Raw genomic sequence first — 57,671 nt, 5'->3', positions numbered from 1 at the left:
CCGAGATTTCCGACCTTGCGAGCGAGCAGTCGAACGCGATGAACGAGATCGCAAGCGAAGTCTCGGGCCTCTCGGCGACGGTCGAAGAGATCGCCTCGAACGCCGAGGAGGTCAGTGCGACGAGCGAACGCGCCGAGGAAATCGCGAACGACACCACGGACACGGCCGAGGAGGCCATCGACCAGATGGAAGGTGTCGAGGAAGCCACGGACGAGGTGACGGCGGATGTCGAAGACCTGCGCGAGAGCGTCCAGAAGATCGACGAGATCGTCGACGTTATCAACGACATCGCCGACCAGACGAACCTCCTCGCGCTGAACGCCTCGATCGAGGCGGCGACGGCTGGCGAGGCCGGTGACGGCTTCGCCGTCGTCGCAAACGAGGTCAAGTCCCTCGCCGAAGAGTCCCAGGAGGAGGCAAAGAACATCGAGCGGATGATCGACCAGATCCAGGACGATACCGAGGAAACAGTCGAAAGCCTCGGTACGGCGAACGAGCGCGTCTCGACCGGCGTCGATCTGGTCGAAGAGACGGTCGACAATCTCGAACGGATCGAAGACTCGGTCCAGGAGGCGAGTACCGGCATCCAGGAGGTCGCGACGGCAACCGACGACCAGGCCGCGAGCACCGAGGAGGTCGCGAGCATGACCGACACCGCGATGGAACAGTCCCAGCAGGTCGTCGACAGCCTTGGAACGATCGACGAGCACGCGACGACGGTCGAGGACCTGCTCGAGGAGATCGAAACCGACGTCCGTCGACTCTCGATGGACGCGAACTGATCACTACCGCCATGAGCACGACGAACACGGACGACGGCACGCAACAACCCGACGAGAGCCAGACGGACGCAACTGCGAGTGCGAGCGCACACGTCCTCGAGTTCGATCTCGGCGAGAATAGGTACTGCGTCGATATCGGGTACGTCGCGGAGATCGTCAACACCGACGAGTTGACGCCGATCCCGAACACGCCGGCCCACGTCGAGGGCGTGATGGATCTGCGCGGCGAGACCACGAAAATCGTGAATTTGCGGACGATTTTCGGCGAGGACGCCGGCGATGAACTCGGGAGTCGGATCATCGTCTTCAAGCGAAAGCGCGGGTCGACGGATCGGATCGGGTGGCTCGCGGACGAGGTCCACCAGGTTCGACAGCTGGAGACGGACGCCGTGGATACGTCGGTCGAGGGGGACGGGATCGCGGGGATCGTTCGCCAGGACGACGAGTTCGTCCTGTGGATCGATCCGACGGCGGTTCGGGTGTGAGTCCCTGACGCGTGGACCGGCCGCCCGAGAGCGGTACTCGGTTCGGGGGTGCCGACTCCGACCGGGCGTCCCCACTCGGCTGCCTGCCACCAAGTATATGATCGGACCGGCGAAAGTGGGGACTAATGCGTACGCAACGCGACGAGCAGCGGGATCGGAACCGGGAGTCGGGTCCGAATGCGGATTCGGATTCGGATTCGGATTTGGATTTGGATTCGAACGGCGGAGCCGAGTTCAAGATCGACGCGACGAATCGGGGGCAGGTCGCCGGGGAAGCACTCGCCGACGAAATCGGTCTCGATCGTCGCGAGATTGAGTGGCGAAAAGAGTTCACCGGCTTCGGCCCCGAAGACGCCGACCGGCTCGAATCGATGGAATCGCTCTTCGACGACATCGCCGACGAACTCGTCGCGGAGTTTTACGATCACCTGCAGTCGGACGCGGCGGCGACGGCGATCATCGATAGTTCCTCGAAGTCAGTCGAGGCGCTCAAACGAACTCAGGCCGAGTATCTCAGGGATCTCGGCCGCGGCGAGTACGGCAAACAGTACGTCGAGCGCCGGGCCAGGATCGGCAAGATTCACGACATGCTCGATCTGGGACCGAAGTTCTATCTCGGCGGCTATACCATCTACTACGAGGGCATTCTCGATGCACTTGCCGACGAGGCGAAAGCCGATATGGAAGCGGCGGCTGTCTCCGCCGGTGCGGCTGAAACCGACGTTGAAAGCGGCGTTGAAAACGGACGGAAAAGTGGGAGCGAGACTGGGGCCGAGATCGCAGGGACAATCGACGCAAGCGACAGCGACGACCCGCTCGTTCCGCTCTCGCAAGCCCGTGCGATGGTCGACGAGATGGTCGAGCACTCCCTGTCCGCGCTCAAACTACTGAACGTCGACCAGCAGATCGCGATGGACACCTACATCACCGCCTACGCGGACGTCGAGGCTGAACTCGAGCACCGAACGCACGTCTCGCAGAACGTCCAGCAGTCCGTCACTGAACTCCGGGAGCGGTCGGCGGAGGTTTCGGACCGCTCCGGTGAGATCAGCGAGTTGGCGGCCAGCCAATCGGACGCGATGGGTGAGATTTCGAGCGAGGTCGCGGGACTCTCGGCGACGGTCGAGGAGATCGCCTCGAACGCCGAGGAGGTCAGTGCGACGAGCGAACGCGCCGAAGAAATCGCGAACGATACCATGGACACGGCCGAGGAGGCCATCAACAAGATGGGCGTTGTCGACGAGGCGGCGGATGAGGTGACGGCGGACGTCGAGAACCTGCGCGAGAATGTCAAGAAGATCGACGATATCGTCGACGTGATCAACGATATCGCCGATCAGACGAACCTGTTAGCGCTGAATGCCTCGATCGAAGCGGCAACGGCAGGCGAGGCCGGTGACGGCTTCGCCGTCGTCGCCAACGAGGTCAAGTCCCTCGCCGAGGAGTCCCAGGAGGAGGCGAAGAACATCGAGCGGATGATCGACCAGATCCAGGACAATACCGAGGAAACCGTCGGGAGTCTCGAAACCGCAAACGACGAAATCGAGAGCGGTGTCGAACTGGTCGAAGAAACCGTCGACAATCTCGAACGGATCGAAGAATCGGTTCAGGAGGCAAGTACCGGCATCCAAGAGGTTGCGACGGCGACCGACGACCAGGCCGCAAGCACCGAGGAGGTCGCGAGCATGACCGATACTGCGATGGATCAATCACACGAAGTCGCCGACGAGATCGAGGCGATCGTCGAGCAAAACGATCGGGTCGACGAGCTGGTCGACGAAATCGACTCGGAAGTCGATCGACTCGCACAGGACGAACTGTCGAGCGATCGTCGCCACTGAAAGCCACTGACAGTCAGTACACCGAATCGCACGACCGCTGTGTAGTAGTGTGTAAACAGTTTCAGCTGGTACTCCAGGCGGGCTCTCGAGTTCAGTTGCAGTTGGTGGCGGGGATCACGAGTATCGAACGGAGCGGTACGAATTGAACGGGCGGAAAGCGTCGAGCGAAGACGGGGAGGACGGGAGGTCGGTGGAGAAACGAGCGGCCGAGCCGCGCGGCTCACTCTGCGGGGTGAATTGTCTCGGGAACGTCGCCGGCACTGTCGCTATTGCTGGTGGTATCGCCCGCAGTCGGCGGTGGCGAGTTCATCGAAGCGGCCGGTGCGGTATCGCCGAGTGTAGTCGCGCTCTCGAGAACCAGGCTGCCGAAGCCGGCGAGCCAGACGATATCGAGGTACGTCGCGAGCGTCTGGCCGACGAACGCGTCGGTAAACGCGAGGTTTTGCTCGGACAGCATCCCCGTCACGAGGAGGCCGACGAACACGAGGACGGTCAGTTTTTTGAGGCGGGTGTACAGCAGCGTTCGTTCACTGCCAGTTCGTTTCTCACCGGGTGCGAGCGGCCCGTACAGCACGCTGGCCAGTGCGATCACCCCGGCCACGATGACGAGCGAGACGAGCGTTCCGGCACGCCCGCCGAGAATCCAACTCGCCACCGTCGCCCAGAGACTGGTCAGAATCGCGCCGAACGCCGCCAGCGTATACCGGCGGTCTGCACCCGAAACGGCACCAAGGACGTAACAAACCGTACCCCAGGCGATCGAGTACCCCAGAAACCGTGCGATGGACTCCTCGCGACCGGTCGTCGTCACGGTCAGCAGCTCCGCAGCCATGAGCAGATACGCCACGCACATCGCAGCGCACGCACCGACGACCGCGTAGCCGTACCGTCGCGAGTTCACCGCGAGTCGGCGCGTCCGGACGAGGAAGCCGACGGTCATCGCCGCGAGGATCGCACTCGTGAGCGTGAAGGTGGTGGTGTGTTCGATCATCGGCACTCGTCAGTCGTCACCCGCGCCGGGGACGCCAGCCGCGGCCGGCGTCACACCAGTCTGTCTCTCGATCGTGAACGTCGCAAGCAGTTCGTTCAGCCGCTGTGCCTGCTCGTCGAGGTCGCCTGCCATCGACGAGACGTTCTCGGTCGTCGCCGTCGTCTCCTCGGCTGCAGCCGCGACCTGTTCGGATTGGCTACTCGTCTCCGCCGAGACGCTGGTCACGTCGTCGACGATCGTCGCGAGTTCCTGGGCTGAACTCGCCTGGTCGTCTGCAGTCTGGGCGATTTCCTGAATGCTCGCGTCCATCTGATCCGCTTCCGTGGTGATCGTTTCGAGCTGGGATTGGAGTTCCTCGACGCGCGTTGCGGTCATCTTGATGTTCGAGTCGACCGTCGTAATCTCGTCTGCAGTCGTCTCGGTTCGGTCGCGGATCGATTCGAGCGTGCCCTCGATTTCGTCGACGGCGTCCATCGTCTCCTCGGCGAGGGCCTTGATCTCGTTGGCGACGACGGCGAAGCCGTTCCCGCTCTCGTTCGCGCGGGCCGCTTCGACGTTCGCGTTCAGCGCGAGGAGGTTCGTCTGATCGGCGATGTCGTCGATGAGCGAGATGACTTCGCCGATCTGATCCGCCTCGCGGTTGAGTTCGTCGACAGTGCCGACGACGCGTTCGGTCGTCGCAACCAGTTCGTCGATGTTGTCCGCCGCGTCGGCGGCAGCGTTTTGGCCGTCATCCGCCAGCGTCGACATCTCCTCGGACTGGGTCGCGATTTCGGAGGTCGTCGCGGCGACCTCTTCGGTGGCCGCGGAGAGGTCGCTGACCTCGCTTGCCGCAACTTCGAGGTCGTCGGTTTGTCCCGCCGCCCCGTCCGCGATTTCCTGGACCGACTCGGCGACTTCCTGGCTGGCTGCGCGGATCTGCTGGCTCGAGCCCTGGAGATCCGCGGACATCTCATCGACCGTCTCGCTCGTCTCCTGAACCTCGATGACGACATCGCCGATCTGGTCGAGCATCCGATTGAACGAGTCGGCGATCGCTTGCATAGCCTCGTCGTCGACCTGCGGATCGAGGCGCTGGCTGAGATCGCCGTCGGCACACTCGTCCATCACGGCCGAAAAGCGCTGTGCCTCCTCGACGAGGAGGTGGTTCTGGCGCTCGGCCTGGTGCTGGAGGTCTTGAATCCGCTCTCGCTCGGCTTCCAACTGTTCGGCCTGCTGCTCGGCCTCTTGCTGGGCCGTTTGCGCCCGCTCTCGTTCGCTTTCCATGTCCTTGATCGTCGTCTCGAGGGAGTCACGCATCGTCCCTACCGACCCGTACAGGCGGCCGATCTCGTCGATGCGATCGGTTTCTACGTCCACGTCGAACTCGCCATCACCGATCCGCTCGGCGCTGTCACCGAGTTGGCGAAGCGCGAGCGCGACGTTGCCGCCGAGGACGATCCCGACGAGCCCGAGGTTGACCGAGAAAACGACCAGTAATCCGGTCAGCGCGGCGATGGCTCGATCCTGGACTCCGTCCGCCGGCCCGTTGACGATGTGGAGGCCGAACAGCCCTCCGAATCCGATCGTCACGGCGGCGACACAGCCCAGCGCGACGGCTATTTTAACACTATACTGGCGTCGAATCGTCGTTGGTATCAGTGAATCGAGTTGCATCCCGTAGTCTCCTCGCAGCGGTGGTATAGGGCCCGTTCAACCGGCTGGCTGAACTGACTCTCGATAGTACCGTATCCCTCACACTCGGCGTACATAACCGTTGTTGCCAGCGACTCGGACGACGAGACACGACACCACAGGCCAGTCACTTCCCACTCGAACTACGGCAGCCTCCACGTTAGTGTCACCATCAGGTCCTCGGTATCTCGGGGCTTGCCGGCGATTTCCGCGTTGAAACTCCACCACATATATTCGAATACACATATACGAAGCAACGATTTAAGACACGTAAGACGGCTACACAGTGCCGGAAGATTATTATTGCACAAAATCTGAGAATTACGTAGAACCGTGACTGTCGACGACTCGTTCACTGCGCTTCTCGATTATATGGAAACCGAACTGGGATTTTCGACTAGCCACTACAACGATAGCTACCTCGACCGACGAGTCACGGCTCGACTCCGGCGAACGGAGTGTGACGACTACGACGAGTACTTCGAGTATCTCCGGGCGAACGCCGACGAACAGGCAGCACTGCTCGATTCGATGAGTATCAACGTCACGGGCTTCTTTCGCAACCCAGAGGTCTGGGACGGCCTCCGAGATGTGCTCCGAACGCTTTCGGCGAGCGAACGGCGACTCACCGTCTGGAGTGCCGCCTGTGCGGACGGGCGCGAACCCTACTCCCTCTCGATGCTCGTCCACGACGACCCTCAGATCGACGAGACCGCCGTCGAAATCCTGGCGACCGACATCAGCGAGGACGCACTCGATGTCGCCCGCGAAGGCGTTTACGAGGACTCCCGAACGACCGACCTCGGCGGTGAACTCGGGTTCCTGTCGAACTACGAGCAGTACGTCGACCACGATCCCGACGCCGACACGTATCGCGTCCGCGAGTCGGTCAAACGATCCGTCACCTTCGAACGCCACGACCTCATCAGCGGTGCGTCGAAATCCGGGTTCAACCTCGTGACCTGCCGGAACCTGTTTATCTACATCGACACCGAGTACAAGCGCTCGATGCTCGAGACGATCGCCCGGTCGCTTCGCCGGGATGGCTATCTCGTCATCGGCAAAAGCGAGACGATTCCACCGGCCCTCAAGTCCACGTTCGAGGCCACTGACAACCGCCATCGAATCTACCGCCGAACGTAGACCGAGTAACGCGTTTGTTTTCCCCGCCGCCCGGATGTACTAACCCGTATTCTCGCTTCTATTATCAGATAGAGAACCGGTTTATGCCCATACGGTTGTAAAGCTTATGGCCGTTCGGCAGTGCAGTCGACCGGGACCGTCCCCAGTCGGGCGGCATACGGGCAGTGTCAAAGCCGCTATCCCCGATTATCTCGAACACCGATCTTTCGGCCCTCCTGATTTCCGTCACACGCTCGATTTACACGCCTCACCAGCCATCAGTTACACGCACCGCCATCCACAGCACTAACGACGACTCACCGGTGCTCTCACAGCCGTGTTTATCACAGCATCCAGTGTCATTATCTTGGTCAATATCATTAAGTAATCTGAGTGTATTGACTCGTCCATGGATGTGCTGATCACGGACGATTCCGGCTTCATGCGGGATCTCCTCCGTGAAATCTTGGAGGAGGACCACACCATCGTCGGCGAGGCCGAAAACGGGGTCGAAGCCGTCGAGCTCTATCAGGAAGAACAGCCGGACATCGTCTTTATGGACATCGTGATGCCGATCAAAGACGGGATCGAGGCGACCGACGAGATCACCGATATGGACTCCACCGCAAAGGTCGTCATGTGCACCAGCGTCGAGCAGGCCGAGCAGATGAAAGACTCGATCAAAGCCGGTGCCGAAGGGTACATCACGAAACCGTTCCAGAAGGAAAGCGTCCTGGAAGAACTCAACAGCATCGCCGCCGAGTAATTCTCCATGCAAATCGACATCCGCGAGCTCGAGACCTACCAGGAACTCGCTCACGACGGTGCCCGATCGGCCGCCGAGTCGCTCTCCCAGCTCACCGGCATCAGTACGACCGTTCAGGTGACGAACGTCTCCCTGATGGCCTCATCGGATCTCCAGTACGAGTTCATCGGCAACGAGTACGCCGGCGTCAACATCGACCTCTCTGGGGAAATCGCGGGCGAGGTCGTCCTGGCGTTCGACGAGCAGGGGCGCAAGGCCATCACGGACGAACTCGTGCCGGCCGACGATCCGGCGAAGAAAAAGAGCAGCATCAAGGAAGTGGGCAATATCATGTCCAGTGGCTTCGTCGACGGCTGGGCGAACTACCTGAACGCGAAGATCAAGAGTTCGCCGCCGGCGTACATCGAGGGGACGGGTACCGACGTGCTCCCGAAGTCTGCGACGAACGAGGAGAATTACCTGTTCGTCTTCCGGAGTCGCGTCGAGGCGTCCCACGACGGGGTCAACGAGCCAATCGACTTTCGAATCCTCCTCGTTCCCGACTCGAGTTCGCTCGAGCGGGCGTTCGAGCCGAAGACCGACGACATCGTCTCGGTGGAGAAGCTCAAGGTTTTCAACGACATGACCAAGGAGGGGGCGGAGAAAGCCGCGACGAACATCACGTCGATGACCGGCATCGATACGACCGTCGAGATCAGCCGGCTGACGCTGGTGCCGATCGAGGACATTCCGATGGAGGTCGGCAACAAGCGCTACGTCGGCACGGTTATGCCGTTCGACGGGAAATTCAGCGGGAATCTCGTGATTCTCTTCGACCAGCCCTCCGGCCGGGCCGTCGTCGATTCGCTCGTGCCGATGGAGACCGACGAGCAGTGGGGGTCCGTCGAACAGGGAGCGTTGAAAGAACTCGGCAACATCATGACCAGCGGGTTCGTCGACGGCTGGGCGAACGTGTTGAACGCCGAGATCAAGCACGAACCGCCCCAGTTCGTCGCCGACACCGGCTCCTCGATCATGACGCCGATCACGGCCCAGATGGCCGAAACCGACGACCACGCGTTCATGCTCGATTCGAACATCCAGACCAACAGCGACCAGGTGTTTACCTGTCAGATGCTCGCGCTTCCGCGCCGCGCCGAACTCAAGCAGGCGCTCGACGATCTGCTGATCGAGAACTCGGAGAATACGCGCGTGGATCCGGACGAACTCTTCGACCGCCAACGATAGCGCGTCGTTCGTCGTTTCTTTCTCTTTCTCTATCTTTCTCCCCGTTCGACCCGAACCTCAGGCGTTGACGTCTTCGATCCGTTCGCTCACGATAATCCGTCCCTTCGCCGTCAGCGACAGCCCGTTGCCGTTCTCGAGCACGAGGTCTTTGTTCTGGACCGAGTTCAACACGTTCGTCACGTAGGCCGGGTCGCCGTCGAGCATGTTCGTAAAGTCGATGTCGCCGCCCGTCGCGTGAATGCCGACCAGCACGCGCTTTTCGGGGTTCGTCAGATCGATATCCGCCACCTCCTCGCGCAGGTCGTCGAACTCGAGGCGGAGGAATCGGCCGAGCAGGTTGACATACTGGCTCTTGGTTGGCGAAATCAGCGAGGTTTTGGTCAGTCCGGCGTCGGTGTCGGTGTCGATGTACTTGACGACCAGCGTGACGCGGTCGTCGCGGTCGCCGAGTTTGTTCGAGCGCTCGATTCGCATGACTGTTTCGACGTCGAAGCTGAACGTGTCGCGTTTGGTCGTGACCTCGATTTGCCGGTTCTTGATGCGGATCTTTCCCGGGACGACGGGAGTGTCTTTCACGCGACCGCCGACGCGTGACGGATGTTTGACCGCCGCCTTTCGGCCGTTGAGCAGACAGCGAAAGAGAATCGCGACGAAGGTGTCGACGGTTTCGCCCGTGCTCTCGATGACCGCGCTTCGCGTCCGGCCGTCCACGTCGTACCCGATCGTGACCGTGTCGTCGAAGAACTGCTTGACGTGGCTCGGAACGTTGCCGACGTTAATATCGATCACCGTCGAGAGCGGAATCGTCGTCTTGTCGTCGTTCGTCGCGAGAACGAGCCGCCGTCTGGTCATGATGATCCGCCCCGACGTTGGCGTGGCCGGCGACTCACCGTGGTTGCGGAAAAACCGGCCAGTAAAGTCGGCGACGACGTCTTCAGTCATACACCGTTCTTCTAGGCGAAATCTCTTAGCTCTTTACACGACGGCCGCTGACGAACTCGTCGCCACCGTCACGACCGACGATCGGCGACTCGTCAGTCCGGCCGCGTCACGTGGAACGGCAGGCCTTCGACACCGTCGCGCTGGAAGGAGTCGATCGCCGAGTTCACCTCGTGGTACTCCAGGATGTTCTCCTGGATCATCCGCTCGATGATGTCGGCGCGAAACTGGAGGTCGTCGTAGATGTCGCGGGTGTCGGCGTAGCCGAGCAGGGTCGCGATCTGTTCCTCCAGGACGTAGGAGTTGTTCATCCCCTGGAAGACGATTTCGTCCTCGACGGGGTCCCAGTAGAACACCTGTCGGGTGACGACCCCGTCCATCTCCTCGGAGTAGCCTTCGATTTCCTGAACGCTCGTGACGCGACGGAGCACGTCGTCGCCCTGTTTCACGCGGTTCTGGAACAGCGCGACGTCGGCGTTGTCCATGAACGTCTCGGGCACGTTGATCGGGTCCCCGGTAAAGCGCTGGATCATCGAGACGATATCGCTCGCGTGGAAGGTCAGCATGACCGGGTGGCCGGTCTGGGCCGCCTGGAACGCCATGCGACCCTCCTCGCCACGAACCTCGCCCACGACGATGTACTCTGGGCGGGACCGCAGTGCGGCCTCGACCAGGTTGAACATGTCGACGTCCGCGCTGTCCTCGCTGCGACTTTCCCGCGTCAGGAGCTGCTGCCAGGTGTCGTGTGGCGGCAGTACCTCGGCGGTGTCCTCCGCGGTGTAGATCTTCGAGTCGCGGGGAATGAACGTCATGATGGAGTTCAGCGTCGTCGTCTTCCCCGACGCCGTCTCGCCGACGACGAAGACGGTGCGTTCGTTCTCGAGGCACAGCCAGAGGTACGCGGCTAACTCGGGCGAGAGCGTCCCCCAGTTCGTAATCTGCGTGACCGAGAGGGGGACCTCGTCGCCCTGACGGATGGTGAGGCTCGGCCCCTTCACGCTCACGTCGTCGCTGTAGATCACGTTCAGACGCGAGCCGTCGGGCAGCGTGGAGTCGACGATCGGCTCGGCGTCGGTCATCGGGTTCCCGATCCGCTCGCCCATGTTGCTGAGCCAGCGGTCGAACTCGTCCTGGCTGCCGAAGTCGACCGTCGTTTCGACCATGCCGTAGACGCCGTGATCGACGTAACACTCGTTGGGGCCGATCACGTGAATGTCCTCGTTGGCCGGGTCGCGCATGACGGGTTCGAGCGGTCCCAGACCGACGATGTCCCGATTCAGTCGGTAGCGGATGTTCTCGTAGGTTTCCTGGGGGACCTCCTGAATCCCGGGGTGGAAGCGAACCTTGAGCCGCTCGACGATGTTCTCGACCGCCTCGCCTTTGATGTGAGTCGACTCGGTCAGCAGTTCCTCGATCCGGTCGCTGTACTCGGCGTCCTTCTCGGGGGCCGTCTTGCTCGCGCTTCGGCGAAGCAGCGAGTCTTTGACCGTCGAAAAGACCGATTGCTCTTCCTCCGAGAGCGTCGGTTCGACGGCGAAGTACTGCATCTTCGTCCCGACATCGCCGTAGATATGGCTGTAGATCGGTCCACCGACCGGATACAGCACGTTCGGATGTGCCGTCTCGTACTCGGCGGAGGGCTCGTCGATCAACAGCGGGAACTCGCCCGTGATCTGTCTGAACTTCTTTAGGTGCTCGCGGAGGTGCGGGCGACGCGCGGCCAACTCCTGAAGCTCGTCCGACGGCTTCGGCATTCCCATTTCGGTCATGCGACCGTCACCCTCTAGGCAACACTCCGGTTCTCGATCACGATCCCCGTCCCCGACCGAACCGAGTACCCGATCCGGTCGCCGACCTGTTCGCCCATGCCCGCAAAGCGCTTGATGAACAGCTGCCGGCGGATGTCGTTGCCGACCTCGATCATCTCGAGTTCGATGAAGACGTCGGCGATGGATCGGAACGGACCGATCGCTTCCTCGCCGACGGTCGAGGGGTCGACGGTCAGCACGACGATCTTGCCCTGGGAGATCACGTCTCGCAGGAACGAGATGATCTCGAGGGCAGCCTGTCGCTCCTCGTTTTGTCTGACCAGCGCCTCGAACTTCGGATCGTTGCGCAGGATGGCGTCGAAGGTGTCGATGATGATGACGTCCGCGGACCAGAGGGTGTCCTCGTCCATCAGATCGGTCAGTAGATCCTGGCGCGTCTGTTCTTCCTCCGTCGAGGAGAGGACGCCGCCGCTGTCTAAGTCGCCGTGGAGGAACAACAAGTTCTCGAAGAGGAGGTGTTCCTCCACGTTGTAGTTCAGCGAGTCCATCTGCTCGACGAAGCCTTTGACCTCGAGTTCGGTCGAGAGAAAGGTGACCGACTTGCCGGTCTCGCAGAGCCCGTAGGTGAACCGCTGTGAGATGGCGCTCTTGCCGGCACCGTAGTCGCCTTCCATCAGTACGATACTCCCGGTCGGGATGCCGCCACCGAGTTCCTTGTTCAGTCGGTCGCGGTCGTCTAAGCCGAGTGAGAAGATATTTTTGAACTGACTCATCGTCGTCACGTCTCCTTACTGCTGGGTGTGGTCGTCGGTGGTGCGTTCGGTGTCGGACACGCGGTCATCACGGGTGCGGCTGTGCGTACGGTCGCGATCACGATCGCGAGGCCGGTCGTGCTCGAGATCCTCCGGCGCAAGCAGGAGTTTGATGCGCTCTACCTGCCAGCCATCGAGATCTGCCGGCTCGTCGGAGACGAGGGGCTTTGCGGGTTGGGCCCGCTCGGATCGTCCGCCAGTGTCAGTGACCCGTCCGGCGTTTCCGCGGGTGTCACACAGTCGCGCACCGGACGCCGACAGCACGACATCGGAATCGACCCAGATCATCTGCCCGCCGTCGGTCACCTCGGGTTCGGCGAGTTCCGTTCGCTGCCCGTCCGACGGTGAGTGGGTCATCGACTCGGTGCCGACGGACGGCTCGGCCCCGCCGGTCTCTACGGACTCCGTGGAGTCCGCGGAGTCCTCGGCCTCTTCGATGAAGATCTTCTGCGCATCGTTGGTCTCGAGAGCGGCCGCGTCTGCACGGTCTTCCTGATCGGGTTCGTCCGACCGCTCGCGGGCGCGGGACGGTTCGTCAGTCAGTGGCCCCGTCGCCTCATCGGCGACGTCGTCTCCGCCCTCACCGAACGGATCGGTGCCCGCACCCGGATCGAGCGGTTCGTCCGTGGTGAACTCGAGTTCGAGATCGTCGCTCTCGTCGGCAGTGGCGTCGTCGGTTGCTTCGGTGGCAGTGTCGCCATCGCTATCGACATCGGCGTCGAGTTCGACTCCGGCCACCTCGCTCTCGGAGGAAGCCACGTCAGCCTCCTCATCGAACGCTAGTTCCTCGTCTGCGCCCGCAACTGCTGTGTCACCTTCTGTATCCGCTGGTGGAGCGTCGGTTGGTGCGTCTTCAACTGCGACGGTTTCGTCTGCTGGCCCTTCGTCCGTTCCCGTCGATTCGGGCTGGTGTTGTTCGGCGGCGGCCATCGCCTGTTGGACCGCAATTCCCTCCGCGTCGACCCACTCGTCGAACGGTCGCCGTTTCTTTTCCGGCGTCGCGATCTGGCTGATCCACCACAGGCTACGCTTGTGATCGACGCCGAGCGAGGAGTGGGGGTCCGGATCGCCGATATCCGGCCCGCCGCCGAACCCGTTCAACACCGTCTGGAGGTGCGATTCGACCGACCCGCTCACCCAGTGAATCGAGCTGTAAAACCGGAGCGTCCGGGCCGCGCCGTTGAGGCCGAGTTCGTCGACGAGATACTCGAGCCAGTCCATCACGACGAACTCGGTGTCGTACTCGGAGGGAATCGTCTCCAGATACGGCCGGCCGCCGTCGTCCCACGGAGCGACGGTGTCGGCCGCCGCGTTTTGAGACGCGCCATCTGCCTCCTCGATCGGACCGTCCGCAGCCTCGATCGCTGAGTCATCCGCAGACTCCGTCGTTTCCGCGTCCGCCGCCGCTTCCCCCTCGTCGAATCCGAGGTCGTCGGCACCGGTCTCGGGATCGGATTCAGGTTCCAGCGGAGGCTCGGTCTCGTCCATTTCAAGCGCCGGGGACCCGTTGTCTTCGTCAGCCGTCTCCTCGCCGGCCCCAGCCTCTTCCTCCCAGTTTGCGTCGCCCGACTCGTACTCGGATTTCAACTCGTCGAACGAGAGATCCCCGTCACCGCCCGTCTCACCGTCCAAATCCGAATCGTCGTCTTCTGCTGAATCCATACTCAGATCGTCCTCCAGATCGCCGTCTTCCTCGAAGTCGGCCCCATCCTCGTCGTCGATGATGCTCTCGTCGAGGAACTCGTCGGCTTCGGCACTCGCGATGTCGTCATCGATCGCCTCGTCTTCCACCTCATCGCCGGAACTGTCGAAAAGGCTCTCGCCGCCGAAGTCGCCGCTTCCGGGGGCACCGCCACCGGGGCCGGCGGTCATCGAATCCGTCAGCGAATCGCCCTCGACGAAGGGGTTTACCCCCTGGGTGACCATCTCGTACACCTCGAGCAACTTGCGGATGTTCTCCTCGATATCGTCGAGCGACTCGCTGATCTTCTCGTTCTCGCTTTGAACCGTATTTACCGTCGACGACAGCGACCCAACGTTGTTTTCCATCTCCTCGACACGGGATTCGATCTCGCTCGAGACACCGCCGCCACCACTGTCCATGGCGTCCATCTCGCCCATGTCCCCCATCTCGTCCATGTCACCCATTTCGCCCATCTCGTCGAGCGACATCGACTCGTCGTCGAGGAACTCGTCTCCACCGTCACCGAGATCGGCGTCGTCAAAGAGGTCACCGTCGCCGCCTCCCTCACCACCGCCACCGCTGCCGCCACTGCTCTCGCCAACGCTCTCGTCCGTTCGCGTCCCGGGCATCAACTCGTCGTCACTCATACTACCGGCGAGGTCACCACCAACCAGGTCATCACCGCCGTTCCCGGAGCCCGAGCGGTCGTCGCCGTCTCCGAGTATATTTCCGATTATCGAGAGTACCATGGTGAACCCGTTCCGCTAGCGTCGTTCGTCCGCGCTCTCCTCGCCACCTGCTGCCAGCCGCCGAGTTGCACTCGGCGATCGGCTCGCCGCTCACGGTGGCACCAAGTCGTCATTCAAGGAAACTATAACAACCTACGTATTAAGTAATTGTGGCCGATCCGACAGCCGAGACGACCGCACCACTCCCCGGACAGGCGCTGTCCCTGCTCCTGTACTCGCTTCCCACTCCTCTCACGCGGCCACACCCACTCATCACCACCCGCTGAACGTGCTGAACTCGTCTCGCTGAACTCCGTTCTCACACGTTTCAACCCGAACAAAGGTTTCTTTTTCGTTGACGTGGTACACCCAGTATCGATCGTTCCATGACAGATAGTAACGAGGGTGACACACCGGACCCGAAGGAAAACGCAGACGTTCCGCCCGTCCTCCCCGGCGAACAACCATCGGGAACCAAAGGCGGCGGCGCGCTTTCCCCCGAAGACCTCGACTTTACCGACAGCCCCTACGTCGCCGAAGTCTCCGACAGTCGCTACGTCGTCTCAGCCGACCACTCCCCGCCCGACGTCACAGAACAGTCGTCTCGACCAACGTCCAACCAAGACAGCCCGCAGACCCAAGCGCACTCACAGTCGCACGAACAGGGGCAGGGGCAGGGGCAACCGCAAACCCACCCATCACAGCCCACCCGAGAGCAAGAGCAAGAACAACAACGACAGCAAAACCAAACCCAAAAAGCAGGCCAGCAGCACACCGACACACAACCACAACGTCAACCGCAGTCGCAGTCACAGCCACAATCACAACCCCCATCACAGCCACAGCACCACCCACAACATCCACAACATCCACAACACCCACCCAGCCCCGAACACGCCCGCTCAATCCTCGCCGGTGAACTCGAACGAAGCGACGCTCGACTCGCAGTCGACATCGTTGCACAGTTCGGCACCGATACAGTTCGCCACCGAACGGCGTCGGACGACGTCGTCGGAACCTTCGACAACCTCGTCCTCTGGTATGCACAGCACGTCGCGCGCAAAACTCCCACGATGCAAACAGCATCGTTACTGCTCTCAAAATCCGAGTTCTCACCCGCAATAACACCCTCGCAAGTTCGAGAGGCCGCCGTAAACAACGGGCTAGACGAGTCGGCGACGATCAGCGAGTTCATCGCTGAACTCGAGTAACGACGGATCGAGACGCCGTTGCGTAGAGCCGTCGTCTCCGGGACCGATCTCGACAGTTCGTCTCACCGGTCCGGGTGTCTCCATCCTCGAAGCTCCCTCTTTCGTTCTAGCCACCGTTCAGAAAGATAACTGCACCCATAAACAGGGACAACAGAATCGAGAATCCAAAGAGCAACAGTCCGCTCTGTATTGATTCGATACCGCGGTTGGCCGACGAAAATCGAAGGTGGTCGTCCGTCATCTTCCCGTCTGGGTCGTCGTTTCGGCGGAACCATGAATTGTCTTTCGGCCGGCAGCGGCGGCCCGAGACCGACGGGGAGGCGACGGTCTCGATCAGAGATCGACGGAAATCAGCACGTCGACCAGTCGTTCCGTAAGCGTCCCCGTGATCGAACCGATCCAGAGCAGTACCGCGAAGTGAATGTAGGAGTTCCCGAAGTGGCCGCCGTCGGCGACGCGAAGGACGAGCGACGAAATGAACGCGTTGAAGATCAGGACGAGGACGATCAGATACCGGAGAATAGGCACGTTATACTGGTCGGTGTGGACGAGCGAGCCGCCTGCAACCTGTCCCTCCAGGTCAATGTTGAAACTCGACAGCATGAGCGCCAACTCGAGACCCATGAAGAACGCGAACGCCGAGGCGGCCGTGATCCCGTAGATGACGCCGACCAACGTCGTCGTCTGTTGCTTTCGCTCCTCGCGCAGGTTGATGATCGCGCTCATATTCGAGCTGATGAGTTCGCCGAGTCGCTTCGGTCCGCCGCCCATCTCCCGGCCGATCAGGTACATCTCGCTGAACTTCTGGATCAAGAACGTATTCGCGTCGCCGGTAAAGTACCGCCAGGATTTCTCGGTGCTCAGGCGCATGTTCAATCGGCGATAGAGGTCGTCGATGTTCTCGGTAAGCGGCCCGAAATCCTGCGTCCGGAGCGTCGCGAGCACCTCGGTGGTCGTGCTCTGTTTTGCACTCTCGCTCGTCCCCAGCGCCCGGATAAAGTTCGGAAACGCCCGATCCCGATCGAAAACCTGCCGCTCCTCGTACCAGAAGACCGTGCCGGGAATCAAGAGCGGAAGCGTCGCGATCGGCATGTAAAGCAGCGACGGAAGCGCGTGGATCGGAACCGTGCTCGCGCCCGGGACGAGATCGAAAAGCAGCGCGACCATACCGACGATGAGGAGACCGCTCAGACCGAGTCCGACCACGGTCGATCCGAGGATCCGTTTCTTCGTCGCAGTTCGATACCCGTCCTCGAGGTACCAGATCGGGTCGTCGGGCACGACGGCACGGATCACGAAGAAGAACCCGACCTGGATGAACACGAACAGGACGATCACGATGCTCGTCGTCAGCGTCGGATCGTTTCCGGTCAACAGCGGCAGAACGATCGCGAACACGAGTGCGAACGTCATCGAGATGATCAACGAGAGATAGAGGTCCTTCAACACGTCCAGATTTCCGAGTGACTGCTTGTAGACCGTCGAGTACTTCTCGACGAGAACATCCTGTTCCTGGTGGAGGAACTCGCCGAGTTCCTGGCCGGCACCGAGGGTGTAGGCCATCCGTTCGAGCAGATCGGCGACGGATTCGCTCGGCACGGCTTTCGCCCGACGGCGACACGCATCGCCGAGACTCAGATGCCAGACATCGACGAGGTCGACGATGCGCTGAATCTCGTCTGCGAGTTCACCGTACTCCTCTTCGCGTGCGAGTTGGCGCAGGACCTCCATCCGGTCGATGTTCGTCGTCGAGAGGATGGTCATGTGGATGACGAACAGGTGAAACCGATTCTCCATCTCGATGCGGCGCTGGTCGACAGCCAGTCTGGGATAGCCGATCGCAGCGAAGAAGATGAGCAGGCCGAGGACCGGAATCAGGAGTTTGACGAGGAGAAAGGCGTCGAGAACGACGGCGATACCGATCGTCGCGAGAAAGAACAAAAATGCCGGCAGCAAGACGCCGGGCACGTACAGCCGTGCCGGGAGATCCATCTCGTCGTACGCCTGAATGATGGACCTGCTGAGGTCGTTTATCGCCGCTGTGTTGTCCGCAATACCCATGTGCGTGATTCCGATTCCGATTGCCGCTCCAGAGTGGCCGTCCGGCACAACCCTCGCCACTCACCGGCCGGTGACGGCCGAGGACCGGCAGTTGTCGTACTCGCACCTACTGCTGCTCGTCATACAAAACTTCTGGCTGGTGTGCGATGACGGCTGCAAAACTCTCGAGAGAACGAGTAGCGCCTGGAGACCGAGCTCACTCCTCCCGCCCGAGTTCACCCGATGGCGGCGTTGCCTCCGGCGTCGCTATCCCCGCAATGTACTGGAGGCTGCGTTTGTGTTCCGCGTTACTCAGCACCGATTTCGGCTCCAGGTCGTCGTACTCGGGTGGCGTCGGCGCAGTGCCCTCGTCGCCGGACCCATCGCCAAACCCGTTCAAGAGTGTGTGCAAGTACGTTGCAACCGGCGTCGAAATCCACTCGACCGACTCGTAGTAGGCGATCGTCTGCGCCGCCCCGGTGATCCCGGCCGCGTTCACGAGGAACTGCACCCATTCGAGCGTTGCGAGTTCAGCATCGTTTCTCGCAGGATGGCGAACCAGATAGGGGAGGTCGCCGACCTCGCCGTTGGTACCTTCGAGAATAGGGTCGGCTTCGGTGACAGCGGTATCGCCAGCGGTTCCGTCCGTGTCCGCCGCTTCCTCCGCATCGGAATCAAACGCCGTCTCGGATGTCGTTTCCTCCTCGTCACTGTCGTCGGCGACGGGCGCAGTGTCTGCCTCCGACTCGAGATCGGCAGGTGACTCCGATTCGATGTCCGCATCGCCAGCATCGAGTTCGAGATCGTCCTCGAAATCCGCTTGCGCGTCGAGCGTCTCGCCGAACTCGTCTTCGTCCGCCTCCTCGTCGAGGTCTTCGAAGCCGTCACTGAACTCGTCGTCAGTGTCGCCGTCGAGATCGTCGTCGGGGTCGTCATCGAGGTCGTCGTCGAGAAAGTCTTCCGCCTCGGAGTTGATGATGTCGTCGTCGATATCGTCGGCGGGGTCGTCTTCGCCGCCGAACACGCCGCCCTGACCGGCGGCGGTTTCGAAGGCGTTGCCGAGTTCCTGATCGCCGACGAAGGGGTTGATCCCCTGGGTGACGATTTCGTACATCTCGACGAGTTTGTCGACGTTCTGCTCGACGGTCGTGATGGACTCGCTGATCTGTTCGTTTTCGCCGCGGACAGTCTCGACCTGATTTTCGAGCGAGTCGACCTCCTTTTCGATTTCGTCGAGACGATAGGTGAATTCGGTGTCGTCGGAGCCGTCGCTGTCGTCGCCGTCGAAGCCGAGGTCGTCTCCGATCAGTCCATCATCGCTCCCGAGAAGGTCATCCTCGTCTTCGTCCGGGTCCGGTTCGTCACCGCCACCGAGTTCGCTGAATAGCAGTAGTGTCATGCGTCATCCTCCCAGTAGAACGTAATCGTGTCTTCGTCGTCGTTGACGAGCACGACGACTTCCGTATCGCCGCTCACGTCGGCTGTCGAAATCGTAACCTCGACGACGCCGCCCGGGTTCCAGGTATTGGTGTCGGCATCGACTCGCTCGACGGCCGTCACCGTCGAGTAGGTTCCATCGACGAGCGCGTCAACGGCGCTCGGATCAGCCGGTACGTCCTTGCTCCCGACGTTTTTCACCAGGACGCTCACGTTGTACCCGTCGCTCGTCGTGTCGTTCTCGACCATCGCGTCCGGCTGTGACTCGTCGCTGATGATCGCGATGTCAGTTTCGATCTCGTCGGAAACCGTTCCTCCGCGCATTTCGATCGAGTCGCTCACCTCGCCGACCTCCATGACGACGGTTCCCGCAACCGCCGAGGCGATCACGAGACTGCCGATGAACATGATCAGGTGTGTCGCTGAAACGCTCGCCATTTAGTGTTCGTCCTCCATTTGTCCTCTCAGGTCGTGATCGCAGCCGAATCGGCGACGCCGCGTTTCGTCGTTATCCGAACGCTATCTTCGCTCTCGTTTCCGGTAAGCCCGATCTCGTCGTCGATCCGGTCATCGACGATTTCGATTTCGAGATGTGTCCCAGGAAGCCACACGTCACTCCGATTGCGCTCGGTGCTCCCAGCGAGAACCGTCGTTTCCTCGTCGACACCCTGTGTCGGATAGAACTGCCCGTTGACCACGACATCCGTCATCGTAACGGACAGTGACGCTGCGCCGTTGTTAGTGACGTTCACGACCGCATCCGTCTCGTTCGTTCCATCGGTGTACTCGAACGATTCGATCGCGATCGCCGTATTCTGTTGCTCGCGAAACTGATCATTCTGGGCCGCAAACGCCGCACCAGTCTCCGCACCGACGCTGAAAACGGTCGGTACGATGGCGCTAATGGCAAGGAGAAACCCTACCAGTATCACCAGCACTGCGCCACTCGTACTGAACCCCATTAAGTCATCGTGACGTTTCAGATTCTTAAAAGCCCTCTGGCCAGTTCGTCGTGCGATAAGAGCAGCCGATCGCCGACGCGTTTGCCAGCGCCAGCGGTCACTCGCCGATGAACTCGTTCTTGGAGCAAGAGCAATCCGACAAGAGACGCTACAAGATCAGCGTTGAAAAACCGGTAAAAAGCGGTAGATCGGTGAGACCGATTTAGAGTCGGACTGCTTCACCGCTATCGGTGAAGAGATCGGGTGCGCGCAGTTCGACTTCGGTCGTCGCACCGGACGGCGAAACGATACTGAGCGACGACTCGTCACCCTGTCCGAACGGTTCCGCCGTGCTTCCGAACGGTTCGACCTCCGGATTGAGGATGATCGTGTAATCGTTGTCGTCGTCACCGAGGACGGCCTGATCGGATGCGACGTAGTTGTTGTTGTCGTCGATCACGGCGAAGTGTCCCGAGTTCAGTTCCGTAGCGTTACCCGACTCGGTGGAGTTGAGATACGTCCCGTCGGTGTCGTCGATCTTCGGCATGACGAGGTTCTCCTGTCCGTTGGGTCCGACGGCTTGAATGATCGTCTCGTTGAGATCGATCTCGTCGGAACCGGCTGCACCGGTCACCGTCAGGTTAACGGACGTGATGTTTGTGGGATCGTCTGAACCGGCGTCCTCAACGATACCGACTTCGCTGGTGATATCGACGCGTTCGGAAACCAGATCCGTACTCTCTTCGCCCGTCGCTTCGGCCTGCGTCTGGAGCATACCGGCCGTGTTGATCAGCACGCCTGCAGCGATCGCAGCGACAAGCACCATCGCGATGAACACGATGAGCGTCCCGATACCAACCTGACCTCTCTCCGTTGTTTCGTTATCGAACATGGTTACAGTTTCACCGAGCTATCCTCGTCAGTAATCGTGGTCGGAACGCGGATCTCCATCTCGGTCGTCGCACCGGCGTCCGTCGTGAAGATCACCGACAGTTGATCGCCCTCTTCCAGCGTGCTATATACCTCGTTGAGGGAAACGATCACTTCGACGCGGTCGCTCGTTTCCGTCAGTACCGCTTCGTCAGGTGCCCCGTCAACACCCTGGATATTTTTAATTTCAACCCCGCTACCGTTATCGGTTGTGAAGGTCTCTTCACCCTCTGAGCCGATGAATTGCGCAGTCGTCTTGTTCAGGTCGATCGGATCGGAGCCGGCCGCCATCGCCATGACGAAGTTGAGTTCAGTGATGTTATTGTTATCACTCGCGTCGGAAACGTTACCCGACGCACTCACTATCTCGAGGCGGTCGCTCACTTGATCCGTCGATTCCTCCCCGGTAGCTTCTGCCTGCGTCTGCAGCATGCCAGCCGTGTTGATCAGCACGCCCGCGGCGATCGCAGCGACCAGCACCATCGCGATGAACACGATAAGGGTACCAATCCCCACCTGACCACGGTCGTGGTCGTTGTCTGTTTCGAACATTGTAGTAGTCACACCCGGCACTGCCGGGCAGTACAGCCTGATTCAGACTGATTGTTATTAAGTCTACTTGCCAAATTTGACACTCTTAACTCTAACTGCCGATAGATGTATATCTTAAACCTGATGGCCGAATCTGCCATCACATAATTAAATCTGGTGGCCGATCCGTTCGTGGTGGGCCAGCTCCGTTCCATCGGCCGGGACACTTATCTTTCCGGTCCGACGAGTTCAGCGCATGAATATCGTGGACGGCGATAAAATCGAGTGTAGCCGCTGTGATGAACTTGTGTTACTCGACAATGCGAATATTCTCGGGAAGTCAAACAATCGGACGTATGCAAAGCCGCTCTGTGACGAGTGTCTGGAGAACGTTGGCGTGCCGCGAGGGTACGAGTTAGAGCGAGACGTGAGTTATCTCAAGAGCGACTGATCGGCGTGTACGCGCGGTAGCGCGGGGTGGTTGTGGGAGCGAGTTCTGATTCATAATCGAATACGGGTATGCGAGTGGGTTCGTCGAGTTGAAGCGGTGCCAATCAGGAGGACGTGAGTGGCTGTGGGCGAGTCGTCATGTGTCGTCCGCCGTCACTTGTTGTTCATCGCTTCGCTCGCGATATTGCGTCCGCGCGGCTTCAGGGCAACCTCGCGTCGCACGCGGACCTCCTCTAACACCTGCAACTCGATCAGGCGCTCGTAGATTTCCTCGACTTCGTCCGTATCGATATCCAGAAACTCCGGGACCTCGAACGGCGAGACGCCCGAGTAGATCGCCATCAGCACCTCTTCTTCCTTGCCGGAGAGATCGATCTGTGAGGCGTTTTTCTCCGCGCCGCGGTCCAGGACGGATTTCAACATCGCGCAGTTCTGGCTGGAGCCCGAAAGGTACGTCTGCACGCTCGAGCCGTCCTCCGTGTGCTCGGCCTCGATCACCGGCCGTTCCTGGGATCGAACCGTGCGTTCGTCGCTCTCGACCGTCCCGACATCGTCGACCTCGATCTGGACGAACTCGCCGCTTTCGATCGCGAAGTTTGCGACACCCTCGTTGATCTTCACGCGGGCCTTTCGCCACGAGGAATCCTGGACCACGCCGCCTTTCACCGCCGGATGCTTCACGAGCACGATCTCGCCGTCCAGAATCGCCTTCTGGATCTGCAGTTCGAACTCGTTGACCGCGTCCATCGAGATGAGATAGACGTTCGGCCCATAGTTGATGCTGATGTAGTCGGAGACCTTCGCAACGGTCTGATTGACGTCGTACCGGCCGCGAATCGATTGGATCTTCGAGAGTGGAATCGTCTCTTTACCGCTGTTGCTGACGATCACCAGTCGCTTGTTCGAAAGGACGAGCCGGCCGTTCGACCAGTTCGTGTCCGAGAGTTTGCGTCCCTCGCGGACGACTTGCGTGAACTTGCCGGTGACGTCTGCGAGTTTCTGTTCGCCCTTACTCATGCTGGGTCACCAGTGACTGTCCCGACGCCGCCGAGTTTCGACAGCGCGGAGAACCCCCGCTTGCGCAGTCGGTCACTATCGGTTCGCTCGACGAAACTCGAGAGTCGGTTCCGAGAGGTGTCGCCGCCGATCTTCCCCAGGACGAACAGCGCCTTGACCCGTAGTTCCTCGTCGCGAAGGTCGTCCTCGACGAGTTCGAGCAGTCGCTGTTCCAACCCGTCGCTGTCGAGCAGCGACAGACTCGTGGCGGCGAACTTCGAGGTCATTTCGTCGTCGTCGCCCATGGTTTCGACCAGGGCGTCCTGTGCGGCCGCCGTCGAGGAGTCGTTCGCGACGCGCCCGAGCAGCCAGGCCGCGTTGCGCCGCTGGGCGGTCTCCGTACTTCGATCCAGAATCTCGATCAGCGGCTCGACGACCTCGTCCTCGTCCGCCGCCTCGAGTTCACCGACGATTTTCTCGCGGATCTGGTGGCTCGCGTTGGCGGGTGCCTCGGAGAGGAGTTGGACGAGCGAGAACATCGCGGTTCGACGGACGGTGTCCGCCTCGTCGCTCAGGGCGTTCGCGAGGACTTCGACGGCCTCGACGCTGCCGAGACGCCCGAGGGCGTCGACGGCGATGCGCCGGAGCACTTCGTCCTCGGCGTCGGCCACGTCGACGAGTTCGCGGAGCGCATTGTCGGTGCCGATGTCGGCCAGCGCGTACGCGATTTCGATGCGGACGGAGTACTGATCCTCGTGGAATCGCTCGGAAAGGGCGGGGACGCTTTCTGGGGATTCGATGCGTCCGAGGGCGCGGGCGACGCGCGTTCGCACGCGAGAGTCAGGATCGGAGATCCGATCGACCAACGCGCTGACGACGTTGTCCTCGCCGATGCGACCGAGGCCGGTCGCGGCGGCCATCCGGAGCTCCGGCTGATCGGCGGTCAGCCCGCGAGCCAGAACCTTCGCTTTCTTCCACTCGGCCAGGTCCTCGAGATCCTGCCCCGAGAGATCGCCGATGAACTCTTCGAGGGCGTCCTGGCCGTACTGGTCCAGCGCGTCGATGGCTGCGGCCCGAACCTCGTCGTTTTCGTCGTCCTGTGATGCCGTGACGAGCGCGTTGATCACCTCCTCGCGCGGCGAGCGCGGATTCCCCTGGAGCGGTTCCGCGTCGGCGCTCGCCTCGAGACTGCCGAGAATCTCGGCGGCCCGCCGACGAATGTCCGGATTTGAACTCGCCTCGAGATGTCGGATGAGTTGTTCGAAATCCGCGTTGCGTTCGAGTTCGAATAACGTCATGGCTGCGAGATCACCTGCCTGCGTCGGGGCGACGGAAGCGCAAGGTCGTCCCTGTGTGACAGTAGCCGCCCCGGTGGCATTGATTCTCGAGCATGTCACTCGTCACTCTCGTTGCCATTACCATTGCTAGATTCCGCCGTACTGTCTGATTCGTTCAGGCCTGTCTCGCTGGTGTCAGTATCAGTGTCGTCGGTGCTGTTTTCACCGTCTGCAGTGCCATCGCCGGCATCGTCATCAGCGGCTGTCCCATCGTCAGTCGCCGTTTCGGATTCGTTCGCTCCGGTCCCGGAGTCGGTCTCGGCGTCGTCTCCGTACTGCTTCGTCCGCGCGATTGCGTTCCAGAGTTCGACATCCGAGGCCTCTCCCGCTAAATGCTCTTCGGCCCACTGAGAGTTGACGGCCCAACCCTCGACCTGTCCATCGAAGGGATCGGTCACTTCCGTATAGAGATGGTTTACGTCGGACCCGCGGTCGATCAGCCCCTCGCTGAACACGCGATAGATCATCGCGATTTCGTCGTCGGACTCGGTCGCAGTCGTCGCGTCCGATTCGTAGAACAGAACCAGATCGTTGTCGTCCGTATCGTGATAGAGGTCAGCAACGGTAATATCGTTCTCCTCGAGCAAAAAGTAGAACTCGCCCGGTGTCGCCTCCGGATCATCGCCGGGATCGGTCGGATCGACGGGGACGCGACTGCTGCCGAACTGTTTGATCGTCCCCAGACAGCCCGCCGTCAGCCCGACTGAAGCGGTTCCGAACGCAGCCAGGGCTGCTCGACGAGTTCGTCCGGCGTTCCGCTCGTCCGTTTCACTCTCGGTACCCTCGTCACCCGACTCGGTCGTCAATTCAGCCTCCAGACAGTCCCGGTTGCCTCCGTCACCGCAGGCAGCTGTCCCCCCAGGATATCGTGGCATCGTTACGAACTCGTCACACCAACGGGTGAAAAATTCGTCGGCCGTTCGGGAGCGAATCGGTGGTGAACCGACGGTCGGCCCTCCGCCACACCCCGAATGGGCCGGCAATATGATATGAGTGGATTTCCTACTGGTCGGCAACGAGAGTCTCGACCTGGATCGGGGACGACGAAGACTGGAAAACTATGTCACGGAAGGAAAGGGTAACCGGTGGAGAGTCGGCGGAAACGGTAGCGGGGAGTCGGACGGAACGATCGATTCGAGCAAGTAGCCGATCGGCTGCTCCGACAACCGTTTCTGCGACGAGTTCGACCGCCGAAAATCGCCACCGGTCTATTTGGCGCGGGAGTCGCTTGTTCGTCGTGGTACTCGTGGTTCTGTCGCTCGGGACCGCGGGTTTGCTCACCGATGGGATGGCTGCCGGTGCGGTCGCCGATCCCACCGCCGATTCACTCGCCCCGTCTGCGTCCGCGAGTCTCAGTACGTCCGCTTCCGACACCAGTAAGTACGATGACAAGATCGTCGTGCGATTCGCCGACGATCACGTCGTGACCGGGAGCGCTGCGGAGTCGATGCCGTCTGATCCGGTCGTCACCGCAGGCGGCGAAGAACTCGTCGTCGTCGATGGCGCTGTCGAAACCGAAACCGGGGACGAAATCGTCGTCGGGAACAATACGGTTCGAGTCGCCGAAAACGATCCCGATCTGGTGGTCACTGACGGGGAGGTGCTAAACGATACGCTCGAGGTGACCGACGGCGGAATCGTCCAGACGGTCGAAGGCGAAACGACTGTCAAAACCGACGATGGTACTCCGGTCGAGTATACCGCCTACGATGAGACGAATTTCGTCCCGGAAATCGTCGACACGAACAGTCCCGGCGAAGGCGAACCCCTCGAGGTGACAGTCGAAATCACCAATACGGAGTACGGTACCGCGACAAGAGACCTCGACTTCACGCTTACGGACGGTGACGAAACGTTTGCAACACTGAACGAGTCCATCGAGTTAGATGGCGGCGAGTCGACCACTCACACCTTCGAATACGAAACCGAACGCGACGATCACGAGGCGACGCGGGCCCTCGTAGAGGTCGACTACGATGGGAACGCCGACTCGACCGACGTGACGATCCACGAATCGAAGGCCACCGTTACTATTACCGACTGGACGCGAAACACCGCCGCCGGCGACGAACTCGAGGTCACCGCCGAGATCAACCGTCACGGTAATTATCCACAGGGAGAACAGGAGTTCCTGATCGAGTTCAGAATCGATGGCACACACGTCACGACGAAACCGGTATCGATGGAGCCGGGTGGACAAGCGGTCGAGACGTTCACCTACGAGACGAGCGAAGCGGATTCGCCGTCGGTCGAGGCAACTATACGGAGCGGTCTCGACGGCGAACCCGACGACAAGGCGAGAGTCGTCGCGGAGGTCATCGGACAGGCGACACACGAAGAAAACGTCCAGGCGCAGTTTGCCGATCGGAACCGGCCGGACGAGGGCGAGACGCTCGAACTCGAGGCCGAAATCGAGTATGACCGCTCCGATCGTATCCCGAACGACCCACAGGAGTATCCGATCGAGTTCTACATCGACGGCGAACTGGTCGACAATCGAACCGTCGAACTGAACGGCGACGAAACCGTCACGGAGCGGTTTACCTACGAAACGGAGCAGGGAGATGCGCCGCGGGTCGATGCCGAATTGAAGACACCCGGAACGGGCGATACGACCAGACCACGGATTAACGGGAGCGGCTTCGATGTCGAACTTCTCGATGTCAATGGTCCCGTTAACGAAACCCAAACGCTCGTTGCCACGGTCGGCATCGAAAACACCGGCGACATCGCCGGGGAGCAGGACATCCGGTTGCGCATCGATCGCGGGGCCGACGATCCGGATCGGACGACCAGACACGTCCGCGACCGAAAGAACGTCTCGCTCGAAGTCGGCGAGCGAACGACCGAACGATTCACCTATCGAACCCGTTCGGACGACGTTCCCCTGGTCGAAGTCGCGATTCTCAGCGACGACGACGAAGCGACGCGGAACGCGATGGTCCGCGCCAAAACCTCACGATACGAGCCGCGAAACCTGACCGGCGACTACACGAACGAATCCAGCCGAGAACTGACGCTTGCCGCCGATATCAACAACACCGGCACCGAACCGGGCGACCAGTACGTCGAGTTCAGCCTCGACGGTGAACTCGTTCACGTCGATCGGGTGACGCTCGAGCCATGGGAGTCTGAGACCGTCTCGACGACGATCGATGCACCGGCGGAGATCGGCGCACACGACTTCGCGGTCGAAACCGACGACGACCGCGCGGACACGCTCGTCGGCGTCGGCGTCGACGTTGGCGGTAGCGATCCGGATACCGACGGGACAGGCGGGAACGAGTCAGTTGCTGGAGGAACCGATTCGGGATCGGACGGTTCGCCGAGCACGGCGGCTTCAGGCGGCGGGATTCCGTGGCAATTCCTGGGGTTCGGCCTTCTCGGACTCCTCGTGGTGTTCGCACTCGTCGCCGTCGCGCTCCTCTACCGCCACGATCCGGAGAATTTCCCGCCAGAGCCGGCAGCCGTCCCCGGGATTCTGCAGACGGAGGTGAACTCGCTCGCGACGCGAGTTCGGACGACCGATCTGGCGCTGCTGCTCGCGACCGCCAAACGAGCGATCGGCCTCAGCGCCGGGACGCTGATTGTCCGAAACGATCTCCCGCGGGCTGCGACGGTCCGCGTTCGCTGTCAAACGGCAACCGACACCGTGTTCTTAGAGGATTTCGAGTTACAGCCCGAGGAGCGGCGCGTTCTCGGCTCGCTCCCCGACACGGACCAGTTCAAGGTCGGAGCCGGCGTCGACGACATCACGTCTCACGAGGAGGTTTTCGACCGCGATAACGGTGATGTCGGTGTCGTCCTCAGAGCGGAAGGGATCGTCATCGGCAATCTTGCCTGAAGGTCTCACGTCTCGCCCTCCGGGTCGCTATTGGACTGTGAAAGAGGAGTTCCGATAGCCCCTGTATAATATACACATAGTATCTTGTATTTAAACATATATAGAACAACAGTATCTGATCCGATCAGACAGGTACACCGCTAAGCGGGGGTTTTAGCCCAATATAAGCAGATCCGTCCAAGATAACTGTTTTCTTATTGTGGTCCCGATATCGGTTCCAAAGATGCCCTGAAGACAGTTTCCTGCCGAAATGCCGGCAAATAAGATAATGTGCCATCGTGAAAAGTATCCTCACACCATATACCATATTAGTGGTATATATGAAAAATGGTCTGTATTCGTTCATAACTGCCCAGCGATTGAGAGACTCCCACGGACAGTGATCCAATCGGGTTGTTACGTACGAGTTCACTCGGCGAAGCAGCGTATTCCGGGACGGGGAGCTGAACTCGGATGGAGCCGGGACGATGCAATCACTCAGTGGGCAGAACAAGGGACATGTGTCAGCTGTTGCTGTTCGGGTAGTGGCCTGGGCGACTACGGTCGGCTTTCGGCGAGTTGAACTCCGGTGAACGCTTCCGCTCGCGGAACGACTCGTCCAAGAGCGGTTCTATCGCAGTAGCTTGTGGAGTAACGTGCCGCAAAAGGATGGGCCAACTCGGATTTGAACCGAGAGCCTCCACCTTATCAGAGTGGCGCTCAACCTAATTGAGCTATTGGCCCGCGACTGCACTCGTTAGTTGCTCGGTGGGATGTTTAAGCGTTTCTTTCCGTTCGTCCTGTGGGACGGGCTACCGCGCATAGCGACGGTCATCGTCCTCGTCGTCCGAGTTCTCCGTGGACTCGTCGCTGCCGCCGAGGTCGATACTGTACGAATCCTGGTTGTCAGTGCCGGTGTTAACGGTGTAATCGTCCGCACCCAGATCGTACGTGCCAGTGTCGGCGTTCGTGCCCGTACCGGAGCCGGCTGTGCTCTCCGGATCGCCGTTCGGGAAGCCAAACGTCCAGACGGACCCGCTTGCAAGGCCGCCGGTCTTCTTGTCCGCGTAGGGGACGATCACGTATCGCTTGAGAGCCGCCCGGATCGGGATTCGGGTGATCGGGACCGCGATGAGGAACCCGATGAGGTCCGTGACGAGCCCGGGCGTAAGCAAGAACGCGCCGGCGGCGATCAGGAGCCCACCGTCGAGTAGTTGATTCGTCGGAGGCTCACCCCGGGCCAGCGAGCGTTGCATCTTTCGGAGCGTTCGCCGGCCCTCGGCGCGAACGAGGAGCATCCCTACGAGACCCGTAAGGACGACGAGGAGGACCATACCGATCCAGCCGATGTAGCTCGTCTGGCTGACGACGACGGCGAGGAGCACGGCGTCGAGAAACGGGATGAGCAACAGTGCGAAGATCCACCGGAGCATACCCCAATATAGCCATCGAAGCATGAAAACCCTTTACTCTCACAACAGCACTCGATAGGGGTCCTGGGACAACGAAGGGCTTACGCCCGTCACTGGCCACCCTTCGGTATGGGAATCGGTATGGGCAGCGGCGACGAAACGCGTGTCGAGTGGCGCGAGTGGGGCCAGGACGCCTTCGACGAAGCAGCGACGGCGGACCGACCTGTCTTACTCTCTCTCACCGCGACATGGTGTGATCACTGCCACGAAATGGACGCACAGACCTACGCGGAGCCGCGAATCGCGGCGAACGTCAACGACAGTTTCGTCCCCGTTCGCGTCGATGTCGACCGACGCCCGCGCGTGCGTGATCGGTACAATATGGGCGGCTTCCCCTCGACAGTCTTTCTCGCGCCCGACGGATCGGTGCTGACCGGCGCGGGCTACCTCGGTCCCGACGGAATGCGCCAGGTGTTAGACAGCGTCCGGACGATGTGGGACACGAAGGGCAGCGGTGCCGGTCGCATCCCCCGGCCGCTCCGCGAGGACAACCCGCCCGCCGGCGCGCTCACGGGCGACATCGAGTCGGCGATGCTCGGTCAGCTCACCGAAACCTACGACGAGACCGCCGGCGGCTGGGGCGACAACCCGAAATTTCCGCTCCCCGACGCGCTCGAGTTCAGCCTCAAGCGCGACCGGGAGATGGCGCTGCGCTCGTTCGACGCGGTGAGTGCGAACCTGTTCGACGAGTACGACGGGGGCTTTTACCGCTTTGCGACGGAGCGGGATTGGTCCGGCCTTCAGCACGAGAAGCTCCTCGATTCGAACGGCGCGCTCGTGCGCGCGTTCGCGAACGCCTATCTTCACACGGGCAAAGACGAGTATCGCACGCCGGCTACGCGCACGATCGAGTTTCTGACGACGACGCTCTGGAACGACGACGTCGACGCCTTCGCGAACAGCCAAGCGCCCGGCGAAACCGAGGCACACGGACTCGATCCGACCGACCGCGAGGCGGCCGACGCGCCGCCGGTCGACGAGGTCGTCCTCGCGGGGCCGAACGCGCTCGCGATCGAGGGGCTGCTCACGTACGCCGCCTACACCGACGACGAGCGCGCCCGCAGATACGCAGAGCGCGCGCTCGCAACGCTCCGAACGGACCTGGTCGGTGCGGCCGAGGGGACGGACGAGGATCGGGGAATCGTCGCCCACGCGCACCCCGAAACCGTCGATGGAACCACAGCCGCGCCGCTGCTCGCGAATCAGGCGCGAACCTTGTCGGCGCTGACGACGGCCGCGAGCACGCTCGATCCCGCCGTTCTCTCGACCGCGAGGGCAGTCGCCGACGCGACGATCGACCGCCTTCACGACGACGACTCGTTCGTCGACGGGCCGGCGGCCGGCGCGGGGCTGCTCGAACGCCAACTCCGCCCGCTCGACTCAAATGTCGCCCTCGCCGAGGCGCTCCTCGAACTCGCGGTGCTCACCGGCGAGAACGAGTACCGCGAGTTCGCCCGGGAGACGCTCGAAGCGTTCGCCGGGGCGAGCGACCGATTCGGCGTCCAGGTCGCCCAGTACGCGACGGCCGTGTCCCGACTGCTGGAGGGGCCGCTCGTGATCGCCGTCGCCGACGACGTCGGCTCGGACCTGCACCGGGCCGCGCTTCGGCTCGCGGACCACGAGAAGGTCGTCGTTCCCGGCGCGGCCGCCGTCGATGGCTACGAGAGCCTCCCGGACGGCACCGCTCGCGTCGAACTCGGGGAGCGCGAATCGGCCACCGCCGAAACTCCGACGGAGTTGAGCGAGGCCGTCCAGTCCGTTCTCGAGTAGCGCTCGGGACTGAAACGCGAGTGTTTGGCCTGCGAGCAAACCACCACAGCGTTTATGTTTCTTCGGTTGATTGCACAGATCATGGCCAGCCTCAGGGATCTCGGGCTTTCGGAGTACGAAGCGCGAGCGTATCGAGCGCTGTTGAACACCGGACCGACAACAGCCAAGGAGTTGTCACGCGCCAGCGACGTGCCGATGGGGCGCATCTACGACGTGCTAAACAGCATCGAGCAGTACAACCTCGTGCGAACCCAGACCGCGAGCCGGCCCAAGAAGTACGTCGCCGTCGAACCGTCGACCGCACTCGACCGCCTACTCGACGACAAGAAACGCGAACTCGCGGAGAAAGCGGACCAGTACGAGTCAATCGTCGACGACCTCTCCGATGAACTCGACGCGGCAGATCCCGTCGAGGAACAGTTCTGGACCGCCGCCGTCGGTCCCGAGGAGACGGTTGACCTCCTCATGGAGCGACTCGCAGCCGCCGACCGGCACATCGTCATGGTCGCCGCGGATCCCGTCCCCGAACGGGACGCCCAGACCGTCGGCGACAACGTGCTCGCGAAACTCGAGGACGCACTCGATCGAGGCGTCTCCGTCGATCTACTGATGACGCGACGGCTCGTCGATGCGCTCTCGAAAAACGTCGGCGAGCGCTATCGAACGACGCTCCAGGCACGGGACGATTTCGACGTTCGGACGAGCGCAGAAGTGACCGGCTCGTTCAATCTCATCGACGACACCGAAGTCTGCATCCAGGTTCCAAATCCGCTCTCCTCCGGCGATGCGTTCGGCATGATCGACCTCAAAGACCCCGAGTTCGCGGCGAACGTCCACGACGAGTTCGCCCCGCGGTGGGACGACGCCGAGCCGTTGACGTTCTAACCGCCCTACTCGGAGCCGTTGCCGTTGACTTCCTCGCGCAGAGTTTGCATCTCGACGACTCGCTCGGCGTGTGCGTTGTGCTGGTGGATCGACTCGTCGTTCGACTGTTTCATTGTGAGGACCGCATCGTCCGGCAGATGGCTGAACTCGGAGACGACGCCCTCGGCCATCGAGCGCACGCAGTCCTCGACGAACTTCGCGTCCGCGTGGGCCGCGTAGGTCATGTGATCCTCGTCCGGCCGTTTGGCCAGGTTGTAGATCCGCGCGCTCATCGAATCCCGCGCGATGTCGATGACGTCGTTCAGGTCGACCGCGGGATCGCCGCCCGACTCGACGGCGAGGGTCGCGTGTCCGCGCTGGGAGTGGCCCGGCTGTGGCACCTCCTCCAGGAACTCCGTGATCGTCTCCTCCTCGACGCCCAGGTCCTCGAGTGTCTGTTTCGCGCGTGCGGCCGACATTCCCTGCGAGCACGGACAGACAGTCATTCCCGTCACCGTCGCACCGATCTTCTCGCGCGTTCCCTCGTCCGTCGCCGTCGCCGAGGCGACGATATCGACGGTGTGTTGGGTCTCGCGGTCGCTCGCCGGCGTCTGCTCGCGGCGCATGAACTCGGCTTCCATCGAAACTTCGGCCTTCGACGTGTACTCGTGTTTCTCGAGCAGGCGTTCAGCGGCCTCGCCGCAGACCTCCTCGACCTGGTAGGCCTCCTCGCGGGTGGCATCCTCCAGGATTTCGTCGATAACCTCCATATTGCGGCTCATGTCCGCACCCTTGCGCCAGGCGGGGAGGTCGACGAAGACCTCGAACTCGGCGGTGAGGACGATCGGGCGCTTGTCCTCGCGAGCGATCTTGACGAGCTTTTCGACGCCGGTGACGCCGACCTGACTCAGGCCGACGGTGACGTCCGGCGACGTCGCCTGCACGTCCGGCAACTGGTGACTCATTGCCCGCATTCAGGGGAGCGGGCGATTATGCCTTTCGGAACGGTCAGTTCCCTCCAGTATCCCGCGTTGATGTCCTCCGGGCGGGGCACTCCGTCTTCCTGTCCTCGCGCCCTCGCATCCTCGCGTCGTTCTTTAAGTGCTTCTGGTCACAAGGTGTAGATACGACGGGTCACCGACGCGCCGTGTCGCGTCGGCTTTTCGCTATTGATCGGTGTGACTGTTCGTCCGGATACGGTCCCGCATAGCACCGGTCGAGTTCAGTATTGCGTTCGTTCTTTAAGTGTCTCTAGTCACAAGGTGAAGATACGACGGGAGGTCGTCGGTCTTCGAGTTCTCGACTCGGTATCTTACGTTCAGATAGTTCTTACTTCCCAGATGGTTCTCGGACCGGACGCTGCGCGGTGAACGCCGGGCTTATACACTGTCCAGTGACGGTGATTTCGGTGGGATTGCGCTGGAGTCGTTCGACCACTATTTCCAGGCGTTCCTCGACGCCGGATTCAATCTCGAGGAGGTCGTCGAACCGATGTTAACCGACGAGTTCGCTCGAGAAAACCCCGACGCGTATCGGGATTCACTGACGCGGGTGCCGGATTTTCTCTGTCTACGGGCGAGTCTTTGAGCGCGGGTCTTTAAGTGCGAGTTGAAACACGAGGCAGAAACGGAGACGGGCGGACTTCGGACCGGCCGAAGGACAGTTCGGCTTCGAACTCACAGCGTCCCCGTGTCGCGATTACGGGCCGAGTTCAGTGCGCGGCCGTCGAAAGGTGGTTTCGATGGTCGGTGGCTCTCGACCGACCGTTTTGAACTCGGATTCCCGCCGTGACACGAGGTGCACGACCGCGTGGTTGCGTGATCACGCCGAACACGAACTCGTGTTGGAGGGCGGCGCTTCTGACCGGTGCGCTTGGGTACGCCAGCCGAGAGCCGACGGCCGCGGAGACCGGCACTGCCCGGTAGAGCCGACAGTGGTCGGTCGCCGACGCGCTCAGCGGTTCAGACGGTCTGCTGTGACGATTTCCCATCGCGCTCGCCTGTCCTGCGGTTGCGCCGAAACTGACTGACCGCAGTCCGTATCAGTCGATATCGAGAACCGGGTTCCACGCGACCTCCCACAGGTAACCGTCGGGATCAGCGAAGTACCCCGAATAGCCGCCCCAGTCGGCTTCCTGCGCCTGTTTCACGATACGAGCGCCGGCGTCCGCCGCCTCGCGAAGCACCGTATCGACCGTCTCTCGATTCTCGACGTTGTGCGCGATGGTGACGCCAGCAAACCCGTCTCCCTCGGAAGAGACCGTCGCATCGTCGGCGAGTGCGTCCCGCGGATAGAGCGCGATCCACGTCCCGTCTAACGGGAAAAAGGCGGGGCCATCGCCCTCCCGTTCGCGCATCGGAAGTCCCAATCCGTCCCGGTAGAACGCGATAGCACGCGCCATGTCCGAGACGCCTAACGTGACGAGGGATACGTGTGGGTCCATACCACTGGTAGGCGCTTCCGAAGGAAAGCACTATCGCCACTGAACTCGTCCGTTTTCGGCAGGTAGACAGCCGTCGCAGTAATCCGGGCGGCGATCCGCCACGAGTTCATCAGTCTCGTTGCACCCGAGTTCCTTTAAGTGCCTCTGGTTACAAGGTGTAGATACGAACGGAGATCCGCGGATTACCGTTTTCTTCTTGGCCGGTCATCAGTGGCAGTGTGATGTCTCCACCGCAATCGGTTCCAGCACCCGTCCGCGAAGCCGTCGAGAGCCATCTCGCGAGCATCGAGCGAGCCCACCACGTTACGACCCTCGTCGCAGTCGCTCGGGGAAGCCACGCCTGGGGCGGCGCGAGTTCGGCGAGCGACTACGATGTCGGCTTTGTCTTTGCTCCAAGCGATCTCGGTCGGTACGCGCATCTCGAGGGGCCACCGGAGACGATCGTCGAGGAGCGACGCGGTGGCGAGCCCGCTGGTGGTGGCGCTACCAGTGTCGCCGCCGAGTTCGAGTTCGACTGCGACTACGACTATCAGGGTTGGGACATTCGAACATTCGCGCGCCTGCTCGTGAACTCGAACGACGGGGCGATCGATCTGCTCCGGAGTCCGATTCGATACCGGCTCGCGTGTGATCGCGCCGTTCTCGATGCCCTCCGGACGTACGTCGAGCGGACCTACAACCCGATGGATCTCTACCACGCCTACAGGGGGATTGCGACGAGCAACTACCGCAAGTACGTCTCCAATCACCTCGTCCGCAGCGACGACGAACTCTTCCCGATTATCGAGGAGACGGCGGACGGGTACGTCGTCGAAGCGGCCGATGCGGCGAGCGAGAGCGACAAAGCGGGCCGGGGACGGGACGAAGGGGAGAGCGAGAGAACGATGTTCGTTGCCGATGACAACGAGCGGTTCAGTACCACGCAGACGAAGCCGACGGTCAAACGAAACCTCACCATCTGCCGGGCAGCGATGGCCGCTCGCTACCTGCAAACCACCGGCGATCGCGGCGACCACGACCTGCCAGCGCTCGCGTTCGAGACGTTCCTCGACGATCAAGCGCCGGCCGTCTTCGAGCGCGAGCGCATCACCCTCGCGCGGACGTTACTCGAGCGGAAACGTCGCGGCGAGGGCGACGCCCACATCGGTGACGCCGTCGGCCGCGAGTTCGCCACCCCGCCGGCTGAACTCGATCCCGCGGTACACGTCCGATCGGGGCCCGACGCGGCGCAGTTAGACGAGTTCGTCGACGAGTTGCTCGCGGCGGTCGAGTAGCGTCGCGTATTTCCGTCGTCTTTTCCCGTCGTCATTTAAGTGCTTCTGGTCACAAGGTATAGATACGACGGGTTACTGACGCGCTGTATTGCGTCAGCTCTCTTTCGTTCGTTTCGATCGTCGGGTGGTATCGTCTCTTCGAAGCCAGTGCTGGAAACGACGATCGAGACTGCGGGTGTTCTTTAAGTGCCTCTGGTCACAAGGTGTAGATACGAAGGGCTTTTTGGCGCTCTCGATCCACTCTCTCGGAGCGTTTGCTATCGCGCTGTATAGCTGTCGGATTAATCATCAGTTCCGCTGAAACGCTGCGAAAACGAGCGAGCCTTTTTCAGTCTCCCTGTCCGAGCGACAGACAATGCAAGACGACGGTACAGACCCCGGTCCCGGTTCAGTCCCCGAGCGGGCGGGAACCGTCACCGCCCGCCCGGACCGCCCCCGCGAGCGGCCGTTAGAGACGCGCCCCGGTGCTGGTACGCTCTCCCGTGCGGCCGCAAAGCGGGATACGACCGTCCGCCAGTGGGGTGTCGTGACGCCGAGTGCGACCGTCATCGGGCGCGCGGAGTCGCCTGAGGCGGACCTCTCGGAGAGCGTTCGCCGCCTCCACGACGAACAACACGCCGCGACGCCCGGCTACAGCGAGCGCGCCCACCACCTCGATCGACTGCGGACGACTCAGGCGCTGTGTAACGCGCTGGAACTGACGCCCTGGCAGCGCGATCTCGCGCTCGGCGTCATGGACGAAATCGACCTCACCGAGTTCGGCAGCCAGCGCGCAATTCCGAAGGTCGCGCTGGTCGTCATCCGCCACGTGGTCGATGTCGACCGGCGGGCCTACTTCGGACTCGACGATGTCGACGCCCAGGCCCTCTCGGCCGATCGAATGGACGAACTGTTCGGCCAGTATCGCGCCCACGACATTACCGAGGAGTCGACGTTCAAGCGCCTCGCCGCCACGCACGGCCTCGATACGACGAGTCTGAACCGGCTGCGTCGCGTGTTGAAGTCCCAACTGGAAGACGAGTTGCCGGCCTACGGGCGGAATCCGTACCGCGATCCGAATCTGCCGGCGACGACCGATACGGACACGGACACGAATGAAGGCGACGCGGACGCGAGCGACGACCAACCGCCGAACGAAAAGTAGCGACGGCGGGCAGAGAACCGCAAACGGGGCGGTGGTGCGCCAATAACGCGAGGGACACCGCCCGGACCGGGGAGAACGGCCGGTTCCCCCTTCCATCGGCTTTTCCGTTCGGATCACCTACCCCCGTCGATGACCGCCGACTCCGACGGTGACCGGCTCGAACTGTACGCAGACTACGTCTGTCCGTTCTGCTATCTCGGCACCCGCTCGCTCGCACAGTACCGCGAAACGCGCGACGAACCGCTCACGGTCGAGTGGCACCCGTTCGACCTCCGCTCCGGGAAGCGAAATCCGGACGGCTCGATCGACCACGAGGCCGACGACGGCAAGGACGACGCCTACTTCGAGCAGGCCAAGCAGAACGTCGAACGGCTGCAAGACGAGTTCGGCGTCGAAATGACGCAGGTGTTTGCCGGCGAGGTCGACTCGCTGCCGGCCCAGCAGGCCTCGTGGTACGTCTCCCAGGAGTATCCCGACCGGTGGGCCACGTTCGACGAGGCGATCTATACCGCCCTCTGGCAGGACGCCCGCGACATCGGTTCGCCCGACGTCCTGGCTTCGCTCGCTGAATCCGTCGACCTACCCGTCGACGAAATCCGTTCGGCAGTCGACGACGACGGCCTCCGAAGCGAACTCGAGGACCGCTTTCGCAGCGCACAGCGCCGGGGTGTCTCCGGCGTTCCAACGTTCGTCGTCGACGGAACGGCAACAAGCGGTGCCGTTCCGCCCGAACACCTCGCCCGACTGGTCGAACAGCGCTGACGACGCTCGCCACATCCGACGCGAAGGACACTACCCTAACTTCTCGAGCGCCTCGAAGAACTCGACCTGCGGGCCGACCAGCGTCACCGGTTCGGGCGCGGCCGAAACGGTAACCGTCGCAGGCGGGTCCAACCGCTGTCGATCGCGGCCATCGCTGATGACGTATGCGGTCTCAGCGTTCGTCACCGAGAGCGTGACCTCCGTCTCGGCATCGACGACCAGCGGAGGCATGCTCTCCTCCCCAGCCGCGGCCATCTGTGTGACGACGAGCGAGTTCGCCGTCGGGTGAACCAGCGGACCGCCCTCGCTCAGGTTATACGCGCTCGATCCGGTCGGCGTCGAGACGAGCACGCCGTCTGCATGGCCCTCGACGTACTGGCGGCCGTCGACTCGAACGTCGATCGTCGCGCCGCCGCCGTGACCGCGCCGCGGCCCGTGGACGACGATCTCGTTGAGCGCCGGATCGAGCGTCCAGCGGCCAGCCGTAGGCGTCTCACCCGTCGATCCGCCGGCTTCGTCTCCACCGTTCCCAGTCGCTTGCAACCGCACGAGTTCACGCTGTTTGGTGGAACGGTCGGCGTCGCTCCGAAGGTGTTCGACGACGGCGGGAACGACGGTGAGCGCATCGTCGGGGGAGACGGCGTTGAGAAAGCCCACTTCGCCGAGGTTGACGCCGAGAATTGGCGTGTTCCCGACCTCGCGGGCGACGTACAACAACGTTCCGTCGCCGCCGATACTCACGACGAGGTCACAGTCCGCCATCGCGTCAACCGGGACGCCGGACTGGTCTATATGCTCGGCGGTCAGTTCGTCCACGACGGTGGCGTCGTCGGAGGGGACGCCCGTCTCGTCAGCCGCAAGACGGTCCTGCAATGCCACGGCGAGGTCCCGCGCGCGTTCGTTAGCGCGCTGGGCGACGATTCCGACGGCGGCATTCCCGGTCGCGTCTGCGTCTGCGTCCGCGTCGTCTGCCATCGCCCGCGACTACCCGTGCAGACGACAAAAAGCCACGCCTCGCGACGACAGTAACAACGGACTAGCCGCCCGTTCGCTGTCCATACTTTTCCGACGCGGCCGGTCACTCCCGCACATGGCACAACGCACGACGACGGATGAGTCCCTTTCGCGAGAGGAACTCGCGACGTACTTCGAACACCTGGCGGCGGAGTTTCGTTCGGGTGACGAACAGATCGATATCGAAGTCGGCAATAAAACGGTGACGCTCAACCCTCCGGAAACGATCGATACCTCGATCGATGTGGTCGAGCGGTCGACGATGTTCCGCGGCAACCACGAGACGGTGCGGGTCGAACTGAACTGGAAACCCTGATAAGCGGCGCTATGGATCCCGGGGTTGTAGTCGTACGCTCCCATGCGCTGGCCGGGAATTGAACCCGGGCTATGAGCTTGGGAAGCTCATGTCCTACCACTAGACCACCAGCGCTCGGTCGTGTCGTACCGCAACGCGTCGAGTGTAGCGCCACTCGACGTGACTATCGCAGTCTATTGGTCGATCACACTTGAACGTAGCGCTCTCGGGTGCACGTTCCGTTTCCCGTGGCCCCCACGACTGCTCGCGACGCTACCATCACCGCCACACAGAATTGACCGGTTGGTCAGTTTTTGTCCACGTGGGCAGCCTATTAGACACCCGCACTCATACAGTGGACTATGATCGACCCTCGTTTCTCGGAGGCCGAACTGGACCAGTGCCGCGAACACATCACGTCCTTCATCCGCGAGCAGATTGCAGCCGCAAACGCCGACGGCGCTGTCCTGGGTCTCTCCGGCGGGATCGACAGCACGCTGACCGGCCATCTGGCAGTTGATGCGCTCGGAGCTGACAACCTCCATGCGCTCGTGTTACCCGCGACCGTCAGCGGTGACGAGAACATGAGCGACGCCGAGCGAGTCGCCCGAGAACTCGACATTACGTACGACGTGATCGAAATCGAGCCGCTTATCGACTCGCTGCTTACGGCCTACCCCGAGGCGAAAGGCGATCGCGAGGCGGTCGGCAACGCACGCGCTCGCGTTCGAGCCGTGCTGAACTATCTCGTGGCGAACCACGAGAACCGGCTCGTGCTGGGAACCGGAAACCGCAGCGAGGCCGCCGTCGGCTACTTCACGAAGTACGGGGACGGCGCAGTCGACTGCCACCCGATCGGCAACCTCTACAAGGCGCAGGTCCGCCAACTCGCCCGCCACGTCGGCGTCCCCGAAGACCTCGCATCCAAGACCGCAACCGCGGAGTTGTGGACCGACCAGACCGACGAGGACGAGCTGGGAATCAGCTACGAGACGCTCGATTCGATCCTCGTCACTCACATCGACGGCCCCCTCTCCGTCGCTGCAACCTGCAGAGAACTCGACGTAACGCCCGAGACAGTCGACCGCGTCCGCGAGATGTACGAACGCAGCGAGCACAAGCGACGGGCACCGCCGTCACCGGACCCGCTCACGTAACTCCCCGTCGACGAACTGGCTCCCCCGATAACTCCCCTCGCAGGTGAACTCGGCCGGCTCGCCGCCACAGAGGTAGATCCCACGTGACCAGCCAGCGCCGTTACTCAAGCACCGACCCGATATCCTCGGCGTGGCGAGCAACGAGTTCAGCGAACGCCTCGGCTTCGCGTCGTTCCTGCGTTTCCCGCTCGCTATCGTCCCGAACCCGACGCTTCAGCACCGCCAGTGCGTCACCCGGGTTGTCAGCGATCGCCTCAGCAACCGTCCGCGGATCGTCCTCGAGACGCGAGATGAGTCCCAGTCGCAGCGCCTCCTCGGCGTTGATGGTGCGACCCGACAGGGCGAACTCGAGCGCGTTGCCCCGCCCGACGAGTTCGGGAAGGCGGACGGTGCCACCCCAAGCGCCGAACAGGCCGAACGTCACGCCCGGTTCGCCGTAGGTCGAGGCGGGCGTCCCGACGCGCACGTCGCAGGCGAGCGCGAGTTCGAGACCGCCGCCCATTGCCGGCCCGTCGATACCCGCAACGACGATCGCCGGCGAAGCCTCGATAGCGCGAGCGGCGCGCTGTCCCAGTCGCGCGAACTCGCGTGCCCGTTCGCGGTCGCCGTCGAGGTCGTTCACGGCGTCGAGGTCGGCGCCGGCACAGAAGGCGGGGCCACGGCCGCGAAGGTAAATAACGGGTGCCGTCGGTACTGATCGAGCGCCTGCCGCCGACGGCGACTCCCCGCGGTCGGCCGATGGGAGGGACGTTTCCGACACCGGAGGCGAAGGAGAGGTCGAAGGCGAATCCGGAGCCGAACCAACGGATTCGATCGCAGCCGCCAGCGCATCGAGTCCCTCGATCGTCAACGCGTTTCGGGCATCGGGACGATCGAGCGTAATCGTCACTATCCGATCCGACGACTCCGGCTCCGACCGCGACCCGTCACCGTCAGCAGCGCCCGGATCGTCAATGTCGATCATGACAGGAGTCGATCCGGCGTTTCCAAAGGTCTTTGCCTCCGCCCTCGTAACATCCTGCTAATGGACAAGGCCGACTCCTGTCGGCGTGCTGCCGTCGACGCTCTCGCGGATGTGGAACCACCGCGATTGGCTTCGCTCCTCGATACCGTTCTGGAGGACGCCTCGATGCTCCCAGGCGTCCTCACCATCGAGAGCGCCACGATACACACACCCGAACTCTCTAGCCCCCTCGACGATTCGACTTCAAAGAGCGATCGAGAGCAAGACCACCCCCAGCGCCGAGATACCGACCGGCCCATAGAGTCCACCGAACTCGACACTGACACACTCCTCACCCACGCCGCCGGCGTCCAACTGATCTACGAGGGACTCCGACTCACACGTGAACTCGCACACGAAGACTCCTGGTGCAGCGACAGCGCCCACGCGAATCAGCCCACACCCGCGTCCCAGTCCCAATTACAATCACAATCACAGTCACAGCCAGAGCCAGAGCACCACCCACAGTCACAGGCTCAATCTCAGTCAGATCCCCACTCTCAGCCCCAATCGAAATCGCAGTACACCGACGATCTCACAATCCTCGCCGCAGACATCCTCGTCGCCCGCGGCTTCTCCCTGCTCGCCCGAACCGACGCCGCCGACAAAGCCGTCCACACCGTGCAGGCCTTCGGACGCGACCAGACCAGACGCACCGAACTCACCAATACACCCACACCCCCGCCCGCAACCTCTACAGCGAGCACACAACCCAGCACAGCCGCCAACCCAACCGCCGAAACAACCTCCTCAAAATCCACCACGTCCGCAAACACCGCAAAGACAACAAAGGCAACGCTCTCCTCCCACTCAATCAACACCAATCTCGAACGCGATATCCTCGAACTCGCCGTTCGCACCGGCGCAGCCACCGCCGACACATCCCCCTCCGCTTTCGCCCTCGAACTCGCAACCACCCTCACCGACACCCTCCTCCCCACCGACACCTTCCTCCCAACCTTCCCCCCAGTCACGGACGGTCTCGCTGAACTCGGCCATCTCGCTGCCGATCAAAATCACGAAAAAAACTCGGCCGGTTGTGCCCCATCTGCAACCGATCCATAATCCCGTTCTCCCAGTCGTCCTCACTCAAGTGCAGCTGAACTCGGCCAGTTATCACCATTGTTTCGTACCGAAAGCCAGCACCCACCACCAGTGGCGATGCCAGCACTCCAAACTATCGGTCTCCCAAACCTGAACTCTCGGAGTGAAATCGCATGACACGGCTGCTGTAGATGGAAAGGGATATAACCCATGGCACCACTCCATCTAAACGCGTGCCTGGGTAGCTTAGCGGTAAAGCGCGTCCTTGGTAAGGACGAGAGCCCGGGTTCAAATCCCGGCCTAGGCTTCGTTTCTCTCAATCAGTTCGGTATTCGTAACAGAACAATAGCGATACGGCGTCGAGTTCAGTAGCGACAGTCAAATAGTCGTGAACGCTGTCGTTGAGGATGTACCTACCACGTCTCGATTCGTCCCGCACGGATATCCTCGACACAGCCTTCACAGTCCGGATGGTCTGCTTCGTAGCACGCTGGACGGTACTGATCGTCGAGCATTGCTGCTCGGCGTTCTGCATACCGTCGGCAGACGATCTGTGCCCGGCCTTCGCTATCGGAGGGGAGTTGGCGAGCGTTTTTGGCCACTTCATAGGCCTGCTGGGCTTCTTCGAGTTGGCGATCGGTCGACCCCCGAACCTGTTCGTACTGCTCGCCTGCCGCCTGAAGTTTCGAACGCAGGAACTGCGTGAGTCGACGACGATCCGACATACGCAGTAGTATCCGGTCGCCGACCACATAGGCCCGTCGCTGCCCAGAGCTGTTGTAGCTGTCGGTAGTGTGATCGGTTCCTCTCGCAACGTTGTCGAGACCAATTTGCTACACCAAGACGGAGAGTAAGGGTTAACTACAGGCCACGTTTTTCTCTGCATAGACGGAAAACGGGCCCTTAGCTCAGTCTGGTTAGAGCGCTCGGCTCATAACACGATCGCATCGATGCGGTCATGTGAGATACCGAGTGGTCGATGGTTCGAATCCGTCAGGGCCCATCCAGAAACTGCACGGTTCTGAGCCAACGTGTTTTCGGGATACAGCGATTGTATCCCTTATTTTCTGATTTCGGGTAGTGATTGGCCCTCGAGTCGTGTTCGGAGTTCATCCAGCTGTTAGACACGGGTCGCTGTCGTCGTGCCTTCTCCCATAACCGAGGTATCGAAATCAGTTAATCAATTGGCTATTGACTCGCTCTAGCATGCAACCAACTAGTCGGAAAACTATTAAGACCGTTCATCACCTGCTCTACAGACAACGAGTCCTCATATACGATGTCGAATATTAGCTTGGAATCCGAATTAGAAAAGACGCTTCTAGAACTTGCAGACGGCTCTGATAATGCAGAAGAGTTTCTAGACCAATATAAACAAACTAAGAGGCACCTTCAAAGGGAGATGTATCCTTGGGTCCAATCTAATTGTAATTGGTTTACCGATCATGGTGAACAACATATTGCTGCAGTTATGAATCAGGCAAGTAGACTGTTGGAGAACGAACTCAGAGATTTCCAAAGTGGCGATTTGAACGAACTTGATCTCTTTATTCTTCTCACTGCAATTCTTTGGCATGATGTTGGGATGATTGTAGACCGTACAGACCATGAGCGGATATCAACAGAAGTAGCAGACAGGTTCCGGGATATCGCTTTCCCGTCTACATCAATCAAGGCGACTACCGATGATATAATTAAGGCCCACCGGAATAAGGCTGGATTGGACATTCCCCAGCGGGATTCTGTATTTAATATCGGAAACGAGATATATAAAGTATACCCAAAAGATCTTGCTGGAATTTTAAGATTTGCCGATGAGATTTCGGAAACACAAGAGCGAGTATCTGGTGATTCGTGGATACGAGAATCCGTGCCTGACGAAAGTGAGCTATTTTGGCGATATGCCGAAACGGTCCAAGGATGTTATCCCCATCTGAACGGAAAATCAGTAAACCTGAACATTGAGGTAGGATATAAAAAATCTATTAAAATGTATCCGTGTCCTGACTCATTCAAAGAAAGGGCAAATGATGACGGTGAAATATCTTTGATTGAATATATGATTTGTCGTCTTGAAAAATTAGTGAACGAATTAGCGTACTGTGAACGATATTTCAATAGATACGCTGAGATTCGGGAGGTACAAGTCGATATTACGGTTCGAGATGATTCGCATACTATCATCCAGGAGGTTAACGAGACTCTTGCAGCAACTGGGCTAACTACGAAAGGGACCTATCCAGACGTCAAAATATATGATGATTTCTTCGAAGAGTACTCAGAGTGGAAACCAGATCAACTTCCTGATCCGAGTGAAGTGAATTCTTCTATTACTAGACTACCGCATCAAGGTGATGGACAATGATAGATCTCTCTGAGAATCCCTTTGCTGTACACAGTCCAGATGCTCTAAAGGATGTTCCTGCAGAAACAATTGTTGAACTTTTCATAGAGGAACACACCCAACTCGATAACGTAAAAGAACAAAAACACACCTTCATATGGGGGCCAAGAGGTTCTGGAAAGAGTTTCATGCTTAGATATTTAGAGCCACAGTGTAGATTCGTTGAGCATGGATCCCCCGACAAATTCTTCAACAGCGATCAACCATTCATAGGAATATACACCCCATGTAAAAAAGGAGAGATTGATAAAACGGAATTAGATCTACTTGATGATAGAGCCTCCCAGGTTATATCTGAACATCTTCTTAACTTAACTGTAGCAGAGGAAACATTGTCAACCCTCTCAACTCAATTCCCAAGTGATTATTTTGATGACGAACGTTTAGTAGAATTTTCGAAGGATACTATCGGACTTTTTGATAGTGGTTCAATTACATTGTCACGAGAGTATGCTTCTGAACGGTTTGATCAAGAAGAGTCGCCAATAGATTGGTTACAAGAAGTTTTCACCTCTGAGAAGAGACATATAGCACACTATTTACAAGAACTTTCATTGAACTCAGATGCAAAGTACACTGGTGCCACAAGCGGATACCACGATTTTCTCTTACCCTTAATGTCTAGTCTACAGGATTTATTGGGACGGAAAGATATTCCGATCTATATTTTCATCGATGATGCGTTCCATCTTTTCGAGGGGCAACAAGAGGTAATAAACACATGGATTGCAAACCGAGATCAAAGCACTTTGTGTGTGAAAATCTCCTCTAGTCGAGATCGTTACAAAACCTTTGAAACGACAGGTCGTGGAATGATTGAGTTGACCCATGATTATACGGAAGTTGATTTTGATGAACTTTATACAGGAAAGGATAAGCAATATTCAAAGAAAGTCAGGGAGATTGTGGAGAAGAGGTTAGAATTGTCGGACGTGCCTACCGACGATATTGCTGAATTTCTCCCATATCGGGAGTTTGAGAGGGAAAGACTAGAAGAAATTAAGGATGAGTTAGAGGAGGAATGGATAGAGAAAAGTCAACCAGGTCGGAGATCAGACTACATTTCACGCTATGCTAAAGCTCGTCTATTCCAGGAATTGGCGGATGGGAAAACTGAGAAGTATTACTCTGGATTTGATGAAATCGCACATATTTCTTCGGGAGTGGTCCGTAACTTCTTGGAACCCTGCCAGCTGATGTTTAACGAAGTGAAGCGGGGAGGAAAAGAGGTTGAGGATATTGATCACATACCTCCAAAAATTCAGCACGAGGTTTTAAAGCAAAACTCGGAGGATTTCTTAAAAGAGGCCCCTGAAAAAATCGCTAAAAACCTCCCCCCAGAAGATATGGAATATCTTGATAGCCTTCAGACATTAATTAGGTCTCTCGGGGAACTATTTTATAATCGCCTTCATGACCCGGACTCGCGTGAGCCAAGAGTGTTTTCATTCACAGTACGTGGAGAAATCCCAGAAGATTCAGACATTAATAAGGTATTGGAGATCGGCCAGCGGATACGGTATTTTAATGTTAGTACTTACAGCACAAAGGAAGGTGGTGGTCGTTCTGACTGGTACATTCTAAATCGGAGACTGGCACCAATGTTCAAATTGGACCCGACTGGATTCGAAGGTAGAATAACCTTGACTCCAGAATTACTTGAGTTAGGATGTCAAGATCCTCGTGAATTCGTCCGCCGCCGTTTGGATATTGACCAAGAGCAGGAATCCTTGAGAACATTCATGGAGGAACAATGAGCAAAAAGACTACCGAATCTGGCCAACTGGGAGATGAATATACAATCAATACAATAGATGATAACAACCCTGATGATCTCTACTTTACTAGTGCCGGTTTTGAAGAGAGAACTCTAGCTGCGACTGAGTCCCTTGATTCAGATTATCGAGCAGAGTGGGGTATTATATATGTAAATAAGGAGTATTTTGAGCGATCAAACAAAGAAACAACTAAAGAACATCTTAAGAAGTTGCAAAAAAGTCTTGAGCAACATTGTGACGAAGTAGATGTCTTGATGGGGAGTTGGTTAGAGGCTGACGAGCAACTATTCACCCTTCGAGATGGACTTCAAGTTCTCACGGGCCGAAACAGCTTAGATATTACAGTAGATATCACTACCTTCAATCGGGAAGCGCTACTCGTATCATTCAACATCTTATATTCTTTGAGCAACAATATTACGACAAGGATCCTCTATGCAACTCCACAAGAACATGGTGAGTGGCTGAGTAGTGGATATCGATTAGTTCGAAATATTATAGGCTTCGCTGGCATACAAAATTCCAGCAAACCAACACTATTAGTGATTCTATCCGGTTTCGAACAGGACAGGGTGATCAATACGATTGAAGAAACCGAGCCTGCAAAAGTTTTAATGGGTATTGGGGATCCACCTACGAAAGAACATTTCCTCGACGAGAATAAACAAAGACAAGAATTGGTTTTAAATAGACAAGACACTGAGAGATTTTATTTCCCTGCTAATAGTATTAGCGGATCACGCCAAGTGATTGATGACCTAATATCTGAATATTCCGACGAGTATAATATTCTTCTGAGTCCAATGAGTACTAAACTATCTACTCTAGGAGCATGGGATACAGCCAGAAACTCAGAAGAAGTACAAGTATTATACACTGTTCCTGGAAACTATAACTTGGAGAATTATTCATCAGGCATTGGATCCCTGTATGTTAACTGGATCTAATTCCATGGCGGCTCTTAAGTCAATATATAATTTAAAGTGGGCCGCAGCGAAACACCAAGATAGATGACGAGAACGGAACTGGAAAATGTTGTAGATATCTTCTGTGGTGCGGGTGGACTAAGTGAGGGGTTCTCTGAAGCAGGATACAATATTGTAACAGGTATAGATAATAATAAGCATTCAATTGATACTTTTAGGAGAAATCACAGCTGTGAGCCGATCCTAGGTGACATCAAAGAAGAAAAGATCGTTTCAGATATTCAGAAATCAATAAATAAGAACGGATTCAGCCTTAATGAAATCGATCTTGTTATGGGTGGCCCCCCTTGTAGAGGATTCTCAATGGCCAATGTCAATTCAGATTCTACAGAACATCCGCTAAATGATCTCCCAACTCGATTCTTAGAAATTGTCGAAGAGATTGATCCAGATGCTGTTTTAATAGAAAATGTCCCAAGATTGCTTACTATTGCGGATGGTAAATTTAAACAATCAATCGAAGATCGGTTGGAATCTTTAGGGTATAATATTGCATATGGTGTTCTAAAAGCAGAGAAATTCGGGGTGCCACAAAAGCGACGCCGAGTGTTCTTTCTTGGTCATAAATACATAGAGCCTGAATTACCAACACCAGATGAGTTCAGCTATGACTTTGAGTTACCAGTCTCTGTGAGCAGAGCTATTTCAGACCTGCCTAAACTACCGACAGGTGGTGGAGGAGAAATAGAAATGGAATATATAGCTAATGAGTCTGAAATAAGTGATTATGCGGCAGAGATGAGGATTGGTGAGGAAGATGGTCTACTAATGAACCATAGGACCACGAAGAATCAAGAAAAGACATATATGAGATTTAAACACATCCCTCAGGGAGGGAACTGGAGAGATATTCCAGAAAATCTGATGGGTAATTACTCCAACCGTCAACGAACACATGATCACATATATCAACGGCTAGTCGAAGAAGAACCATCAAAAACTGTGGCGAATTTTCGTAAGCAGATGATAGTACACCCAACCCAAGATCGGTTGCTCTCAGTGCGAGAAGCAGCAAGATTACAAGCATTCCCTGACAATTATCATTTCAAAGGAGAGAGTTTCAACGCAAGACAACAAATGGTAGGTGATGCTGTGCCAGCCAAATTGGCTTATGCAATCGGAAAAAAACTACTGAAGACAACCTCATAGATCATGAAGATAAATTCTCAAATCCCTTTTCTAAAGGTGATTTAGGGTTGGCACTAACTCTCATTCCTGAAGGATCTACTACAGATCAACTATAACTTGGATGTTGACGTGTTCCCTGGATACCACCAAACCATCCCTCGAGCACCCACTTTCTTACATTCCAATATCCCCTCTTGCTCGAGTTTCTCCAACCGATCTCGAACACCTCGATGCGTGATATCAAAATTCGAAGCCACTTCTGACGTAGTCAGAACGGGATCAGAACTCGAACGAAAGACGTCGAGGATATCGTCGTCAGTGACTGTCGGTTTCCGACCAGGGCCATCGCTCATTATGAAAATCCCTGGTTAGATCGTAGTTAGCCATTTATTCTCTTAAGAGAACCAACTATCATTAGTTCTTTCAAAAGAACTAATTTGGTGAATGGGGTTGCAAACGTCCATGCAAGAGACCACTTGGAAAATCCCCTTCGGAGCACAGCCGACCCGCTCTCCCAAGTCCAATCAACGAATTCACTATGGGACGTAACAACTGCGGTGACGACTATCTCTCGAGGGTGTATCACTCCCTCAGAGCACCACGACGTCGTTACGTGATCGAGTTGGTTGCAGAGGGTGATGGAGACCTCTCGGTTCGAACCCTCGCTCGAGAAATCACTGCTCGAGAGCAAGATATTCCGTTGGAATGCGCGACTGGTGAGCCGTATCGCAACGTGTACAATGCACTGTCTCAGACGCATCTATCAACCCTATCGGACGCCGACGCCATCATCTATGACTCCGAGCGGCAGACTGTAGCCGCTGGACCGAACCTCACGATCTCTCTTCTTCTGAGCAATCTCAACCGAGCTGCGTTCCGGACATTACAGAATCTCGAGTACGTGAGTTCCGATGGATCCGACTCATAAACACAATCACCTATTGATCAATTGACTCTTTCGTGTGGTCCTCACTTACATGGTCAACAATCAAATAAAATATCTGTACGTGTAGTATCTTGCAGGTCCAACGTAGACCAAGTTCAACTAAAGATCGAACCCAGTTGGTTCGAGACATCAAAATCATCTACTTGAAGGCATGCTTATAACATTCCAGTGAAAACACAGCCATCAATGAGTAGTTCATCGGAGGGCGAGTATTCCATAGAGGACGTGAAAGATGATCTTGATGTCCTTCGCGCAGTAGATGATCGGGTCGTTGAAGCTATCGAGGGTGCGGAAAACGAGAAAGTCATAGAGTATATTATCAATGAACAACAGCTTGACCTCCATCACGAAGGGGATCAAGGTGTTGGACGAATCCGCCAGGCCGTTCTCAAATCCTCGACGGCCTCACAGGACTTGAAGCGCACCGTCATTACCCGCGGTGACGACACGCCAGAGACTATTCTCGTTCCCGATGACGTGGAGCGGAATGCACGAACTGCTCTGCGTACTGGGAAACCCGTCGTCCTCTATGGGCCGACCGGCACAGGGAAGACGACGTTCGCCAAACAGCTCGCGCTCCGGCACTGCGTCGGCTACTCGCTGCACACGGCCACTCCCTCATGGACGGCCAAGGATATCATCGGCGGTATCGGGCCAAATCTGACCGGTTCCTCGGGCTATCGGTCGCTGAATTATGAAACGGAACTCGGTGCCGTCTCGGACGGCGTCAAGCGATCGCGTGACTTCGATATCTCATACGCGGTCATCCTCGACGAGATTACACGAGCCGATATCTCTCAGATTTTCGGACCACTGTATACTGCCATCGAGAACCGAAACCAGACGCTCATTGAGACGGACGATGGAGAGACTATCGAACTTGACGAGGGCGTGAGCATCATCTGTACGATGAACATGTCCGACCGGACGGTCAACGAGCTGGATAACGCCATCACGCGTCGGTTCGCGATGATCGAACTTGACGAGTACGAGGACGACGACCGTCGGGCACTATTCGAGGGATGGCTCGAGGACAACCTCGGAGACATCCCGCTCATCGGAAACGACGATCTTCTCGATCTCTTTGAGGCTGACTACGACGGCATCAACCACGGTTCCGAGCAAGCGTCTCGAGGCCCGATTATGCGGTTCGGTCCGATGCATTACCGTGACGTAACGATCTTCCTGCGTGAGGCCCTCCAAGACGAGGCCCTGTACATGGACGCCCCGGAGGAGGCTGTCGGACAGGCATTCCGTACGTTCATTGTCCCGCGGCTGTTGAACTCGGCGGCCTTCCCGCAGATTGAGCAGATCGAGGAACATTACCGGGCACTCGACAACGACTTTAAGATGTTCGACCTTGCGTCAGCAGCCGATCTCGCCAGCCGAGAACTAGAGGCCGAACGTCGCCGAATGGGATCCTACGAGCAATGAGCGTCTCTGATCCGGATGCATCGTACACCTACCAACCCGGGACGTTCAGCATACCCGAGCGCGGTGAAATCCGTATTGAGGGGTGTCCGACCTCGATCGACGACCAGCTCCGCCGGGCCTCCTTCGATCAGGAGGCCGACAATGTCTTCGTAAAGACACAGGAGTCGCTCGACGATAGCGACAAGGAGTATCGGGTCGTCAAGGTTCGGCTCGACGGCCCGGTGATGCACGTGACCGCGCGTGATAACGTGGGAATCGTTAGTCTCACGCCCAGATCGAAGCTCCATATCGAGCCGAAAATCGACTGGGACTACATCTTTGATATGCTACTGGCGGTTCACGGCCGAAAGCGGTCGGTCGAGTACCACGGCGTCCCTCTCGATGAGTTCCGTACTGAGGACGTCGATCTGGAGGATGTCTTCCTAATCTTGGCAATCAACTACCTCAATGGGCTCGAAAGCATCCACCGTGATGGATTTGTTCGACAACTTGAGACGCGTCGTGCCGACCTCGAACAGCCACGAGGTGTCATCGACATTGAACAGTCGTTAGTCAATCAGGCGGAAGGACGTGCTCAACAGCACTGTCTGTTGAAGGAGGTCAACTACGACAACCCAGCCAACTCGCTGCTCCACTACGCGGGAACGCACCTACTTCGACTCTTTAGACAGTACGAGAACAAGTACGACCATCAGGCGTACTACCACGTCTTCTCGCAGGTGCATCAGGAGGTGAGCCATCTTGAGGAACTCAATGTCACGAGCAATCGCCGACGGATTCCCGAGTATCGCCAGTTTTCGCTCTACGACCTTCCGAAGCAACGCCATTACTACCGACAGGCGATCGAGGTTTCGAAGGCAATCGTAGCTTCGTCTCTCGGAACGCCGGCGATGGAGGGTGACCGAGAACTGGTTGTGGACTACGTGTTGAATATGGAGTCACTGTTCGAGCAGTATTCACAGGTCGCTATCGAAGACGAACTGGATGTGATCAAGGGCTACGACCACCTCAACCAGACCGAGAACGTCTCGGCCGTTAGGTCGCCGACGCTCCAACCCTTCGAGAACGAAGGGCAGGTGTACCACCAGCCAGATCACGCTGTCGAGGAGGGCGACGAGACGCTGGCCGTCCTCGACTCGAAGTACTATGCCGAGGGCAAGGATCCGGTGAAGAGCGGCGGCTCACGATCGCGGCTTTTCAGCTATGCGTACCTGCTCGACACATCTCGGATGGGGTTCCTGACACCACTTGGCGAGCCGCGGATGAGGACGGTCTCACAGACGGAGGCAGAGTTACAAGTTATCTCGCCCGACAGCGACCAGTTCTCGCTCGATGGATACCACGACTGCATCCGCGACTATCTGCACGAGGCGATCGTCGAGGTCTATTCAGTTATAGATGTCTTCCGTGCCGTCAAGGAACACGCCCTCTGCCTCGATCAGAACGACGCGTCCGCGCTGGATCGTGTAACTGACCCCGACGGGCCGTTTGACTTCAGTAACGTCCACGAGTTTTCTCTTCGAGTGGTCAATGCGGCTGCCGACACACTGTCGACACAGTATCGGTCGCGCTCCGATCTCGAGCAGGGTGGGAAGTGGACCCGACGGCAGATCGAGACGCAATGCAAGGAGCATCCGCCGGAATCAACCACATGTGTTCCGGTTTTCCGGAGCGAAGGATACAAAGAACGAATTGACCTGTACTTCGTGACGCATGGCGAAGACAGAACGCCCACGGACGTTTCCGTTGCTGACGACTTTCGTCTCCTCTGAGTGACCTCAGAACGGAGCAGTGAGCCAGCCGCTGCTACGACGGTCGATCTGTGGGCCGAAAATACGACTGAGTCGATGGAGGTCGCCGCCAGTCTGCAGTTCGAAGTCACGCTGCCGCCGCTGGAACGAACCATCGATGGCGAACTGAATAGTTGGTAGCGGATGTCGGTTCTCAAGGGCATTACCACACCGATCCATCAGTGCCGATAACTCGGTTACCGCATCGTCGTCTTCAAATACGTCGTCGAGACCGACGACACAGAGTTCGTCCGGGACGTCGTTCTCGCGGAGCATCTCCTCGAATTCTTCGACAGGAACCTGATGATCGAAGAGGTCGTACTCGCCCTTAACGACGATGTTGTACTCGCCAGGGAGTTTGCCGTGTTCAACCATTGTTACTCGAAGTTAATTTCGACAGAGATATTTGATGCCTCGTCGGGCATGCGTTCGAAGAGGTCACGCACCTTTGTGAAGTCCTCACCGGATTCGAGAGTCAGCTTCGTCATCGACTCCTTGATTCTCGCGGAGCCTTGGAGTGGCCCGGGAATCCCCATCCGATTTGCGAGTTCAAATCTGACTTCCCCGTAGGTTACTTCACCGGACTGTTCGTCTGCACGCCACTTTCGCCGCAATGCAGCGACATCATCACCATCAAACTTGAATCGCCAGCCGCCACTCGGGATTCGGAATTCGTATCCCGGTGACCAACGTGCCGGATCACCCGATCCATCGGAAGCCCCCGAACCGACAACGTACTCAGGTTCTGCTTCGCGGCCCAGATTCTGCAAGAGGAACGTCTGGACGGCGTTCTCAGAAACAGACGAGTCAAACCGTTCAATCACGCTCCCAACAGTGAATTTGTCGTCACCGTCGAGTTCCGAGATGTATTCGAGAATCTGTTCACCGACTTCGTCCGACACTACGGGAACGAGCGTCACGTCCGTTGGATTGCGGTCATTGAGCGAGTCTTCATACTCGCGATCGATTTCGATGAGATAGTCGTTGACAAGGAAGTCCGTCACCGCCTCGCGAAACGCTCGTTCGGTCTCGTCACCGGGAAGGTATGACGCTTCATTGCGACGGATCTCTTCGAGGATACGGTGGGTGTTTGCCCGACCGCTTTCTTCCAAAGACTCTCGAATACGTTCCCGCACCTCGGGAGTACCGATATACTCGGCTTCCGAGATGTCGCGAATCGTCGCGTCGGACTGAGCCTTCGAAACGACCTCAGTGTCGCTGTAGAGGACATACTGGTCGTCCTGTGCGAGGCGGCCGGCAGCTGTCATCACCGTGTCGTGGCCGTCACCTTCCAGCCAGATCTCGGTGTCCTCGAGGAGTTCGAGTTCGAAGTTTCCGATGTCGACTGCCTTCGTTCCGCTCCCGAATCGCTTCCGGAGTTCCTGCACGACATCTTCGTCTGTCCATCGTTGTACGTCGCTCTCATTGAGGATCGTCGTGTCGAGGGAGCAGCCCTCTAACGACTCAGAGAATCCATTGGAACCGTGAGTGATCACTGGCTTATCCTTGAGCGCGTCGACGGCCGCGTCCACTACACCGTTTGGACTACCAGGAATCGGGTAGGTTGGTTGGCGGAGGAACTGTTCGTAGATGTCCTCAATACTGGCTTCGCCCCGGCGGTCGAGCAAGTCTTCGACAATTTCCCAAACATATCGTTGGAGGTCAATCCCCTCTGCGGAGACGCTGTCAGCGACGTCGCCGGCGTTGAGCGGTTCTCCTTCGGAGACGAATACGTCGAGATCCATCTCCGCGGCCAGATTAAACTCGTTAAGGAGATCGTCGCCATCGAGGATCTCCCCGTAGGCGAGTTCGACGCGGTCGCGGAGTTCGCGCTGTTCATCCTCGCGCTGGCGCTTCACGGAGAAGCGAATCTCGTCGTCCAGCGAGTCGTCGTCAAGGACGCGTTCGGCTCCCTCGATGTATCGGGCCTTTTCGATGAATCCGGTCCCAGACTCGATCTTCTTGTCGCCGCTCGGCTGGACGAACACGAGCGTGTTTCGCCATTCGCGACCGGGACTACCATCGGCGTTCTTGATGACCGTCTTGACCTCATCCGGTGTCCAATCGCTGGCCTTGATGACTACCTTGACGTCGCGGCTATCCGGTACCTGCTTGAGGTCGTCGTCAGTGAACCCGACAGGGTAGGCGTTTGTCCCGAAGACTTGCTCGACAGTTTCGGCGATCTGGCTGAGCGCAATCCTCTCATCGATATCCGTGGCCTTGTTCTGGATGAGTGCGTTCGGGTTCTGGCGATCGCGAATGGCGTACTTGCCGTTGAGTTTATGGAGGTACCACGCGACGCCGTAGAGTTGCTCGAGGTTCAGGACGATGTCCGAGACCAGATCACTTGTTTGATAGGTTCCCATCACGATCTCGGCCTTGCCTGCGCCCTCGCCCTCGTCCGGCTTGAGGCTGTAGAGAAGGATTGTATTCAATATTCGGCGACCGTAGGGGATTGTGTCGGGGTTGACGCGGTTCCGGATGTCATCGACACAGACGCCCGGACGGTCGATATTGATCCGCGTCAGTTCATCGTCGAATAGGACGGCATCAATGTCGCCGTGCGTGACCAGATCAGTCTCCTCGATGAGGAGGGACGCGTCCTTGTCATCAGGATCTGCTTCGGGGTCAGCGGCGGTCGTCAAAATCTTCGAGAAGAGGTAGATCATCCCCCGCGTGTTCTGATTCCCCTCGTCAGCGTAGTAGCGCGTTTCGAGGGCGTTCAGGAGGACGGGGTGAAACGGGTACGTGTTGCGTATTTTCCCTGCGAGATCACTGGGAATATCGGAGTCCGGCACGTGATCGTTTCCGGCGTACGCATCCACGTAGCCTGAGACGACCTCATCGACAGCATCCTCGTCAATGTCGTCAATGAGGCGGTGGCGAATGACTTCTTGCTTGCTAACCTTGCTGCTCATGTTGACCTCAGAGGCACTTTCCCTGTCGAGGATACGGTGAACGTCAGAGCCCTTCCTGAGGACGGAGACGATAGCGAAGATCTCACTGTCATCGAGGTCGGCTGTCTCGAGGAACGCTTGGAGGAAGCCGCGGTTGCGCTTCTTCCGGTCGCCACTCAGCGGCTCGAACCAGTCCTCGAGTTCGTCCATTAGATACGCGACCGTGCGACCGTCGACTGCTTCCTGAATCGTTTCCATATCAGGGTACGGGTCGAGGTCGCTATCGGAGGGTTCGTAGTCGAGAACATCGAAGAACGGTTCCCAAAGGTAGTCCGGCTGGCGTTGCTGGAGCGAAACGGTGATGGCTTCCGAGTTCTCGTCGGCGGGCAACGCATCGCTGAAGCCGTCGACGTGATCGTCGCCGAACCCGCCGGCAGCTTCAGGGTCGGAAAAGCAGTGATACATCGCCACCATCTGGTGAGACTTCCCACTCCCGTACGGTCCATAGAGGATGTGCGTGCCGTAGTTGGCGTCGCCACGAAGGGTATCTCGGAGGTCGACGAATCCCTCTCGCAACCCCTGTGTCATCAACGTCCTGTCGAAGAACGTAGACGCGTCGGCCTCAAACTCGTCGTCCTCGTCAACATTGTAGAGTTTGACTTGACCGTCAATCTCGCCTTCTTCGCGGAGTTCCCGGCTTATTGTGACCGTATCCGCAATCGTTCGTGATAGGGATTCCGTGCTGGCCATTTGATGTCATAGACACCGTATGTTGACCGCTTAAGTACTGTGTCTTATCGCTCATTCATAGTTCACGCCGGGAACGGTGGGAGGGTTGGTCAGATTCAACAAAGGAATTATTATATAAGAAAGACACTTTTGACCTATGCTGCTTCACTTTGTGGAAGATGACGAATACGCCTTCTATTTTCCAGATGCTTCTGATTTTGATCGACATTGGAAGGAAGCGCAAGCCGATCCCAACCAGAACTATCACGTCAAGGCAACTTTGCGTTCTGTATTTGATTGGATTGAGATTGCGGAGGCGTTCGGCGAACCACCACAAGACAAAATTTTGGATTTGATAGAGAATTCAAATACCGAAAGTCAAGCGCTAGTCGCAGCCAGTGCGGCCGTCGAATGGCACGAAAAGAGTGGACGTGAAGCCTATGATAATGCTCGTGCAGCAATTTCCCTACTTGATTGGGCATACGACGATGCTATCGAACGAGGGTGGAATTCAGTTGCTCTATTTTGTCTCCAGAGAATTACTGGTCTCGCAAACCAGATTAACTCCGCAGGTTCCATAGAGGTGAAGAGAGCCGTCAATCTGATTGAGACCACCACCGAAACATCTGATGTCCATCTCGGAAATCTCTCTGAGTTGCTGAAACTGCTTGTTGACAACGAATCAATTCTCAATCCACAGGGACAACACGAAAAACGAGCATTCGTATTGTGTATTAAACAAGCGGCTCTGGTGAATCGCCATACAGCGGTTGATTTGGCTATGTTGCGGCACGCTTGATGTTATGAACGACACATTTCAA

General features: G+C 58.7%; 47 protein-coding genes and 4 tRNA genes (1 of these 51 running past the window's edge). 26 read left to right on the top strand and 25 right to left on the bottom strand.

Going from position 1 to position 57,671, the window contains the following annotated elements:
- From SM755_RS00255 to SM755_RS00245, 3 genes are all read left to right on the top strand, one after another.
- Nucleotides 1-782, top strand: partial view of a globin-coupled sensor protein gene (locus tag SM755_RS00255; protein ID WP_323170941.1) — the 3' portion only. It extends 895 nt beyond the left edge of the window; 782 of the gene's 1,677 nt are visible here — the last part of the coding sequence; the start codon falls outside the window, past its left edge; its stop codon occupies nt 780-782.
- Between the two features lie 11 nt (nt 783-793).
- Nucleotides 794-1,267, top strand: coding sequence for a chemotaxis protein CheW (locus SM755_RS00250; protein WP_006664760.1), 474 nt, complete (start codon nt 794-796; stop codon nt 1,265-1,267).
- Between the two features lie 125 nt (nt 1,268-1,392).
- Nucleotides 1,393-3,108, top strand: coding sequence for a globin-coupled sensor protein (locus SM755_RS00245; protein WP_323170940.1), 1,716 nt, complete (start codon nt 1,393-1,395; stop codon nt 3,106-3,108).
- Between the two features lie 220 nt (nt 3,109-3,328).
- Here SM755_RS00245 and SM755_RS00240 read toward each other — a convergent pair whose 3' ends face one another.
- Both SM755_RS00240 and SM755_RS00235 read right to left on the bottom strand, forming a co-directional pair.
- Entirely contained in the window at nt 3,329-4,099 is a 771-nt protein-coding gene (locus SM755_RS00240; protein ID WP_323170939.1) for a bacteriorhodopsin, read from the bottom strand.
- 9 nt (nt 4,100-4,108) lie between these two features.
- Nucleotides 4,109-5,755, bottom strand: coding sequence for a methyl-accepting chemotaxis protein (locus SM755_RS00235; protein ID WP_323170938.1), 1,647 nt, complete (start codon nt 5,753-5,755; stop codon nt 4,109-4,111).
- 351 nt (nt 5,756-6,106) lie between these two features.
- Here SM755_RS00235 and SM755_RS00230 point away from each other — a divergent pair, with 351 nt between their 5' ends.
- From SM755_RS00230 to SM755_RS00220, 3 genes are all read left to right on the top strand, one after another.
- The gene (locus tag SM755_RS00230; RefSeq protein ID WP_323170937.1) at nt 6,107-6,916 is read left to right on the top strand and encodes a protein-glutamate O-methyltransferase CheR; all 810 of its coding nucleotides are present in this window, start codon (nt 6,107-6,109) and stop codon (nt 6,914-6,916) included.
- Between the two features lie 388 nt (nt 6,917-7,304).
- Complete coding sequence (gene cheY, locus SM755_RS00225; RefSeq protein ID WP_006664765.1) at nt 7,305-7,661, top strand: chemotaxis protein CheY; 357 nt, start codon at nt 7,305-7,307, stop codon at nt 7,659-7,661.
- Between the two features lie 6 nt (nt 7,662-7,667).
- Entirely contained in the window at nt 7,668-8,888 is a 1,221-nt protein-coding gene (locus tag SM755_RS00220; protein ID WP_006664766.1) for a chemotaxis protein CheC, read from the top strand.
- A 57-nt stretch (nt 8,889-8,945) separates the two neighbouring features.
- On the opposite strand, the gene SM755_RS00215 is transcribed toward SM755_RS00220, so the two are convergent.
- The 4 genes from SM755_RS00215 to SM755_RS00200 all read right to left on the bottom strand — a co-directional run bounded on the left by SM755_RS00215 (nt 8,946) and on the right by SM755_RS00200 (nt 14,841).
- Complete coding sequence (locus SM755_RS00215; protein ID WP_323170936.1) at nt 8,946-9,830, bottom strand: CheF family chemotaxis protein; 885 nt, start codon at nt 9,828-9,830, stop codon at nt 8,946-8,948.
- A 92-nt stretch (nt 9,831-9,922) separates the two neighbouring features.
- A complete protein-coding gene (locus SM755_RS00210) occupies nt 9,923-11,596 on the bottom strand; it encodes an ATPase, T2SS/T4P/T4SS family (RefSeq protein WP_323170935.1) in 1,674 nt (557 codons plus the stop codon).
- A 14-nt stretch (nt 11,597-11,610) separates the two neighbouring features.
- Nucleotides 11,611-12,369 carry an ATPase domain-containing protein gene (locus SM755_RS00205; protein ID WP_006110327.1) on the bottom strand — a complete coding sequence of 253 codons (759 nt, stop codon included), beginning with the start codon at nt 12,367-12,369 and terminating at the stop codon, nt 11,611-11,613.
- A 15-nt stretch (nt 12,370-12,384) separates the two neighbouring features.
- Nucleotides 12,385-14,841, bottom strand: coding sequence for a FlaD/FlaE family flagellar protein (locus SM755_RS00200; RefSeq protein ID WP_323170934.1), 2,457 nt, complete (start codon nt 14,839-14,841; stop codon nt 12,385-12,387).
- 365 nt (nt 14,842-15,206) lie between these two features.
- Here SM755_RS00200 and SM755_RS00195 point away from each other — a divergent pair, with 365 nt between their 5' ends.
- Nucleotides 15,207-16,031, top strand: a complete 825-nt coding sequence (locus tag SM755_RS00195) for a flagella cluster protein (RefSeq protein ID WP_323170933.1) — start codon at nt 15,207-15,209, stop codon at nt 16,029-16,031.
- Between the two features lie 333 nt (nt 16,032-16,364).
- Here the strand turns inward: SM755_RS00195 and flaJ are convergent, their stop codons facing one another.
- From flaJ to SM755_RS00165, 6 genes are all read right to left on the bottom strand, one after another.
- Nucleotides 16,365-18,092 carry an archaellar assembly protein FlaJ gene (gene flaJ / locus SM755_RS00190; protein WP_323170932.1) on the bottom strand — a complete coding sequence of 576 codons (1,728 nt, stop codon included), beginning with the start codon at nt 18,090-18,092 and terminating at the stop codon, nt 16,365-16,367.
- A gap of 196 nt (nt 18,093-18,288) precedes the next feature.
- Complete coding sequence (locus SM755_RS00185; protein ID WP_323170931.1) at nt 18,289-19,470, bottom strand: FlaD/FlaE family flagellar protein; 1,182 nt, start codon at nt 19,468-19,470, stop codon at nt 18,289-18,291.
- Nucleotides 19,467-19,946 carry a flagellin gene (locus tag SM755_RS00180; protein ID WP_323170930.1) on the bottom strand — a complete coding sequence of 160 codons (480 nt, stop codon included), beginning with the start codon at nt 19,944-19,946 and terminating at the stop codon, nt 19,467-19,469. The genes SM755_RS00185 and SM755_RS00180 overlap by 4 nt, the downstream gene beginning before the upstream one ends.
- Nucleotides 19,947-19,972: 26 nt before the next feature.
- Nucleotides 19,973-20,470: a flagellin gene (locus tag SM755_RS00175; protein ID WP_323170929.1), complete on the bottom strand. Its 498-nt coding sequence runs from the start codon at nt 20,468-20,470 to the stop codon at nt 19,973-19,975.
- Between the two features lie 202 nt (nt 20,471-20,672).
- The gene (locus SM755_RS00170; protein ID WP_006826473.1) at nt 20,673-21,341 is read right to left on the bottom strand and encodes an archaellin/type IV pilin N-terminal domain-containing protein; all 669 of its coding nucleotides are present in this window, start codon (nt 21,339-21,341) and stop codon (nt 20,673-20,675) included.
- A 2-nt stretch (nt 21,342-21,343) separates the two neighbouring features.
- Complete coding sequence (locus SM755_RS00165) at nt 21,344-21,931, bottom strand: archaellin/type IV pilin N-terminal domain-containing protein (RefSeq protein WP_006664776.1); 588 nt, start codon at nt 21,929-21,931, stop codon at nt 21,344-21,346.
- A 235-nt stretch (nt 21,932-22,166) separates the two neighbouring features.
- Here SM755_RS00165 and SM755_RS00160 point away from each other — a divergent pair, with 235 nt between their 5' ends.
- Nucleotides 22,167-22,361, top strand: coding sequence for a hypothetical protein (locus tag SM755_RS00160; RefSeq protein ID WP_323170928.1), 195 nt, complete (start codon nt 22,167-22,169; stop codon nt 22,359-22,361).
- 152 nt (nt 22,362-22,513) lie between these two features.
- Here SM755_RS00160 and SM755_RS00155 read toward each other — a convergent pair whose 3' ends face one another.
- The 3 genes from SM755_RS00155 to SM755_RS00145 all read right to left on the bottom strand — a co-directional run bounded on the left by SM755_RS00155 (nt 22,514) and on the right by SM755_RS00145 (nt 25,568).
- On the bottom strand, nt 22,514-23,377 hold the full coding sequence (locus SM755_RS00155; RefSeq protein ID WP_323170927.1) for a CheF family chemotaxis protein: 864 nt from the start codon (nt 23,375-23,377) through the stop codon (nt 22,514-22,516).
- Complete coding sequence (locus tag SM755_RS00150) at nt 23,374-24,654, bottom strand: HEAT repeat domain-containing protein (protein ID WP_323170926.1); 1,281 nt, start codon at nt 24,652-24,654, stop codon at nt 23,374-23,376. Before SM755_RS00150 ends, SM755_RS00155 begins: the two co-directional genes overlap by 4 nt.
- 95 nt (nt 24,655-24,749) lie before the next feature.
- Nucleotides 24,750-25,568 (bottom strand): hypothetical protein, encoded by an 819-nt coding sequence (locus SM755_RS00145; RefSeq protein WP_323170925.1) that lies wholly within the window; start codon nt 25,566-25,568, stop codon nt 24,750-24,752.
- A gap of 362 nt (nt 25,569-25,930) precedes the next feature.
- Between SM755_RS00145 and SM755_RS00140 the strand changes: the two genes are divergently transcribed.
- Entirely contained in the window at nt 25,931-28,537 is a 2,607-nt protein-coding gene (locus tag SM755_RS00140) for a hypothetical protein (RefSeq protein WP_323170924.1), read from the top strand.
- A 649-nt stretch (nt 28,538-29,186) separates the two neighbouring features.
- On the opposite strand, the gene SM755_RS00135 is transcribed toward SM755_RS00140, so the two are convergent.
- Nucleotides 29,187-29,260: transfer RNA gene (locus SM755_RS00135), tRNA-Ile, on the bottom strand.
- 68 nt (nt 29,261-29,328) lie between these two features.
- Nucleotides 29,329-29,949 (bottom strand): FxsA family protein, encoded by a 621-nt coding sequence (locus SM755_RS00130; RefSeq protein ID WP_006664783.1) that lies wholly within the window; start codon nt 29,947-29,949, stop codon nt 29,329-29,331.
- A 108-nt stretch (nt 29,950-30,057) separates the two neighbouring features.
- On the opposite strand from SM755_RS00130, the gene SM755_RS00125 reads away from it, so the two are divergent.
- Both SM755_RS00125 and SM755_RS00120 read left to right on the top strand, forming a co-directional pair.
- Nucleotides 30,058-31,758, top strand: coding sequence for a DUF255 domain-containing protein (locus SM755_RS00125; RefSeq protein WP_323170923.1), 1,701 nt, complete (start codon nt 30,058-30,060; stop codon nt 31,756-31,758).
- An 81-nt stretch (nt 31,759-31,839) separates the two neighbouring features.
- Nucleotides 31,840-32,643, top strand: a complete 804-nt coding sequence (locus SM755_RS00120) for a TrmB family transcriptional regulator (protein ID WP_006664785.1) — start codon at nt 31,840-31,842, stop codon at nt 32,641-32,643.
- A gap of 5 nt (nt 32,644-32,648) precedes the next feature.
- Here SM755_RS00120 and mptA read toward each other — a convergent pair whose 3' ends face one another.
- Entirely contained in the window at nt 32,649-33,587 is a 939-nt protein-coding gene (gene mptA, locus SM755_RS00115) for a GTP cyclohydrolase MptA (protein WP_006664786.1), read from the bottom strand.
- A gap of 1,076 nt (nt 33,588-34,663) precedes the next feature.
- Nucleotides 34,664-35,065, bottom strand: a complete 402-nt coding sequence (locus tag SM755_RS00110; protein WP_323170922.1) for a VOC family protein — start codon at nt 35,063-35,065, stop codon at nt 34,664-34,666.
- Nucleotides 35,066-35,286: 221 nt separating this feature from the next.
- Between SM755_RS00110 and SM755_RS00105 the strand changes: the two genes are divergently transcribed.
- The 3 genes from SM755_RS00105 (at nt 35,287) to SM755_RS00095 (ending at nt 38,245) form a co-directional block, all read left to right on the top strand.
- Nucleotides 35,287-36,339: a nucleotidyltransferase domain-containing protein gene (locus SM755_RS00105; RefSeq protein ID WP_323170921.1), complete on the top strand. Its 1,053-nt coding sequence runs from the start codon at nt 35,287-35,289 to the stop codon at nt 36,337-36,339.
- A 355-nt stretch (nt 36,340-36,694) separates the two neighbouring features.
- Nucleotides 36,695-37,483: a DNA-directed RNA polymerase subunit epsilon gene (locus SM755_RS00100; RefSeq protein WP_323170920.1), complete on the top strand. Its 789-nt coding sequence runs from the start codon at nt 36,695-36,697 to the stop codon at nt 37,481-37,483.
- 129 nt (nt 37,484-37,612) lie between these two features.
- Entirely contained in the window at nt 37,613-38,245 is a 633-nt protein-coding gene (locus tag SM755_RS00095) for a DsbA family protein (RefSeq protein ID WP_323170919.1), read from the top strand.
- Between the two features lie 30 nt (nt 38,246-38,275).
- On the opposite strand, the gene SM755_RS00090 is transcribed toward SM755_RS00095, so the two are convergent.
- Nucleotides 38,276-39,220 (bottom strand): NAD(+)/NADH kinase, encoded by a 945-nt coding sequence (locus tag SM755_RS00090; protein WP_323170918.1) that lies wholly within the window; start codon nt 39,218-39,220, stop codon nt 38,276-38,278.
- A 115-nt stretch (nt 39,221-39,335) separates the two neighbouring features.
- Between SM755_RS00090 and SM755_RS00085 the strand changes: the two genes are divergently transcribed.
- Complete coding sequence (locus tag SM755_RS00085) at nt 39,336-39,575, top strand: amphi-Trp domain-containing protein (RefSeq protein ID WP_006664792.1); 240 nt, start codon at nt 39,336-39,338, stop codon at nt 39,573-39,575.
- Nucleotides 39,576-39,618: 43 nt separating this feature from the next.
- On the opposite strand, the gene SM755_RS00080 is transcribed toward SM755_RS00085, so the two are convergent.
- Nucleotides 39,619-39,689, bottom strand: a tRNA-Gly gene (locus SM755_RS00080).
- 227 nt (nt 39,690-39,916) lie between these two features.
- On the opposite strand from SM755_RS00080, the gene SM755_RS00075 reads away from it, so the two are divergent.
- Nucleotides 39,917-40,711, top strand: a complete 795-nt coding sequence (locus SM755_RS00075; protein WP_323170917.1) for an NAD+ synthase — start codon at nt 39,917-39,919, stop codon at nt 40,709-40,711.
- A 100-nt stretch (nt 40,712-40,811) separates the two neighbouring features.
- On the opposite strand, the gene SM755_RS00070 is transcribed toward SM755_RS00075, so the two are convergent.
- The gene (locus SM755_RS00070; protein WP_323170916.1) at nt 40,812-41,675 is read right to left on the bottom strand and encodes an enoyl-CoA hydratase/isomerase family protein; all 864 of its coding nucleotides are present in this window, start codon (nt 41,673-41,675) and stop codon (nt 40,812-40,814) included.
- Between the two features lie 60 nt (nt 41,676-41,735).
- Between SM755_RS00070 and SM755_RS00065 the strand changes: the two genes are divergently transcribed.
- Entirely contained in the window at nt 41,736-42,779 is a 1,044-nt protein-coding gene (locus SM755_RS00065; protein WP_323170915.1) for a hypothetical protein, read from the top strand.
- A 214-nt stretch (nt 42,780-42,993) separates the two neighbouring features.
- Nucleotides 42,994-43,065: transfer RNA gene (locus SM755_RS00060), tRNA-Thr, on the top strand.
- A gap of 106 nt (nt 43,066-43,171) precedes the next feature.
- On the opposite strand, the gene SM755_RS00055 is transcribed toward SM755_RS00060, so the two are convergent.
- On the bottom strand, nt 43,172-43,483 hold the full coding sequence (locus SM755_RS00055; RefSeq protein WP_323170914.1) for a hypothetical protein: 312 nt from the start codon (nt 43,481-43,483) through the stop codon (nt 43,172-43,174).
- Nucleotides 43,484-43,655: 172 nt separating this feature from the next.
- Between SM755_RS00055 and SM755_RS00050 the strand changes: the two genes are divergently transcribed.
- The 7 genes from SM755_RS00050 (at nt 43,656) to SM755_RS00020 (ending at nt 53,206) form a co-directional block, all read left to right on the top strand.
- Nucleotides 43,656-43,761: transfer RNA gene (locus SM755_RS00050), tRNA-Ile, on the top strand.
- Nucleotides 43,762-44,037: 276 nt separating this feature from the next.
- Nucleotides 44,038-45,123, top strand: coding sequence for a hypothetical protein (locus SM755_RS00045; protein ID WP_323170913.1), 1,086 nt, complete (start codon nt 44,038-44,040; stop codon nt 45,121-45,123).
- Nucleotides 45,120-46,919 (top strand): hypothetical protein, encoded by a 1,800-nt coding sequence (locus SM755_RS00040; RefSeq protein WP_323170912.1) that lies wholly within the window; start codon nt 45,120-45,122, stop codon nt 46,917-46,919. Before SM755_RS00045 ends, SM755_RS00040 begins: the two co-directional genes overlap by 4 nt.
- On the top strand, nt 46,916-47,887 hold the full coding sequence (locus tag SM755_RS00035; RefSeq protein ID WP_323170911.1) for a hypothetical protein: 972 nt from the start codon (nt 46,916-46,918) through the stop codon (nt 47,885-47,887). The genes SM755_RS00040 and SM755_RS00035 overlap by 4 nt, the downstream gene beginning before the upstream one ends.
- A 63-nt stretch (nt 47,888-47,950) precedes the next feature.
- On the top strand, nt 47,951-49,075 hold the full coding sequence (locus SM755_RS00030) for a DNA cytosine methyltransferase (RefSeq protein ID WP_323170910.1): 1,125 nt from the start codon (nt 47,951-47,953) through the stop codon (nt 49,073-49,075).
- Between the two features lie 1,111 nt (nt 49,076-50,186).
- The gene (locus tag SM755_RS00025) at nt 50,187-51,434 is read left to right on the top strand and encodes an AAA family ATPase (RefSeq protein ID WP_323170909.1); all 1,248 of its coding nucleotides are present in this window, start codon (nt 50,187-50,189) and stop codon (nt 51,432-51,434) included.
- Nucleotides 51,431-53,206, top strand: coding sequence for a restriction endonuclease (locus tag SM755_RS00020; protein ID WP_323170908.1), 1,776 nt, complete (start codon nt 51,431-51,433; stop codon nt 53,204-53,206). Before SM755_RS00025 ends, SM755_RS00020 begins: the two co-directional genes overlap by 4 nt.
- 6 nt (nt 53,207-53,212) lie before the next feature.
- On the opposite strand, the gene SM755_RS00015 is transcribed toward SM755_RS00020, so the two are convergent.
- Together SM755_RS00015 and SM755_RS00010 are read right to left on the bottom strand one after the other, a co-directional pair.
- On the bottom strand, nt 53,213-53,599 hold the full coding sequence (locus SM755_RS00015) for a hypothetical protein (RefSeq protein WP_323170907.1): 387 nt from the start codon (nt 53,597-53,599) through the stop codon (nt 53,213-53,215).
- A 2-nt stretch (nt 53,600-53,601) separates the two neighbouring features.
- Nucleotides 53,602-56,871 (bottom strand): DUF499 domain-containing protein, encoded by a 3,270-nt coding sequence (locus SM755_RS00010; protein WP_323170906.1) that lies wholly within the window; start codon nt 56,869-56,871, stop codon nt 53,602-53,604.
- A 136-nt stretch (nt 56,872-57,007) separates the two neighbouring features.
- Between SM755_RS00010 and SM755_RS00005 the strand changes: the two genes are divergently transcribed.
- Complete coding sequence (locus SM755_RS00005; protein WP_323170905.1) at nt 57,008-57,649, top strand: hypothetical protein; 642 nt, start codon at nt 57,008-57,010, stop codon at nt 57,647-57,649.
- Nucleotides 57,650-57,671 lie beyond the last annotated feature (22 nt).

The organism is Natrialba sp. PRR66, assembly GCF_034808065.1.
GTDB classification, from domain to species: domain Archaea; phylum Halobacteriota; class Halobacteria; order Halobacteriales; family Natrialbaceae; genus Natrialba; species Natrialba aegyptia.
The sequence above is the reverse complement of the archived record's forward strand: the minus strand, read 5'-3'. Positions and strand labels throughout refer to the sequence as shown.

What these genes read in the sequence shown, in the direction of transcription:
- SM755_RS00250 (WP_006664760.1), top strand. Translation starts at nt 794, where the DNA reads ATGAGCACGACGAACACGGACGACGGCACGCAACAACCCGACGAGAGC.
- SM755_RS00245 (WP_323170940.1), top strand. Translation starts at nt 1,393, where the DNA reads ATGCGTACGCAACGCGACGAGCAGCGGGATCGGAACCGGGAGTCGGGT.
- SM755_RS00240 (WP_323170939.1), bottom strand. Translation starts at nt 4,099, where the DNA reads ATGATCGAACACACCACCACCTTCACGCTCACGAGTGCGATCCTCGCG.
- SM755_RS00235 (WP_323170938.1), bottom strand. Translation starts at nt 5,755, where the DNA reads ATGCAACTCGATTCACTGATACCAACGACGATTCGACGCCAGTATAGT.
- cheY (WP_006664765.1), top strand. Translation starts at nt 7,305, where the DNA reads ATGGATGTGCTGATCACGGACGATTCCGGCTTCATGCGGGATCTCCTC.
- SM755_RS00220 (WP_006664766.1), top strand. Translation starts at nt 7,668, where the DNA reads ATGCAAATCGACATCCGCGAGCTCGAGACCTACCAGGAACTCGCTCAC.
- SM755_RS00215 (WP_323170936.1), bottom strand. Translation starts at nt 9,830, where the DNA reads ATGACTGAAGACGTCGTCGCCGACTTTACTGGCCGGTTTTTCCGCAAC.
- SM755_RS00210 (WP_323170935.1), bottom strand. Translation starts at nt 11,596, where the DNA reads ATGACCGAAATGGGAATGCCGAAGCCGTCGGACGAGCTTCAGGAGTTG.
- SM755_RS00205 (WP_006110327.1), bottom strand. Translation starts at nt 12,369, where the DNA reads ATGAGTCAGTTCAAAAATATCTTCTCACTCGGCTTAGACGACCGCGAC.
- SM755_RS00200 (WP_323170934.1), bottom strand. Translation starts at nt 14,841, where the DNA reads ATGGTACTCTCGATAATCGGAAATATACTCGGAGACGGCGACGACCGC.
- SM755_RS00195 (WP_323170933.1), top strand. Translation starts at nt 15,207, where the DNA reads ATGACAGATAGTAACGAGGGTGACACACCGGACCCGAAGGAAAACGCA.
- flaJ (WP_323170932.1), bottom strand. Translation starts at nt 18,092, where the DNA reads ATGGGTATTGCGGACAACACAGCGGCGATAAACGACCTCAGCAGGTCC.
- SM755_RS00185 (WP_323170931.1), bottom strand. Translation starts at nt 19,470, where the DNA reads ATGACACTACTGCTATTCAGCGAACTCGGTGGCGGTGACGAACCGGAC.
- SM755_RS00180 (WP_323170930.1), bottom strand. Translation starts at nt 19,946, where the DNA reads ATGGCGAGCGTTTCAGCGACACACCTGATCATGTTCATCGGCAGTCTC.
- SM755_RS00175 (WP_323170929.1), bottom strand. Translation starts at nt 20,470, where the DNA reads ATGGGGTTCAGTACGAGTGGCGCAGTGCTGGTGATACTGGTAGGGTTT.
- SM755_RS00170 (WP_006826473.1), bottom strand. Translation starts at nt 21,341, where the DNA reads ATGTTCGATAACGAAACAACGGAGAGAGGTCAGGTTGGTATCGGGACG.
- SM755_RS00165 (WP_006664776.1), bottom strand. Translation starts at nt 21,931, where the DNA reads ATGTTCGAAACAGACAACGACCACGACCGTGGTCAGGTGGGGATTGGT.
- SM755_RS00160 (WP_323170928.1), top strand. Translation starts at nt 22,167, where the DNA reads ATGAATATCGTGGACGGCGATAAAATCGAGTGTAGCCGCTGTGATGAA.
- SM755_RS00155 (WP_323170927.1), bottom strand. Translation starts at nt 23,377, where the DNA reads ATGAGTAAGGGCGAACAGAAACTCGCAGACGTCACCGGCAAGTTCACG.
- SM755_RS00150 (WP_323170926.1), bottom strand. Translation starts at nt 24,654, where the DNA reads ATGACGTTATTCGAACTCGAACGCAACGCGGATTTCGAACAACTCATC.
- SM755_RS00145 (WP_323170925.1), bottom strand. Translation starts at nt 25,568, where the DNA reads ATGCCACGATATCCTGGGGGGACAGCTGCCTGCGGTGACGGAGGCAAC.
- SM755_RS00130 (WP_006664783.1), bottom strand. Translation starts at nt 29,949, where the DNA reads ATGCTCCGGTGGATCTTCGCACTGTTGCTCATCCCGTTTCTCGACGCC.
- SM755_RS00125 (WP_323170923.1), top strand. Translation starts at nt 30,058, where the DNA reads ATGGGAATCGGTATGGGCAGCGGCGACGAAACGCGTGTCGAGTGGCGC.
- SM755_RS00120 (WP_006664785.1), top strand. Translation starts at nt 31,840, where the DNA reads ATGGCCAGCCTCAGGGATCTCGGGCTTTCGGAGTACGAAGCGCGAGCG.
- mptA (WP_006664786.1), bottom strand. Translation starts at nt 33,587, where the DNA reads ATGAGTCACCAGTTGCCGGACGTGCAGGCGACGTCGCCGGACGTCACC.
- SM755_RS00110 (WP_323170922.1), bottom strand. Translation starts at nt 35,065, where the DNA reads ATGGACCCACACGTATCCCTCGTCACGTTAGGCGTCTCGGACATGGCG.
- SM755_RS00105 (WP_323170921.1), top strand. Translation starts at nt 35,287, where the DNA reads ATGTCTCCACCGCAATCGGTTCCAGCACCCGTCCGCGAAGCCGTCGAG.
- SM755_RS00100 (WP_323170920.1), top strand. Translation starts at nt 36,695, where the DNA reads ATGCAAGACGACGGTACAGACCCCGGTCCCGGTTCAGTCCCCGAGCGG.
- SM755_RS00095 (WP_323170919.1), top strand. Translation starts at nt 37,613, where the DNA reads ATGACCGCCGACTCCGACGGTGACCGGCTCGAACTGTACGCAGACTAC.
- SM755_RS00090 (WP_323170918.1), bottom strand. Translation starts at nt 39,220, where the DNA reads ATGGCAGACGACGCGGACGCAGACGCAGACGCGACCGGGAATGCCGCC.
- SM755_RS00085 (WP_006664792.1), top strand. Translation starts at nt 39,336, where the DNA reads ATGGCACAACGCACGACGACGGATGAGTCCCTTTCGCGAGAGGAACTC.
- SM755_RS00075 (WP_323170917.1), top strand. Translation starts at nt 39,917, where the DNA reads ATGATCGACCCTCGTTTCTCGGAGGCCGAACTGGACCAGTGCCGCGAA.
- SM755_RS00070 (WP_323170916.1), bottom strand. Translation starts at nt 41,675, where the DNA reads ATGATCGACATTGACGATCCGGGCGCTGCTGACGGTGACGGGTCGCGG.
- SM755_RS00065 (WP_323170915.1), top strand. Translation starts at nt 41,736, where the DNA reads ATGGACAAGGCCGACTCCTGTCGGCGTGCTGCCGTCGACGCTCTCGCG.
- SM755_RS00055 (WP_323170914.1), bottom strand. Translation starts at nt 43,483, where the DNA reads ATGTCGGATCGTCGTCGACTCACGCAGTTCCTGCGTTCGAAACTTCAG.
- SM755_RS00045 (WP_323170913.1), top strand. Translation starts at nt 44,038, where the DNA reads ATGTCGAATATTAGCTTGGAATCCGAATTAGAAAAGACGCTTCTAGAA.
- SM755_RS00040 (WP_323170912.1), top strand. Translation starts at nt 45,120, where the DNA reads ATGATAGATCTCTCTGAGAATCCCTTTGCTGTACACAGTCCAGATGCT.
- SM755_RS00035 (WP_323170911.1), top strand. Translation starts at nt 46,916, where the DNA reads ATGAGCAAAAAGACTACCGAATCTGGCCAACTGGGAGATGAATATACA.
- SM755_RS00030 (WP_323170910.1), top strand. Translation starts at nt 47,951, where the DNA reads ATGACGAGAACGGAACTGGAAAATGTTGTAGATATCTTCTGTGGTGCG.
- SM755_RS00025 (WP_323170909.1), top strand. Translation starts at nt 50,187, where the DNA reads ATGAGTAGTTCATCGGAGGGCGAGTATTCCATAGAGGACGTGAAAGAT.
- SM755_RS00020 (WP_323170908.1), top strand. Translation starts at nt 51,431, where the DNA reads ATGAGCGTCTCTGATCCGGATGCATCGTACACCTACCAACCCGGGACG.
- SM755_RS00015 (WP_323170907.1), bottom strand. Translation starts at nt 53,599, where the DNA reads ATGGTTGAACACGGCAAACTCCCTGGCGAGTACAACATCGTCGTTAAG.
- SM755_RS00010 (WP_323170906.1), bottom strand. Translation starts at nt 56,871, where the DNA reads ATGGCCAGCACGGAATCCCTATCACGAACGATTGCGGATACGGTCACA.
- SM755_RS00005 (WP_323170905.1), top strand. Translation starts at nt 57,008, where the DNA reads ATGCTGCTTCACTTTGTGGAAGATGACGAATACGCCTTCTATTTTCCA.